Here is a 57,671-nt window from a genome sequence, read left to right as displayed (position 1 = left end):
CCGACTTGAAACTCGCTCTACCTGCGTCGCCTTACTCCAAAGCTCGGGCCGGCATCCTCCTCGGGGCCCTCGGCGTCGTCTACGGCGACATCGGCACGAGCCCGCTCTACGCATTCAAGGAGAGCCTGAAGTCGGCCGGCGGCAGCGCGGCCGCGAGCGAGGCGGCCGTGCTCGGCATCCTGTCGCTCATCGTGTGGGCGCTGATCGTCGTCGTGACGCTCAAGTACCTGCTCTTCGTCATGCGGGCCGACAACCAGGGTGAGGGAGGCATTATGGCGCTCCTCGCGCTGGCGCTCCCCAAGGTGAGCGAGAAGGGCCGGCGCAAGCTGCTCCTAGCGGTCGGAGTGGCGGGCGCGGCGCTGCTTTACGGCGACGGCGTGATCACGCCCGCCATCTCGGTCTTGTCTGCGATCGAGGGCTTGTCGATCGCGACACCTCTCTTCGAACCGTATGTCGTGCCGATTGCGCTCGTCATCCTGGTCGGTCTGTTCGCCGTCCAGAGCTACGGCAGCGGGCGGATCGGCGGCCTCTTCGGCGTCGTGATGGCCGTCTACTTCGTGACCTTGGCGCTGATCGGGCTCTGGCATATTTTCGGCAACCCGGGCGTGCTCAGGGCGCTGAACCCCGTCCATGCCGTCGGCTACCTCGGCGGCAACGGCTGGACCGGGCTCGTCGTGCTCGGCTCCGTGTTTCTGGCCGTGACGGGCGCCGAGGCGCTCTACGCCGACATGGGCCATTTCGGCCGCGACGCCATTCGGCTCGACTGGTTCGCGCTCGTCCTGCCGTCCTTGGCGCTGAACTATTTCGGCCAGGGCGCGCTCGTGCTCGCCAACCCGGCGGCGGCCGCCAATCCCTTCTTCCTGATGTTCCCGACATGGGCCCTCTACCCCGTCGTCGCGCTCGCGACGGCAGCGACGGTCATCGCGAGCCAGGCCCTGATCTCCGGCGCGTTCACGCTGAGCCAGCAAGCGACCCTACTCGGGTTGCTGCCGAGGCTGGAGATACGGCAGACCTCCTCGTCAGCGATCGGGCAGGTCTACGTCCCGCAGATCAACTGGCTGCTCGCGATCGGCGTCGTCGCGCTCGTCCTCGGGTTCCGCACGTCGGAGGCGCTGGCCAGCGCCTACGGCATCGCCGTCGTGTCGACGATGCTCTCGACGACGATCCTGGCCGGCGTCGTCGCCCATCAGCGCTGGGGCTGGAGCCTTCCCCTGACGCTCGCCGTGACCGGCGCTTTCTTCCTGGTCGACGTCACTTTCCTCGTCGCGAACCTGCCGAAGATCCCGCACGGCGGCTGGTTCCCGCTCGTGCTCGGCGCGCTCATCCTCGCGCTCATGATGACATGGCGGCGTGGCCGCAAGACGGTCATCGAGCGCCTGGGGGAGGAGAACACCGCCCTTCCCGAGTTCCTGGAGCGCCTGGACCCGGACGCCTGGCCGCGGGTGCGGGGCATGGCTGTCTACATGACATCGCGGCGCGACACGGTTCCGTCGGCGCTGGCCCTGAACCTGCGCCACAACAAGGTGCTGCACGAATGCGTGGTGCTCCTCAACGTCGACGTCCAGCGCGTGCCGACCGTGCCCGACGCCGAGCGTGTCACGATCACGCCGCTGACCAAGGGCTTCTGGGGCGTAACGCTGCGCTTCGGCTTCTTCGAGAAGCCCGACGTGCTGGCGGCGCTCCAAAACGCGGGGGCGACCGAACTCTCCTTCGAGCTGAAGGACACGTCCTTCTTCCTCGGACGCGAGCTGCCGGTTCCGACGATCAGGCCCGACCTCAACCGCTGGCAGGCGGCTCTTTACGGGTTTCTCACGCGCAACGCGGTCAGCGCGCCCGAATACTACTTGATCCCGACAGAGAACGTCGTCGAGCTCGGAACCAGGGTGGAACTCTAGGATAGAGCGGACGCATGCTTCTCGAACGCACGAACGCGACCGTCACCGGCTCGACCAGACGGATCGATCTCGCGATCGCACGCACCTTCGCCGCGCGAGCACTGGCGGGCCGGAGACCAGGACACCAAGAAGACCCTCCGCCGACGAGAGTGGCTGAACATGCCAGTGCTGAGGAGGGAGGGATCCAGGTGCATGACATCCATCGCCACGCGAACAAATAGCCCGCCCAAAGCGGCCGGGACGCGAGCGCAGCCGCGCGGGGGGGCACTGCATCCCGAGGTGCAGGCCGAGCCTAGCCGAGACGCGCACGAGCCGGCGCCACCGGGAGGGACCCCTGGCGTGATCGCGGCCAGCGTTTATGCGGGCGGCCGCAAAGTCGCCGAGCTTGCCGCGATCGAGGAAGCGTCCGCGTGGCTTGGGAACCCCGGCCACGTGGTCTGGATCGGCCTCTACGAGCCGACGGACGAGCTCCTGACGCGCGTTCAGCGTCAGTTCGGGCTGCACGATCTCGCGATCGAGGACGCCCACAAGGCGCATCAGCGGCCGAAGCTCGAGCAGTACGGCGATGCGCTGTTCATCGTCGCCCGGACCGCCCAGATGGTGGATGCCGGTGGCATCGCCTTCGGCGAGACGCACCTCTTCATCGGGGGCGGCTACGTCGTCTCCGTCCGACACGGGGCTTCCCGATCATACGGGGCCGTGCGGCTGCGCGCGGAATCCTGCCCGACGACGCTGTCGCACGGGGAGGATTACATCCTTTACGCCGTGCTCGACTTCATCGTCGACGATTACCGCCCGGTGGTGGACAGCATCCGGACCGAGGTCGACGCAATCGAGGACCGAATCCTCAAACTGACCCTGGCGCAGGAGCAGGTCGAGCGCCTCTATCTGCTGCGTCGCGACCTGCTGCGCCTGCGCACCGCTGTCGTACCGCTCGTCGATGTTTGCCGGCGCTTGGAGCATGCCGAGGTCCTGTCGATCGACCCGGAGATGCAGCCGCTGTTCCGGGACGTGACGGACCACGTGCACCGCGTCCAGGAAGACATCGACAGCCTGCGCGAGGTGCTCGCCTTTGCGTTCGAGGCGAACCTCATGATGGGTCAGGCGCAGCAGACCGCGACCACGCGGCGGCTTGCTGCCTGGGCGGCGATCCTGGCGGTCCCGACCGCGATCGCGGGCGTCTACGGCATGAACTTCGATTACATGCCGGAGCTGAAATGGCGGTACGGCTACTACGCGGTGCTCGCCGGCATCACGGCCATTTGCGGAGGCCTGTTCTGGCGATTCCGGCGTAACGGGTGGCTCTAGCCCCGCTCCAGAACTCGCGCCCCGACGCCGTTTGTATCCGCCTCGCTCGCGCGGGAAAGTTCGATCATGGATGACAGCCCGCTCTTCGTCGGCGCCAAGCTGCTGGCGGTGCTCGGTCTCGTGGCCGCCAACGGCTTCTTCGTCGCCGCCGAGTTCTCGCTCGTCGGCATGCGCCGTAGCCGGGTCGAGGAACTCGAAGGGCAGGGGCACTCGACCGCCAAGGTCCTGCGCCGGGCCGTCGACAACCTCGACGCCAACCTTGCGGCGACGCAGCTCGGCATCACCATATCGTCGCTCGCGCTCGGCTGGATTGGCGAGCCGGCCCTCGCACATCTCATCGAGCCATGGCTGGCGGGGCTCGGAGGCATGGCTCAGGCCGCCTCGCACGCGGTCGCGGTCGGTGTCGCCTTCGCGCTCATCACCGTCTTCCACATCGTGCTGGGCGAACTGGCGCCGAAAAGCCTCGCGATCCAGCGGCCGGAGCGTGTGGCCATCTGGATCGTGCGTCCGCTCGGCCTCTTCCTGACCTTGTTCAAGCCGGCGATCTTTCTCCTGAACGGGCTCGGGAACGCTGTGCTCAGGATGTGCGGCCTCGAACCCGGCCACGCGGAGGGGCGGCTGCACTCGACGGAGGAGCTGAAGCTGCTCGTGGCCGCGAGCAAGGACGCCGGGCTCGTCCAGCAGGGGCAGCAGGATGTCGTCGAGCGGGCCTTCGGCATGGGCGAGCGCCGTGTCCGAGCCATCATGACGCCGCGCCTCGACGTCTACTGGGTCGATGCCGACACGTCCTTCGAGGCAATGCTGCGCGGGATCCGGCAAAGCCCGCACGAGCAGATCGTAGTGGCGCGAGGCTCGCTCGACGACATCGTCGGCGTGCTGCGAAAGCAGGACCTGCTCGACCTGCACTTGGACGGGAAGCTGCGTCCCGCAGCAGAAAGCGACGGCACGGAGGAGCTTCTTGCGGCGCTTCGCAAGCCGCTGGTCGTCCACGACGGCGCGACCGTCTTGCAGGTGCTGGAAACGTTTCGAGATCAGGCCATCCAGATGGCCGTGATCGTCGACGAGTACGGCGCGCTTCGAGGCGTCGTGACCCAGACCGACCTCCTCGAAGCGCTCGCGGGCCAAAGCAGCGCCGGCGAAGACGAACGCGCGGTCAAGCAGCGGGAGGATGGATCATTCCTCGTGGACGGGACGACGCCGATCCAGGAAGCCTTCCATCAGATCGGCATCGGAGCGAGCCACGACAGCGAAGGAGAATACCGGACGATTGCGGGGTTCGTCCTGTTCCGGCTCGGGCACATCCCAAGTTCCGGTGATCGATTTGAGTGGGCCAGCCCCGAGGCCACGTGGCGCTTCGAGGTTGTCGACATGGACGGGCATCGGGTCGACAAGGTGCTCATCGACCAAGACAGGGAGGGGGATCGCAAACCAGCAAGCTGAAAAATCGCTTGCTGAGATTGTCATGGTGACGAGCAGCGGCGATCCGCTCTCAAGAGCACCTAAGACGCTTACACCATCGAGTCGGGCACCTGGCTGCTTCTTTATACGGCAGCAGATACATCTGAGCTTCGATCAATCGCTAATGTGACGTCCATGTCGTCCTATACAGACCGAGTTACCGCGAGCCGTCAGAGAACATCGCTTGCGGAGTCGCTGCTGCCTGTCTTCCTTCTAGGGGCGGTGGCGGCCGGCGTCGTCGCTTTTCGCGCCTGGGCCTTCATGCCGCCTGGGCATTTTTAGTCGGACGGTCGGAGCCCGGGTCGAGCGCCGCCGCGAATAATGCGCGATCGCAAGGCGCCATGCCGGAAGGTACAGCCTTGCCTGGACGGCTTTCAAATCTCACAGGCAACCTCGAGGTCGGACCCATGTCACCCGTATTCTTGTCAGCCGTTCTAGCTACTCAGACTTTGAAACGGCGAGGCCCAAACCCCGACTCACCCCCGCCGAAACACGAGCGGTCAGATCCCCGATACAAGCTCAGCTACATACTTGTAGCAGTCAGCGTCGTGCTCCTTATCGTCGCTGCAACGACAGCTGTTCTGTTCTGACGGCAGAGACCAACCGGTCGATGTCGACTAGCGGCGTCGCCCCGCGCGAACTGCGGGCCCGGTGTCGTTGGGTCCGAGCACGGGTCACGCGCTCGTGGCGACCTGGCTCGATCTCGGCATTACGGCCGAGCACCTCGCCCAGGCGTTGCCGGCCGGAAGCCTTGCGGTCGAGCAGCTCAGGCCGGGTTCGGACGGGTGAGGGGCGTCCGTCTTTCGCCAGCTTGAAACGGGCCGTCGCCCGCGGGATCGACGGGTCCGGACGGCCGCAGAGACGGCGTTTTCGCTCATCGGTTTCCATCCGGCAGAGCCGGTCGCCCGGGCCGCGGCAACGCCGTGTTAGGCTGGCCGGAGAACAAGGTGACCGGTGTTCGCTGCCGTCTACGTCCTGCTGCCCATCTCGGAGGTGTCTCCGGCGGAGGCCATCCGGGACGCGATGGCGCCGTTCGAGCGCGGCGGCCGCGGTGACGTGCCCGACAATTGGCTCGGCTTCCACGACGAAACCGACCACGTTCGCACTCTGCACGCGACGCCCTTCGTCCTCACCCGGGAGAAGAGCGGAGCCACCCGGATCGAGGGCACGACGGCCTTGAGGATGCGCGGGCAGGACTCCATCACGCGATCCCGAAGGCCATCCTGATGCCGCCAGGGTCGGCGGCGGATCGTCTGCGCTGGCTGAGTTCCTCGCCCGGCGGCCGGTCTGGGCTGGCTGGGCCTGCCGGCAACGGCGGAGTGGAAGTCGGTCGTGATCGCCGCCTACGAGCGCTTTCCCGACCACTGGCCCGCCGGGGTTGCGTACCATCTCTGAATAACCGGCTCACGGGTCGCCGCCATCTTCGGGGTAGGGCGCACGAGGTGATTATGGAACTAAGGCCTCATAGCCCATTGCTCTAGAGGCCGATCTTCCATTCGCATAACAAACATTATGGAACTTGGGTGGGATTGAGGCCTCGCGCGCGCGTGAGGTTCAGACCGGAAGGCCGTAGCGCGTGATCACGGCCTCGTCCCCGGCCAGCTCGATCTCAATCACCTCGTTCACGGGGCCCGGGCCGCCCGCCAATTCGTCGAGCACGGCCGCGAACAGCTCGCGGTGCCGGGCCGGCACGACCCTAACGCCCGGGTTCGGCATGAGCACGCCCAGGGCACTCAGGTGCGAACACCGAGCTCGGTCGCGGTGAAGCTAGCGGCCGCCGCCTCCTGATAGAGGGCGTCGAGCGTGGGTCCCAGCGACAGGAGCGCGGCGATCCGCTGGATTATCTGTCGGAGCCAGCGCCGCTCGAGTTCGGTGAGCGGCTTGCCGTCGCGGCGATCGGCTTGACGATAGCCGAGCCACTTCTTGAGCACCGGGTAGCCGCCGAGCTGATAGGTCCAGACCGCTTCCGGAACGTGGGCGAAGTGCGCCTGACCGTTGAGGTAGAGGTCGCCCGTTCGTTCGCCCCACGAAGTCTCCCAAGCCGCGGCGGGTGCTTCATCGTCGAGGAAGTGGCGGGGAACCCACTTGCCCTTGCCGCCGCCCCAGTAGGTGATCGTCAGCTTCAGGTCATCGGGACTGAGCTGCTCGCCATCAGATCGGCGTAGCTGGCCGAGGCGCTTTGCCCGATCAGGGGTGAGCACCGCTTCCACGACATCGCGCGCGTCGCAATTCGCGTCGAGGAGACGCGCAACCTGCTCGCCGACTTCCATGAGCCGGTCGAGCAGATCGGCGTCCTTTGGGATGGGCAGGTGCGCCCAATCGCTGGCAAGCGCACTCTTGTGCTCAGCCTGATAGCTCGGCGCGTGGAGGATGGCGAAAGCGACGCGGAAGAGCTTACCGACGAAGGTACGGGCGTCGACGTCTCGCTTTTCGCCTTCTAGCTCGAACTGTTCGCGCAATACGCGCCATGCCGGTTCCGCCAAATTGGCGTCTCGATGGGTCACAAGGTCATCGCTGACCGTCTCTCGGGGAAAGACGACCGAGCCGCGCTCGTGCACATGCAATCCGACAAGCGTGGTCGAGAACACAGGCGAGGTTTCGCTTGCCTTGCGGGGCTCCGGGACGGTCACGAGGAACTCGTTGTCGTCCTTACTCTGTGCGAACTCCGGGCTGTGGCGGTCCAATAGGTGAGCGTGCTCAGAGTAGTAGATAAAGCGATTGTCGAACGGGAAGGTGAGATACGGACACAATCGCGTCTCATCGTAGCCGTCCGATCTCACCGACTTCCACACCGCTTCGGGTTCGTAGTTAGCGCGCTTCACTGCGAACGCAGGATAGCTTTGCGTTACAGTGTCGAAGTCGTCGGTCCCGAAGTAATCAATCATACGGGCCGAGAGAGCTGATCGGTCGGTATCGACGACCGTGCCTTCCAATCCGCGGCTTGGGTTAACGGCTTGGAATTTGTCGACGAAGAGCTCGTCCAGCGCCGGCCAAGCTTCGAAGCCACCTTCGATCACGCGCGGCGAGAGGCGCCACCTTCCTTCCGCCGTCGGTTCAAGGTTCTCGTAACTGGGCGCTGCTTCGGGCGTGGGCGGCTGTCCGTCGGGCAGGCTGGCAATGAGCGCTTGTCGTTTCCAAGCTGCTGGCCCCCAGAAATCGCGATAGCGCGCCTCTGTGACAGCGGGGGCGGTCGGTGCGCCCGTTCGCTTGACCCAGGTGACGATCGCGGTGCCGGGTTGAATGCCGCGCGAATCCATTTCGGTTGTGAACGCACTGTCGTCTCGCGTGCCTGAACCCGGCAGGCCTCGCGGGATCATCTTGCCTGTGCGGTACTTGTCGCCGTTTAAGTTGTCGACCCAGACGGCATGGAAGTTGGAGAGGAGTGAGCGGCGCATCAACGGGTGGGAGCGCCCGGTCAGGTACGACGAGTTCGAGATGTAGGACACCACCCCATAGTCGGCGGCGATGCCGATCCGCTCTTCCGCTAGACGGAGAAAGCGAACGTAGAGGTCGTCGAGGAGCTGCTTGCGGACACCGAATTCTTCGTAGAGGCGGCTGCTGCCCCGCTGCTTCATCAGCGGCCGTCCAAATCCGTCGAGCTTGACGGCTCCGTCCTTCGTTTTCTGCTCGACGAGTTCAATGCCCTTGTAGTGGGCGATCAGCTCGGCCTCTTCGGCTTGCGCCGCGCCTGTGAAGCGGTCGTAGGGCGGGTTGCCTATCACGACGATCACGCGGAAGTCGCGCTTCACCCTTTGCGAGGCGTCGAACTCCTCGCGCATTTCCGGGAAGTTGAGCTTGACATCGCCGGCGTCGTGCCAGCCGGACAGCGCGTTGGTGAGAAATACCGCCAAACGCCGGTTCGGATCGGCCTTCGCGCCGAGCTGTTCGAGAAGCAGGTAGAGCTGGAGCTGAGCGATCGCGAACGGGGCCGTGAGGATCTCAAATCCGATCACGCGCTCCTGAAAAGCCGTAGTGAGCTCCAGTCCGACCGTGGTCGCGTCACCTTCGGCTATGAGCTCCTCGGCGATGCATCGCGCAACCTCCAGCAGGTACGCGCCCGTTCCGCAGCAAGGATCGAGCACCACGACCTCGGGGTCGGCCAGGCCGCGCGGCCGGCCGAGTTCCGTCTTCAGTAGGTGATGCACACGGCGCACCTGGTAGCGGACGATTTCGGGGGGCGTATACCAAACCCCGAGATCCTCGCGGAGCTTCGGATCAAAGGCCTCGAGGAACGGTTCGTAGAAGTAGGTGATCGCGGCGATCGAGGTTTCGCCGTCGATCGTCGGAAAAGTCATGCGCCCGCGGAAAAGCGGGCGGTCGACGCGGTTCAGCGTCTGGATCGCGCGCTTCAGGTGCGGCTCCAACCCGAGATGCTTCATTCGCGCGGGATGCCGGATGTCGTGCAGAAGCGCGTCGAGGAACGGGATTGGCAGAAACGTGTGTGCGTCGTCGATCTCGAACACGGCGGCGGCGTCGGCTTTCTTGTCCCAAAGTATCCAGGCCGCGAAGAGGGCGTAGAACACCGATTGCACGAGGGACGATCGAAAGAAGCGAGCGCCCTTCTCGTCATCCACGTCGAAGGCGAGCCCAAGCGCCTGACGATAATCGTCCAGAAGCGGCTTGAGCGGTTTTAGGTCCTCGGGCAGCGCCGCCTTGGCGTCCCTAGCCTGACGCGCGAGAACCTTGGCGAGGTCGGCCGGAGCGCCGATCAGGGCGAGGTCGGTGACTGCTCTCGTGACGATCTCGACCAAGGCCGACAGGGCGACCGGGTCCACCTTCGGCTTCCCTCCGCCCGAGACCGCAGACCAAAGGTCGACCGTTTTTTCTAAGACGCGCATCGCAGGTGGAACGGGAGTGATCCCGTCCCGAACGTAACCGGCGCTGCACGTGAGCAGGCCGAAACCCCTGACGTTGCACAGCAGCACTGCCCCGGTCTGCGCGAGGTAGCGCCCGATCTGATCCTTCTGCTCGGTCGAGACCGACAGGTCGTCGAGACTGGTCGTCGCGCGCTTCACCTCACCATAGACGCCGACGAAAAGTGCGCCGTCGCCCAGGACGAAGTCGGGCATGTCGTGGCTGCTCTTGCCTTTCTCAGAGGTCCCGGTTCGGACATCGAAGGGCAGCTTCTCGGCTTTCAGGATGGCCGAGAGCAGCGTCCGTATGTCGGGGTAGAAGGTGGTCTCGGTCGAGGTTGGCAGCGCCTCAAGGTTGCGGGTATCGCCGATGTAGGTCACCAAGGCTTCCGCAAGACTCGTCGACAACTAGCGCCCTTTCCGTCTGCCCGCCCTCCGTCCACCCTATCGGCCATACCCCACGGGGTCGAGCACTAGTCCAGCGATTGGCTCCGGGCCCGACGCCAAGGTTCGGCGTGCTTCATGCCCAACATCGCATCGAAGGCGGCGAGCTTCGCTGCGTCCGATGTCGCGTAGGGGCGTTTGGACGAACGGCTGTGGCCGCTCGCGCGATGTTCGACGCGCGCACCCCAAATGACGGCTCGCCGAAAGATCACGACGTTGAAGCCGTCGGTCGTGTTCAGATATTCGTTCCCTGCACTCGACGTGCGCCACTTGCGCGACAGCCAGCGGGTCCTGCGTGCCCGGCCACTCTTAAAGCTGCTCTCGCGGCGACGCGCTCCCTCAAGATCTTCTTCCATGTTACCGGCACAGACGCAGCCGACACGGAGCTCACTGTCGTAGCGATCGTTCTCCATCACATGGACGAAGCGAACGAGCCGAGCTTCGCACATCTCGCAGAGGTGATCCTGCTCCTCGAGTTCCTCGATGTCGACGCATCGCCAACCGCGGTGCGGCACGCCGGCTTCGGCCCACTTGCCGGTCGTCGTGGTCTCGGTCGCCGAGCCGGACCGCACAGTCAGAGACTCAGGTCTCGGACGCCGACGAAGGCGCGGTTCGTCTCCGCCGCACGACGGTCCTTCTCGCGAAGAACGGTCGTCAGCGGGACGCGGCGTGCGAGCACCTCGTAGAGGTCGAGGCCGTCCATGCAAATGAGGTTGGTTTGCCGGCCGCGCGCGAACGCCTCCAGTCCCTCGGCCGTGAACCCCGAGTTGCTGACGAAGAGCCCGCGTGACCAGGACGCTTTGCCGCCGACTTTGCCGGAGAACGTCATCAGGTCGGCGAACCCGATCTGGGGTCCGTGCCATTTGGCTTCGACGAGGTAGGTCTGGCCGTCGAGCCGGAAGCTCCCGTCGATCTGCTCGCCGGTGATCCGGAACGCGTTCCTGGGCGCCAGATCGTGGGCCGCGAAGAGTTCGTTCAGGAAGCCCTCGAAGCGAAGCCCGCGCTCCTGCGGCGACAGCTTGCTGATCTCCATCAGGAGCGCGGCCAGGGCCTGTCCACGCTCGGGGCTCAGCCCGGCGGAGGCCGGCGGCGTGTTGTCGGTCTTTCCAGCCGCGAGGCTGTCGAGAAACGTGCGGTCCAGCAGCTCGGGTATTTTGAACGACACGCCTGGCAGGAGGGCGTTGAGGCGGTCGATCTCGTCGCGGCGGAGCGGGTCGCCCTTGCCGCGACGGTAGGTCATCGCCTGCCGGACGACCGCGAGCACGAGTTTCGTGAAGAGATGACGCCGATGCTCGAGCGTCGAACCTAAGAGCTGGACGATCGACGGGCGTTTGCTTCCCGGCACCCACAGGTCGCCGACGCCGACCTGCGTCGCCGCGATCGGGAAGGCCGTGCGGTTGTTCCCGCTACCCGGGAGGAAGTTGTAGAGCAGGTCGGCGAGATCCTCGACCGTCTGCGCTTCACGGAACGACAGCATGGGCGACCTCCACGATCATTGCAGGCCGACCTTCAGGTCGCGAAGGACCGTGGTAAGACCCGCTTGCCTCAGCAGCGGGACGCTGGAGCGGACCGCAAACTTCCCGATCGCGCGATCGTAGATTGCGAGGTTGGTCTCGCCATTCAGACGGGATGGATAGATGATGCCGTCGACGGCCGCCGGGTGCTCGTGGAACGCCAGCGACCATCGCCGCGACAGGGCTTGCCCGGAGCCGCGGGCGACGTCGCTTGGTATGCCCATCCGCAGAGGCCCGTCGCCGCGCAGGTCGAGCAACCGCACCGGCGCCGTGGCCACGACGTCGGCGTAGTTCCGCGTCGCGAGCTCCCGCTCATCGAGCAGCAGGTCGTTTAATCGGCCGTTGCCGTGATCCCGGATCAGCGCTTCGACGAAGCAGACCTTGAGAGAACCCCCGAGATACAGGACGCCGAAACGGTTGCCGGCGACGCGTCGGCGCGGATCGCTGAAACGGCTCGGGATCTTCGCGAAGCCGAGAGGGTCCGGGTGGCGACCGGCGTAGATGCGACCGAACCCGTCGCTGACGGCGGCAAGATCGAGCGAGGCCGTCGCGAACGCGGAAGTCGGCGACGCTCCCGGCACTCAGGCGAAGGTCCCCTGGGCGATGCCGTCGGCGACCTCCAAGGCCTGCTCGGCCTTACCCCGGCGGAGCGCCTCGCGCCCGGTCAAGCCCTCCAGCTCGGGGTGGCGTTGCATGAGGAAGCGATAGACCGTCCAAGGGCCGCCGCTTAAGCGCTCGAATAGCGCCGCCAAGGCAGGAAACGGCTTCCCGTCATCGCCGACCTGCCATGCCGGAAACCGGAAACCGCGCTTCGCCCCGTCCAGCCCCAACACCTGTTGGTTCTGCCGCCTCGTATTGACCGTCATCCGGGTCGTGCCCAACAAGGCGGCGAACTGGTCGGCGCTCAGCATGTCCTCGCCCGCGAGGATCTCGGCCGCCCGGGATCGTCCCCGGGCGCGCGCCTCGCCCAGCGCGCTATCCAAGTCGTCGGGCGCGTCAGTGGTCTCGACCCGCGTTGGCGGTTCGTCGAGCGATGCGTCCTCCAGCGGCGTCACCGTCGTCCCACCGGAGGGGTCGACCTCGACCCGGAAACTGACGGCGCGGCCCGCCGCACGGCTCTTCGCCACCGCCTCGCCGTAACCCTTCAGCAACGGCTTCACCTTGCCCGGCCTGGCCGCGAACACCTCGACCGCGTTGGTCGGCGCGCGGAACGTGAAGCCCGCAACCCCTTTCGGCAGGGCCGCGCCGGCGTCGGTCATGAAAGCCGTGGTGAGCGTCGCTTGGGACGGTCCGACGGCGCGGCCGCTCACCCGCCTGACCGCTTTACCCTTCACATTCGGCATCGCGCACCTCCTCACCGAATGTGGCAATGACCGAAGGGTTCGTCAAGTTCGTAAAGCGGACGCGATTAACCTTCGGCGTTCAGCCGTGCTTCGAGCTCTTCCACGAAGGAGGAGCGGCCGAGTCGCCGAATCCGGCCGTACCGATCGGCCGTCCAGCCCGAATAGAGCATATGGACGGCGTCCCGCGCGCGCGTCAGGCCGACGTAGAACAGCCGACGGCTCTCGCGCAGCTCGGCCTCGCTCTCGTTCGCCCATGGCATCGCGCCCATGTCCATACCCACCATGAAGACCACATCATATTCGCAGCCCTTGGCGGAATGCAGGGTGAGCATGTTGACGTGCCGGGGCGACCCTTCGCGTCCCCCAAGGCTCAGAAGGTCGAGGTCCGCCAGCTTCCCCTCGGGCGCGAACGCGACGCCCATGCGGCGCACCTGCTCACGCTGGTCGGCGAGACTCGGCTCGGCGTCCGTCAGCGGATCGACCAGCTCGGCCCGGATCGCCGCGACGAAGGGGGCCGCCAGCGCCTTGTCGGCGCGGTGGCGGAAGAGGAACTCGGTGACCGCGCGAGCGGCGCGGCGCTCCTCCAGCTCGCTGGCTCGGCCCGACCGGAAGCCCGTCCACCTCTGGATCAGACCGGCGAGCTGCGGCCGACCCCGCCGCCAGCCGCCCGCGCACCAAGCCGCGCAGTCCTCGATCCAGCTCGTCAGGCCGACCCTCTTGTAGGGCGCCGCATTATCGACCCGGATGTAGTCGTATCCGGCCCCCGCGAGCGCGTCCGCGAACAGGTCGCCGATCGGCGCCGCCCGGTACAGGATGGCGATGTCGCCGAGGGTTCGTCCCGGCTTCTCCGCCAGCGCTTCGGGAATCAACGTTTCGAGGACGTGCGCCGCCTGATCTTCGAGACCGCCTGAGCGCTCGACGAACGCGACTACGGCCCGGCGCGCGGGATCGCGCGGACGGTAGCCGCGCGCCTCGCCGAGCGCCAGCTCCGACGCCCGAATGATACGACCGGCCGAGCGATAGTTGAGCTGCAGCCGCACACACTCAACGTCCTCGCGCTCGCCGAGTTCGAGCAGAAGGCCGCCGTCGGCGCCGGTGAACCCGTACACTGACTGATCGGCATCGCCGACCGCAAACAGGCGGACGCCGCCGTCGAAAGCGAGCCGTTGGACGATCCGGTGCAGCGGGAGCCCGAGGTCCTGATACTCGTCGACCGCCAGGATCGGCCACCGCGCGGCGATGACCGGCAGCACCCAATCGTGCTCGCCGACGAGCCGATTGCCCTGGATCACCAAGTCATCGAAATCGACTAGCCCCGCGTCCCGCAACGCGCGCTCGTAGCCGAGCGTGATGCGCGCCAGGCCGGGGTCCGCCATCCAGTCCGGCGCGTCCCGGTCGAGATGAACGCGGCGATACTTCCCCATTTGGTGCAGCCGGTAAGGCTGATTGAGGCCAAGCAGACCCTCTGCGACCCGCGTGAACGTCGTCTCGACCTGGCGCGTGGTCGCGATGGTGATCGGGTGCGGCACGTCCAGGCCCGCCAAGCGGGCATAGGGCATGAGCAGATGCCTGAGGCAGAAGCCGTGCACGGTGCCAACGAAGAGGTTCGGCGCGTCGCGCAATCCGAGCGTCTCGAGGCGGCGGCCGAGCTCGCGGGCGCATTCCTGGCTGTAGGTGATGCAGGCGACCCCGCGTGGCGCGCGCACGTCTTCGGCCAGCATGCGCGCGAGCTTCAGAACTAGCGTCTTCGTCTTCCCGCTGCCCGGACCGGCCAATACGACGCAGTGACCGCGCGAAGCGTACGCGGCCTGCTGACCGGCATTGCCGCGGAGGTCGCCGACACGACGGAGATAGGCGGCGCTGCTGCTACGCGACTGCATCGCGGATGCGCTCCAGCGCGCTGCGGATGTAGGCCGGGCACCTCGCCACGGTGACGCTCGCCGACAGCCGCTGGGCGAAGCGCCCCTTGCCGACCCGCTCGATCGACTTGATCAGCCGGTCGGCGTCGAGCGTCGCGGGGTCGGCGACCCAGCCGTCCAGCGTCGTTCGGCTCGCCGGGCGAAGCGGCAACTCGTCCTTCAAAATGCGGCTCATCGCGCGACCCATCCCAGCCGCGAAAAGTTCAGGCTCGAGCGTCCCGGAGTTGAGGAAGACGCCGTGCCGCTCGCCGCGCCGGAAGATCGCGGCGTCGGCCAGGTCCGCATAAGCCGGACCCGGCTCGACGACCTCCAGGATGTTGACCACGCGCCGACGCGCGAGCGGCGGACTTTCTTCGACGGGATCCAGGTCCGTCAGGATCACATGGGGAATAGACAGGCCGGTCGGGCCCAGCAACTTCACGTAGGGCGTGAAGTTCGTCCCGACGACCGAGCAGACGGAGATGCCGAGCCGGTCGAGATGAATGTCGAGCGCCTCGGCGAAGGCCGGCACAAGGAACCGTTCCGCGTCGCCCTCGACCAGGACGACCCCGCGGGCGAAGAACATCTCGCCCCGTGTCACGTCGATGTAGCGTTGCAGGTCGGCCTCGTCGGTCGCGGTCAGCGGCGTCGTCGCCGTCGATACGCCGACTGTCTGGTTGGCGGCCCCGTCACGACGGAGCAGCACAATTGACCGGATCGGCGCCACGCTCGCGATGTGCGGGGAATGAGTGGTCAGGATCGTCGTCAACCGGGACGGCGGGGCGGCCCGTTCGTCGGCGGCGACCTCCTCGTCCTCGTCATCCGCCTCCGGCGGGGTGAGGAAGTGACGATAGACGAGACGCTGCACCTGCGGATGGAGGTGCGCCTCCGGTTCCTCGACTGCCAGAAACGTGTGGTCGCGCTCACCGTCTTCGACGAGCTGATCGAGTTCGAGGCTTTTCAGGGCCAAGAAAATCAAGTTGGCCGTGCCGAGGCTGGCGTCAGCGACGCCGCGGGCGCCGTCGTCGATCAGCAGGCGCAGCGCCCGGAGCAGCGCGTCAATGCGCGTCGGCGACAGCCCGAGCGCGACCGATGTGGCGTGCGCCGGTCCGACCATCGCCTCCAGGCGATCGCTGATCGTGCGCGCAACGGCATCGACCTCGTCGAGCTCGGTCAGCGCCTCCTGCGCCGTGTTGACGGCCGTCTCGACCCTGTTCCGGTCGGCGTCGTCGAGCGTCCCTGTCAGCTTCTCGATCATCGGACGCAGCGGCGAACGGCGCCACGTCGCGAGATCCTTCTCCGCATCGCGCAACGCACCCAGCACGTCGAGCGGCAGTATGCGTCGAAGACCCGAGCGGATCGCGTTGTCGGGATCGGTTCCCCCGAAGACGAGATACTCGTAATCGGCCATGCTCGCGGGATCCCCGTCGAGACCCGCCTTAGGCTGGAACCGATAGGTCAGTCGCGACACTATCGGTGGCCCTGGATCGACGATGCAGTCGCCAAGATGCGCCAGCAGCCGAGTGTCCGCATCGAAGTCGGTCAGCTCCACAGAGATCTCGATGGTCGCGCCGAGCTTCTCGTCACCCAGGCCGTCCCAGAAGTGCTCCAGCCCGAGCTGACGATCACGCTCGGACAAACCGGGGTCGAGGATGAGCTGCAGCGCGAAGAGGAGGTTGCTCTTGCCGACTTTATTCTCGCCTACGATGACGAGGTTCTCGCCCGTCTCGACTTCGAACGCGCCGAAATTGGCGAAGTTGCTGATTCTGATCCTGGAGATCCGCATAACGGGTCCTCGTAAGCCGTTCGGCGACCGTCGAGTAGACCGAGCCGCTCGTTCGCAGGACCCCTCGAACGGCCGTGGATTTCAGCTGTCGAATCCGGCATTCACGATCTGTTCGCATGGAGTGTTGGGTGAAGACCGTCACCGATAGTCAGCTGAACGGCGAACTTGGCTTTATCGGGACGCTGAACGTCCAACGTCGCGACTGGGCAGGTTCCGGCCTTCAAGGCTTCGCGCCCGGCAAGTCCTCACTCCATCCGTGCCGCCGGACACCTCTTCGTGGCGGCCCGCGCACTGGCCGGCACCCTCCCTCATGGCGCCTACGAGATCGGTTCACGTTCGTTCGGCACGCTATAGATTGCGTGCCGGGAGACGGGAGACGATGAGCGAGGCCTCCAGACATAGGCGAGATGCCCGGCCGTGGGAACGGACAACCCTTGTAGTGGAGGGGCCCCTTTCGCTGCGCATGCACCGGGTGGCGCTTGCCCGGGCGGGCAGGAGCGGGACCGATGTGATGAGCCTGCCGATGATGGCGGCCCGGCTCGCCGGGGGCTTTCTCAGGCCCGTGGATGAGGACGCGCTGCTCCCGTTGATCCGCGAAGCGCTGGAGCAGGAGTCCTTAGAAGAGCTGGGGGCGGTTGCCTCACTGCCCGGGACGCCGCGCGCTGTCCTCGGTGCGCTCGGCACCGTTTGGCGTGAAGGTGCGGCGCTGCTGTACGACGGGCCCCGCGCCGCCGACCTCATGCGGGTGGAGCGCTTCGTGCGGGAGAGCCTTCCACCGGGCATGCTGCCCCCGCCGAACCTTGCCCGCGCCGCGCGCGAGCGCGCGCTCTTCGCGCCCTCGATCCTCGGATCCATCGTGCTGGAGGGCGTGGTGGAGGTGGCGCCAGTGTGGCGGGACCTCCTCAACGACCTCGCGGACATCACCAGCTGGACGGGCACCGCCCATGGTTGCCGTGACTGGTTCCGTGGGTACACGCGGCCGCGGCCACCCACCGAGTGCGTCGTCGCCCTACCGGAACTCTGCGCCGATCCACGGAGCGAGGTGGTGGAAGCGCTGCGCTGGCTGCGGGCGCTGCTATCCTCCGGCAACGTCCAGGCGGCCGAGGTCGGGATCACGGCGCCATCGCCGGCCACGTGGGACGAGCACTTTCTCGTTCTCGCGGGCGAGGCGGACCTTCCCCTTCACTTCTCGCACGGGATACCAGCTCTCGCGACGGGCGAGGGCCAAGCTTGCGCGGCGCTTGCGGACATACTCCTCCGGGGCCTGAGCCAGGACCGCGTGCGGCGGCTGGTGCGCCGCCTGCCGCGTACCCCGCTCCTCGACGCGCTGCCGGCGGACTGGGCGGCCGGCCTGCCGCGCGGCGCCGCGCTTGCGTCGCTTGATCACTGGTGTGCGGCGGTCGCGGCGGCTGCGTCCTCCCGAACGACGGGCGAAAGCGCGGCGAACGCACTTCTTCCCGTCCTTGTACTGCTCGCGCGCGGGGCCGCCTCCGCGGCTGAGGCCGGCGAGCGCCTCCTGTCCAGCGGCAGCCTCGCGCTCTGGAGGCGGGCGCTTAACGCTGCGCCCGCGGCCGCGCTCGAATTGTCTCTCCAGTCCCTGCGGGTGAGCGACGGCAGGGAAGCAGGTGCCTGTGCGGTATGGGGTCCGTCCCGGCACTTTGCCGCAAGCCCCAGGGCACATATGCGGCTCATCGGTCTCGCGGGGCGATCCTGGCCGCGCCGGGATGATGACGATCCGATTATTCCCGCGCATCTCTGGCGGGAAGGTAGGGCTCTGGGTACCGCGGAGCGCGACCGGCTGGACTTCAGCATCATCAGCGATCAGGCCCGCAGCCTCGTTCTTTCGCGCAGCCGGAGGAACGCAGCCGGTCTTCTCCTCTCGCCGAGCCCGCTTTGGACCGCCGGCGAGACCGTGCTTGGCCGCGGACGGATCCCACTCCACGCCTTCAGCGAGACAGACCGTCTCTTCGCCAGGCCGAAAGAGGCCGTCGAACGACCCCGCATTGCGCTGACAGCAACCTGCTGGGCCAACCGGAAGAGTGCGGACCAGCACACCGTCCATGACGGCCAGATCAGGGCAGACCACCCGGTGATCGAGGCGGCTCTGTCGGCGCCGCATTCGATCTCCGCCCTGGAGCGCCTGCTTCTCGACCCGCTCGGGTATGTCTGGGAACGCGCGCTCGGCTGGCGAGCGCTGCCTCTCGAACCGCAGCCCCTCGGCCTGAGCCCGCGAACCTTCGGCGAAATGGTCCACGCGCTGATCAGCGAGACGCTGCGCGCGCTGTCGGCGTCAGGGCCCCGGCTGCCGGGCGAGGCGCCGCGCGAGTCCGCGCTTGCTACCTCCTGCGCGGCGATGGAGGACTCCTGGCCGTTGCGGCGGCCCGTGCCTCCGCCGCTCCTGTGGCGGCACCTGATCGGTGAGGCCGCGTCGCGGGCTCGCCGCGCGCTTGAAGAGGACAATCCGGATGCAAAGAGCGCGCAGACCTGGACTGAAATCGCGTTCGGCGGCGACACCCAAATTCCGGGTCTGCCCTGGATTTCACCCGGGGCAGTGTCCATCGGCGACACCGGGCTCCATTTGCGCGGTCGCATCGATCGCCTCGACCTCGCTGCGCATGGCCGCACGGCTGTTCTCACCGAGTACAAGAGCGGACCGGCCCCGGCCCATGCGGGCCGCGTCGTCTTCGGCCGCGGCGCCGAACTGCAGCGGGTCTTCTATGCGCTCGCTGTATCGTCGCTTCTCCCGGAGGCGCAGCGGATCGTGTCGCGGCTGATGTATCTGGGCGAAGGCGCGCAGGCTTTCGCCATCCCCGAAGAGGCGTTCGGGAAGGCGCTCGCCGACGCGGCGTCCTTTACGGCGGCCGCGGCGGAGACTTTGCGCAGCGGAAAGATCGCCCCCGGTGAGGAGTCGCGCTTCCACGACGATCTCTGGCTGGCTCTTCCGGCCGACCGGCAGGCCTACCGCGCATCGAAGCAGCGCGCCTTCGCGGCGGCGAACGGGACGCTCCGCCGGTACTGGGGTCTGGCATGACGCTTCCCGATCTCGAAAACCGGCGCCGCGCGCTTTGCGATCTTAACTCCACCTTTCTGATGGAGGCGGCTGCCGGAACGGGGAAGACGTCCCTAATGGCCGGAAGGGTCGCCCTGCTGCTGGCGGAGGGACACGCGCCCTCGTCAATCGCCGCTATCACCTTTACCGAACTGGCCGCCGGCGAACTCGACCGCAAGATCCGCACCACCGTCGCAGCTGTTGTAGCCGGGAGGGTTCCGCCGGCCCTCGCGGGCATCCTGCCGCTCGAAGGTCTCTCGCCTGGTCGCAGGGAAGCGCTTGAGGCCGCCTTGCTCCGCCTCGACGAGCTCACGGCCACCACCATTCACGGCTTCTGCCAAGCGATCATTGCCGCGCATGGCGTCGAAGCCGGGCTCGATCCCGGCGCGCGGGTCGTCGACGAAAATGTGGCAACGGCGATGTTCGACCAGGCGCTTTCCGATTTCCTGTCGGCACGTCTGCAGGGTGTTGACGACCCCGCCGACCCGGTCAGCGTCCTCGCGAAGGACGACCCGCTCGGGATAGTCGAGCGCCTGCGCGAGCTCGCCATGCTCAGGCGGGAGCACCCGGACGCCAATACGCCCGCGCCCGCGCCCGCGCCTGGAGCGCGGCCCGACCTCGTCCTCTCTGACGCCGTCGCGACCTTTACACGCTGGCATGCGTCGTCTCCAGGCGATCGAGCCATAGCGGACGCCATTGCCGAACTCGAGGCACTCTCGGCGTCTTTCAGCGGCAGCTCCGAAGAGAACCTCGACTTCGCGACGCTCTGGTCGTTCGCAAAGCCTGATCGCATTTCCCTGATGCGCTCCTCCGGTCTTGAGCTCAAAACTTCGATCGAGGGCGCCGCGTGGGGGCGCTTTCCCGGAGAGCAGCGGCAGCGCCTCGAACGAGAGGCGGCCGCCCATCTTGCCGCCGTCGACGCTGCCTACAGGACACTGATCGGTCACATTGCCCAGCGGCTGGTGTCGCTGCTCTCGGGCGCACTTTCGGAGGTTATCACGCGCTACACCGCGATAAAGCGTGACGCGGCCGTGCTCGACTTCGACGATCTCCTGCGTTTCGCGAGCGCGCTCGTGCGGCGCGAGGAGATCAGGCAGGTCCTGTCGACGCGCTTCCGGCACATTCTCGTCGATGAGTTCCAGGACACCGACGGCCTGCAGGTCGACATCGTCTTCCGGCTCGCCGCCACCGGGCCGGCCGCGCGCTGGCAGGACGGCACCCTTCGTCCCGGCGGCCTCTTCCTCGTCGGTGATCCCAAGCAGGCGATCTATAGCTTCCGCGGCGCTGACATCGAGGCCTACCACGAAGCGCGCGATGTCATCGGCAGGCAGCAGGGCGGGGCGGTGCTGCCGATCACGTCCAACTTCCGGTCGCGCAAAGGCATCGTCGAGCATGTGAACCTCGCCTTTCGCGCGCCGTTCTCGCAGCCCGAGCAGCCTGACTATGTTGCGATCGAGGCCACCGCCGGGGCTGGAGACCCCGCGCTGCCGCATGCCGCAAAGCTCACGGTCGCTCCGGAGGGGCAGGCCAGGGCCGCGGAGCTGCGCGAGGCCGAAGCGGTCGCCGTTGCGCGTGTGTGCAAACGGTTGATTGGCAATGTCATGGTCCGGCGCGACGATGAAACGCTCTCGCCGCTGAAGGCAGGGGACATCGCGCTGCTGGCGCCCGGCCATACCGACTTGTGGCGGTACGAGCGCGCCCTTGTTGCCGAAGGGCTGGCCGTCGCCTCCCAGGCGGGCAAGTCGTTCTTCGCGCGGCAGGAGACCCAGGACCTGCTCGCCCTCTGCCGCACGCTTTCAGATCCCCGGGATACGGTCGCCTTCGGCGCGCTGATGCGCGGGCCGCTGGTCGGCCTCCCCGACGAGGACCTGCTGGATATTGCCGCGGGCCTCGGGTCGGACGGGGAAGGCCCGCGCCGTTTTACCGTTACGACCGACCCCGCAAGCGTGCAGCATGCGGAGGCGCGCGCTGCGCTCGAGGCGCTGCAGGACCTGCGCAGGCTCGTTTGGCGCCTTACACCGTCGCAGCTAATCGCCACGGCCGTCGAACGTCTGCAGGTCCGGGTAATCGTCGCGGTCCGGCACAAAAGCCGGAGCGCGCCGGCGCTTGCCAATATCGATGCGCTCATCGAGCGCGCGCGACCCTATGCCGTGGCGGGGATGCGAGCCTTCGTGCGGGATCTCGACCACGACTGGAGAGCGAAACTGCCGACCGTGGAAGGACGCGTCGATGCCTCCGAGGACGCGATCGATCTCGTCACAATGCATAGCGCCAAGGGGCTCGAATGGCCGGTCGTCATCCCGGTCAATTCATCTACGCAGTTTCCGTCTCCAAAACAGTTCGTGCACCGCCGGTTCGACGACACGCTGCACTGGATGATCGGCGGGATCGCACCGCCCGAGCTGGCGGCAGCACGCGAGATGGACCAGCGGCGCAAGGCACGGGAGCGCGAGCGGCTTTGGTACGTGTCGTGCACGAGGGCGCGCGACCTCCTGATCATCCCCTACCTTCCTGACGCTGACAAGAATTCGTGGTCGAGGGTCCTTGATCTCGGGCAGGCAGCCCTTCCCGAATTCGTCACAGATGTGCTCCCGGAAAAGCCGCCGGTCAGAGTGCCGTCGCCATCAAACCTCCAAACCGTGGACCGCTTCGCGGAAGAAGGAAAACGCGTGCGCGCGGCGGTGCCAACTTTTACCTGGTGGCGACCGAGCGAACACGACCCTGACAGGGCCGCGTTGATCGACGCGTTTGTGACCTCTGTGGAGCAGCCCGATCCGGAGCTCGCCTTTCCTGCCGGCGCGGGCGCGCTGCGCGGCACCGTCATCCACAAGCTCATGGAAGAGTACCTCACCGGTGAGCTGGACGCAGACGAGTGGGCGAGCCGGCTGCGGGCGCGCGAACTGCTCGCGCAGCTGGCCAGCGGAAGCGGAACGTTCGCGCTGCCCGACTCGGTCGAGATGGCATCGACATCGCTGCGCACGATGGCCCTCCCGGAGATTGCGGCGCTGAGGCCCTACCTTGTGGCAGAGTACCCACTGTGGAGCCCCGATGGCGACAGGCTCCTGTCCGGTCGCGGTGACGCGCTGGCGATCATCGCTGGCGTGCCATCCGTAGTCCTCGATTGGAAGTCCGACTTCGCCCCCACATCATCGCTGCGCGCGCAGTATGCTGACCAAGTCCGCGCGTACATGCGCGCAACCGGCGCCGCGCGAGGCGCAGTGGTCTACATGACCACCGGAACGATGGCCTGGGTGGATGCGGCGGCCCGCGGCTAGGCCCTGCGCTTTCGCGCGTATCCACCGTGACCCACGGGGCCGTTTGGCAATCCCGTCGTCAGCGAGGGTTCGAGCGACAACATTCATTCTCGGCCGCTTTTACGCAGGAGGTCGATGTGCTAGCTTTCTTGAGACGCTTGCCGTCGTACATCGCCGATCTTTGGCGCCGTTGGCGAACACCCGCATCAGAACCTACCGGAACTTGGGTGGCATGGCATCGCGGGCGCGAGCGCCCGAGGTCCGACCAGGCCTCTAAGATCGAAGTGAGGCTCAGACGGGGAGCTTACGCGCTGCGCTGCACCCAGAGCGGCCCTCTTACACGTTGCGCGCCGGCTCGGGCAACTTCAGCCCGCTCCGACCCGTTCATTACAAGCATCATCGGGTAATCACGGTCCGTGAGAGCGCACGACTGCAAGGCTTCTCAGATGATTTCCGCTGGCCGGATCGCATTCCCCGCCTCCAGCAGTATCGGCAGGTTGGAAACGCGGTTCCGCCACCGATGGCGGCCGCCTTCGCGCATTGTCTCGCGGAGCAGATGGGTTGGCCGCCTAGATCACTCAAGCATCGCGGTGACCCGTCAATGCGTGAGCCGGCAAATGTACTTACCGACGCCGAACGCAAAGGCCTGCGCGAGGCGCGGATGCGTGGTGCGTCTCTAGGGAAAGTAGCGAGGAGCGGATTGTAAGGTGTGGGTGGATAGGGAAACCGCGCCCGACTTCCTGAACTTCTCCGGTGTTGCCAGAATGGTCGCCGAGGTCGCCAGGCGATATATCGCCTGACAATCAGGGCCGAGTGTTTGTCGGAACTCCGCGCGCCAACTTACGTGACCGGCCAGTAACCTTGATTCGGACTTGCGCCACACGTTGCAGAACCGAGTGGAAAAGCGCGCGACGCCAACCCATCCTTCAGGTCGGCTTGATCACCTACTAGATAACCGCCTCGTCAGCTCGCCATCCGGACCACCTTGGCCTCGACCCCAAGAAATGCTCTCTTTCGACAGCTCAGTACGATTATTTGCATGCGCTCTCCCGCCTCGGCCAGGATCTCCGTCATAGTGTCAAAGCGCTGATCGTCGGCGAAGACGAGCGCGTCATCGAGCAGGAGCGACGCCGGCTTGGGTCGGGCTCCCGACGCGGGTCGCTACCTGGGCGCATGTCACAAAGGACTGCAGGGCTGCGCCACGGCGCGCTAGACGCGGGCGGCGCGGGACGAGTCCGCAGACGGCCTGCACGTTCGTTTCGTTGCTGCTCGACTCGACTTGGAAACCCAATCCCGGCGGCTACCTCGACTCCTGGTACCAGTACTCGCCGACCCCTCTTCCCCGACCCTTTCCGCAGATACGTTCGCCAACCGTGCCGGCGAGCGCGCCGGCAGGTCGCGGACCTTGAAGGCCGGCGCCGGACGGACACATCAGGCAGCCGTTATGCGACGATCTTCGCGCGACGACGTTCAGGCCACCGATCGCAGTCGTTGAAGGCCGTCGTGCCGTATGACGACGCGTTTCGCCGCGACGTTCGGGATGGACCCGAGCCCGTCGGATATTGACATGGGCGCGCCGTCGCCACCGATCCAGTCACGGTCGAACGGGTAGCCCATTGGCTTGCGGTCCGGATAGACCGGGTCGCGCTTGCCGCAGAACGAGCGGGAGCCGCACTCGCCCCCACGCTCCATGTCCAGGGCGTCGTCGCGCGTGACGATGGCTGCGAGCACGAACGGGGAGCCTTCGGTCGATCCCCGCGGCAGGTAGAGGCTGAACGGCCAACCGCATTCACAGTACTCGTCGGGCATGGCTCCCGACTGGATCGGAACGGTCTGCTGCGCGAGGTGCTCCTCGTAGGTGCCGAACGGGTAGGGCCAGGGCGCGCGACCGTTGCTCTTGCGGACGACGCTCGCCTGCTCGCCCAAGCGGGCGACGACCCGACGGCTGAGTGGTGCAAGCGCGACCGGGATGCGGTCCATCTCGATCCACCAACGCCGCTCGGCGGCCTTGGCCTCGAGCGTCAGGAAGAGGCGGACCGTCGCCCGCACCTCTCTCGCCGACCGGTTCTCGACCCGAACGAACGTCGCGAACCTGTCGTGGTTGAGATGCTCGCGCATAAAGGGAACGTTCGCGTCCTGCCCTCGGACGTTGAACCGCCCTTCGAGCATGTAGGTCCGCAGCGTAGCGGTCGTCCCGTCCTCTCCGTCGCGGAACGACCGATCCCAACGCTCCTCGCCGAACCATCTCCCGCCGGCGGCGTCGAGCTCGGCAGGCGTCGCGGACGCCGGGTCGACGCCGGCCTCCCTCAAGGCGTCGTAGGTCATGAGGATAATGTCCGGCGACCCGAAGACGGGGCCGTCGCCCTTCCGGATCTCGATGTCGCCGATGATCTCGGGCGCGCGCGGCCCGGCCTTGACGCGCAATCGGTCGACGACGTCGTCGACCTGCTTGTGCCATTCCCAGAACACGTGGTCCTGCGGCGCCAACGACGTCGTTCCCATGATGCCTGAGATCTCGCGATTGCCGACCACCGTCACGGGCGAGAGATCTGCCAGGACGACGTGACCCTCGTTGTGTACGTCCGCCCGCTTGCTCGCCCAAGGAAGGTCGCGGAAGCTGGCGTTCGCCTCCAGGACGCCCCCGAGCGTGTTTACCGTCAGCGGCGGCGCGCCCTGCGCATCGCGGAACTCGCCCGCCTCGATGTCCTCGATCAAGGCGGCCATCCTGGCCATCAGCGAACGAGCCGTCGCCAGGTTGTCGCCGCTCGGGGCCTCGTCCTTGTCGCGGGCCGAGTAGATCGCGACCGTCGGAGGGCGTGCGTCCGGATCGTAGCCCCAACGCACGGGGGCCGTCATGTCGGAGCGGGCCACGACGTCGGGCAATCCGGCAACGAATCGTTCGGTCCGGTAACGCGCCAACATCTGCTGATGCATGTAGACGAACAGCTCGCCATGCCGATCCAGCGGTGACACGCCATAGGACGGATAGACGACATGCCACCAGCGATGGTGCTCCGCGAAGAACAGGTCTTCCCGGAACCAGTCCAACGGGCGCTCTTCGCTTCCCTCATCGACGATCGCGGAGGGCGCGGCGGGGATCGGCAGCGGCCCGGTCGGGCCCACCCGCTTGCTGGCGTCGAAGCTCCGGGCCGGGTCGGTGGGGTCCACGAAGACGTGCGGCGGGACCTTGAGCGCGCCGATGGCCGGCACACTGGTGGACGCGTGCGTGACGAAGCTCGACCAGACGTCCTGCGCCATGGCCTCGTTCCCCGACGCCGCCTCCGCCAGGACGCGTCGCCAAGCGAGCCTGATCCCCGTCTCGTCCGGCAGGTCGCGGAGGATGCCGTTCAGATCGTCGAGCAGCCGCTTCGCCTCCCGGAGGTGAGAAGGGCGGAACGTGGAGAAGGGGCGTTGCCGCACAGTCTCGGCCGAGCCGTCCGGTCCGCCGACAAGGGCTTGGGCGCGAGCCATCTCTTCCGGCCCGAGACCGGTCGTCAGGAAGTCGAATGATTGCCTCGCGAGATCGTCGAGCGCCATAGTTCACCCGTTCGTCATCGTGTGTCGCCGCTGTATGGTATCCGCATGGACAGGACATCGCGCAACTCGGGACGAACCATGACCCGGCGTGACGAGCTGGCCGCGCGTGCGGGCGCGGTCCTGGCGGCCCTTCAGGGACAGGGGCTCGTCGTGCGCGGACAGCCGCCGCTTCAGTCGCCCGAGCAGGAAGAGCCTGAGCTCGCGTCGTCGCAAACTGCCAAGGCGCTCGCCCGAAAGGGAGTCCTGAGCGTCGGCTACAACGCGCTCGCCAACGAGGTCGTCGTCTACACCAGTGGTCGTCTGACCAAGGCGGAACGCGCCAAGCTGCCCGAGGCCTTCGCCGACGGCGTGAACCTCCGGGTGTCGCCGTCAAGGCTGCCCACCGTCGACGGGCGGCCTCCCGCCCCCCTCGACAATCATCCGGGCTACGTCGAGCGCGACGGCCGCTACTGCTGCGGATCGTCGATCTCCGTCGGCAACAACCGTGAGGCGGGCTCCCTAGGATGCTTGGTGCGCGACAAGGAAGGCACGCTCTTCGGGCTGACCAACAACCACGTGGTCGGGGGCTGCTCCTATGCGCGGGTCGGCCTGCCGGTCGTCGCCCCCGGGGTCATGGACGTGGCCGCCGGCGGGCGGGACCCGTTCACGGTCGGGCGTTTCGCTCGGGTGGCCCCGATGATCTCCGGCGACCCCCAGCAGGTCGATTTCGCCGTCAACTCCGACGCAGCGCTCGTCCGGATACTCGGCAAGGATCTGGTGACTTCGTGGCAAGGAAACGCGTACGACACGCCTTGCAAGATCATGAGCGTGTCCGACATGGAGGCTGCGGACCTGACCTCGGACAAGCTCCTGTTCGAGAAGGTCGGGCGCACCACTGGTCGGACTATCGGCGCGTTCGACTCGGAAACGCGGGGACCCGAGCGCGTCTCCTACAAACTGTCCGCTTGGCACAGCGCCTGGGAAGGGGACGACATCCAGATGTCTATCGCCTTCGAGGGCGTGATGCGTATCAGGGGTTCTCATGGAACCGTCTTCTCGCAGCCTGGCGACTCCGGCTCGCTCGTCGTGGCCCGCATCAAGGAAAGCGGCGAGAGGTTCGCGTTCGGCCTTCTGTTCGCAGGGGTTTCGGGCGGGCACAGCTACGTGCTGCCGATCGGCCCGGTGCTCGATCACTTCGGCGTCGAGCTGGTAGGGGGCCTCGGCTGATGGCGGGTGGACAGAAAGGCTGGCACGCCGCGGCGGACGAGATCGAGCGCCTGCTCGGGGCTTCGAGAGGCACCATCCCGATTTCCCGGCGTATCGACCATCGGACACGCGCCGCGGAGGTGGTCGTGCGCGCCCGCGTGGAGCCCGGCGCCCTGCCGGACCGTCTCCTCGGCTTCAAGGTCGTCGTCGAGCCGCCGACGACGCCCCTGGTCACCAAGGGGCTGCTTTGAGTCGAACGAACGCCAGGCGGCCGTGAGCGCGCTGCCCTCTGCTTCCTGCGCGCTGCGCTTTCGTCAGGAAATCGACCGAACGAATGCAGTCGAGCCAGGGTCGAAGCTGACTGGTCTCCTCCTGCCAGCCACGTTTGGCCCATCGATCCCTACACTCCCCTCGATTCGGACCCGTCACTCGGCTGAGCCTTCCCGCACCTCTGATCAGCCAAGGGCTGATGTCGCGTGGCCCGCGGCCTCTCTCGAAGCACTCGGCAAGGCCGGCTGAGCCCGCTCGCCAGAGGTCATCGTCGTCGACGGCGATCCGACGGCAGCCGGTCGAAGCGCCCTGAAGCAATCTCTCACGGCCTAACCTTCGCGATTGTGCGCCAGGATGCGGATGACGCTGATCCCGCGCTCACGGGCAGGCCGCTCGCCAGGCGGTTCCTCGATGGGAGGCGGATCGAAGCTGACGGCGAACGCGCCGGTGTTCAGGGGATCGTCGAGAACCAGCGCGAACGCGAACACGCCACGGAGCCTCGACCTACCCGATCGCAGGCTGGAAGAATGGTGAAGCGGTTGCAACGCGGTGACGGTCAAGAGTTCGTCCATGGTGCTCGACCAGTCGTCCCCTGCGCCCTTGATCGCCTTGCGACCGAAGCCTGGAATTCCGAGCAGCATGCCAGCCAGGAACGACCCCAGCGAGTCGCCGGCGGTGTTGTGCGTAGCGGGCAGGTTCTGCTTCCAGCTTCGAGGCGTCGAAAGCAAGTCGATGGCGCCGTAGCGCCCGCTCTCGTCGGTCCGTCCGGGCAAGCCGGACGCGGAGAAGTCGCGTGGTGCGCTGCCGTAAGCTCCCGACGCGAACGAGAACGATGGCCAGCCCGTGAGAAGATGATGCTGAACCGAGCTGGTCTTGAGGGTGCCGCCTGCGAGGAGCTTCGCCTGGACGAGATTGGCCCGGCGATCTTTGACGGCCCCGTGCCTGTCCGTTTCGTCCACCACGAGCAGGAGGTCGGCCAGCTCGCACCGACCGGTCGTCCCGTTCGAGTACGACACGTCCACCATCGGCGATCCGTGGCAGAACACCCCGACCATCGACAGGTCGACTCGGGGAAGGAGCTTGCGCCAGGCGGCGGCGACGCTCGGCGTGCCGTCGAGGGTGACGGAGGCGACGGCCCCGACCTCGCCTCTCGGCTTCGACGTGGCCCGACCGCCGCGTGACAGCGCTCTCTGGATGACGCTCTCGGCAGCGGCGCCGAGCGTAGCCTGGCTGACGGAAGCCGCGATCATTCGGGAGCCCGCCCACAGTTGTCCGACCTCGGACCAACTAGGGCGGAACACGACGACGAGCAACGACGAGCGTCGTCGCCTCGCCAAGTTGCAGGCCAAGAGCGGCGCCGCCGACGAGCTTAGCGGGCCTCCGAGGCCGGACGCCTCTGCGCCATCACGAACTCGGATCTTTGCACGCAGCGCCGACGCTCCGCAGCGGCCGCTTCCGGCATACGATCACCTCGGGTGGGAAGAGCGCGTACTCGATTCGCATCTACCTCTGCATCGCGACGGCATGCCTGTCGGCTCTACCGCGGGCTCCGCGATCGGCACTCCCGCGATGGCCGATCCGCGCGGCGATCGTGGCACGCCGCAGTCGTGCTCGGACCAGCCGGCGTCCTCGCCTCGGTCACATGTAAGGTCCTGAGAACGGCGGTGGATGCTCTCGAGCTTATCCGCCGAAGCGGTCTGAGGCTCGCCCTCTCACGTCGCCACAGGGTTCCAGAAAAGCCGGTCCTACGCCAAGGCTGGCCGGCTCAGGCCGGCAACTCGAGCGCGGCGTCCCCGACTGTCGGCGGGCAGAGCCGCAAGATTCGAGCGTAGGCGCAAGTCTCCGCTCTGCTTCGAATGCTCTTGATGGCACCGTGTTCTTCGGCTCAAAGTGACCGACACCTTCCTGGCCGAGGCGGCGCCATCGCTTCCACGAAGTCCAGGCGAGGTCGGGAGACGCGCTCGCGATGACGCAGGCGATGGTGACGAGCGCCGTCCCGTTCGCGGAAAGCGATGCGGACGCCGTCGACGCCGCGCTCGACAGGCTGGGAGCGAACCTCGTCGGCGATGGTCGCGAGACGCTCTTCATGTCGGGCGTCCACTTCCTGTCGATCACCGTCGTGCGCGGAGGACCGCGCCAGCCGACCTATCTCGTGTTCGAGATCACGGCCGACGGAGACGCCGACGATGCCAGGCAGTCCCTGAGCGACAGGCTGACCCCGTGGTGCCACGAGATCCTCGACGCCGCGAAGGTGGAGCGGCCGGAGAACGTCGCAGCCTTCCTGAAGCGATATGACGTCAGGACCGGGCAGGGGCTCTACCGGCAGCCCGGGCTCGACTTCCAGGGAACGCCGGGGATGACCGTTCCGCGCATCCTAGCGGAATTCGAACTGGCGCGCGTCATCCGGGACTACCTCGATCTCAATTCTCGAGCGACCGGACCCCTCTCCCTGCTGGCCGACATCCGTCGGCACGTCCGCGAGGACGACAGGATGCGGCCGCTTCTCGTGGCCGAGCCGGTTCCGCGGCTGCCGGCGCAAGGCGAAGCCAAGTTCGACGCGCCGTTCCTACTGTCCCTGGTCGGACGAGGCGCGCTCGAGTTCCTCTGGCCCCTCCTCCTGCCTCTCGGAGCGCTCGTCGCCATCTCGACCTACTTGGCGTCGGCGAACGCCGGCATCGTGGTCGGCGCGCTGACGTTCGTCGTCGGCCTGAGCGTGGTCGCGGTCGCCACGGTGGCCGTGCTGCTCCTCGCCTACCTCACCTTGCGTCGCCTGGAAGGGGAAAACACGCCCGACGACAGGCCGCCGGACCCGGTCGTCCTGGGGGACGTCCTCGCGCGCGAGAACCGGTCGCAGCAGAACCATCTCGCAGCCGTCTCGACCATGCAGGGCCACTGGCTGCGCGCCGTCACGCTGCGCGTCGCCTTCTTCGTCATTCGCGAGATGGTCCGGCGGCGCTTCAGGCCCGGGTTCCTGGGCGAGATCAGCACCATCCACTTCGCGCGCTGGGTGAAGTTGCCCGGGACCGACAAGCTTCTCTTCTTCTCCAACTACGGCGGGAGCTGGGAAAGCTACCTCGAGGATTTCGTCACGCGGGCGTCCTTCGGGCTGACGGGCGTCTGGAGCAACGCGCTGGGATTTCCCCGAGCGTCAAACCTGTTCGGCGAAGGAGCCTCGGACGGCGACCGTTTCAAGCGTTGGGCCCGGCGCCAGCAGCGCCCGTCGCGGTTCTGGTACAGCGCCTACCCGCACGTCACCACGGCGCGCATCCGGACCAACGCCGCCATCAGGCAGGGGCTCTGCAACGCCACCACCGTCGACGAGGTCGAGGCTTGGCTCGGCTTGTTCGGATCCCGCGTGCGACCCGACGCGCTGCTGGAGACGGACCAGGTCCAGACGCTCCTCTTCGGGGGGTTGAGCAAGCATCCGCACGCCGCCCTGCTCGCCGTGGCCTTGCCGCACGCGCCGGTAGCCTGTCGCGAATGGCTCGCGAGCGTCGAACCGAAGGTCACCTTCGGCGAGGAACCGCCCCCCGACCTCGTCACGAACCTCGCCATCTCGAGCCCGGGTCTCGGCAAGCTCGGCCTGCCCGACGCGGTCCAGGCTCACTTCCCGCCGGCGTTCCGAATGGGAATGGGCCACCCGGTCCGCGCCCGTGTCTTGTCCGATACGGGGGAGGACAAGCCGGCGACGTGGCTCTGGGGCGGACCCGACGACGACCTCGACGCCGTGCTCCTGGTCTACGCCGCCGACCGCGCTACGCTTGATCTCGCCGTGGCCGACCACGTCGCGGGCTTGGCCCGTTATGGGGCTCGCCTCGTCCACCAGGTCATGCCGAAGCCCCTGCCGATGGCAGACGGGGGCGCGCGCAGCGCGGTGTCGGAGCCGTTCGGATTCGTCGATGGCGTCTCGCAGCCCATCGTGAGAGGGACGAGGCGCTGGATGCGCCAATCCGATGCGATCCATGTCGTCGAGGCCGGCGAGTTCGTGCTCGGATACCCGGACGGACGGGGCTACTTCCCGCCATCCCCGAGCGTTCCGGCCTCGCAAGACCCGGACAATCTGCTGCCTCTCGTCGATCCGGTGCACTCTCGCGGCGCATATCAGCCCGAGTTCACGGGCGATGGCGCCCGAGGCGCTCGCGACTTCGGGCGCAACGGCAGCTTCCTCGTCGTTCGCCAGCTCAGGCAGGACGTGGACCGCTTTCACGACTACCTCGGCCGGGCCGCCGAACGCTACAAGGACCATCCCGCGGCGCCGAGGGGTCTGAGCGTCGCGCAGGCTCGGGCGTGGATCGGCGCCAAGATGATCGGGCGGTGGCCGAATGGGACCTCCCTCGTCAGGTACCCGCATGGTCCCGGCCGGCCTCGGCCCGGCCAGGCGAGAGCCCGTCCCGACAACGAATTCCTGTACGGGACGGAGGACCCCCTGGGTGAGAGATGCCCCCTTGGAGCGCACATTCGGCGCGCCAACCCGCGCGACAGCCTCGCGCCTGGATCGGACGACGAGCTGTCCATCGTCAATCGGCACCGCATCCTGAGGATCGGTCGCGCCTACGAGACCGCCGGCGACGACGGCCGGCCGACCGAGCAGGGCCTCCTCTTCATGTGCCTGAACGCGGACATCGAGAGGCAGTTCGAGTTCATTCAGCAGACCTGGTTCATGGGGCGCCAGTTCCACGGCCTGGAGAACGAGGTCGATCCGGTCACGGGCCGCGGGGGCAAGATGGGGCGGTTGACGGTCCCGTCGCCGCAAGGCCCTCTGCACCTGACGGGCATCGAGGACTTCGTGTCCACCAGGGGCGGCGGATACTTCTTCATGCCGGGGCGCCAAGCGCTCGGGTACCTTTCGGGACCGCTTCGCGCCGCCGGCTTGCCCGGCTCGGCGCAGCTCGGCCCGACCGACCGTGGCGCGGCCGCTTGAGACGGGGCGTCGGAAAGACGAGCGCGAACATGCGCCGGGGCTGCTTCGGCCTCGCGGCTTCACCGAGGCGCGGGCATGCCTGAGTTCCTCGACCGCTTCGACCGCGCCGCACCGGCCGACCGGACGGGATCGATCTACCGGGCCATCGGAACGGACCCCGAGGCCCTCTTCGCCGAGTTGCTGCGGCACCGCCCGATCTTGGTTGCCTCGGGCGTCGCGGTCGTCACCAAGCACGCCGACTGCCTCGACGTGCTCCGTCGCCACCACGAGTTCTCCGTCCGGGCGTACGCGGCGAAGATGAAGCGCCTCACCGGGCCGTTCTTCCTCGGCGAGGACGATACGGCCCTCTACCAGCGGGACGCGTCGGCCTTGCGGCTCGCGTTACGGCGCGAGGACTTGCCGGCCGTCCAGGCCTTCGTGCGCGAGCGCGCCTCGGCGGCCCTGCCGGGAAGAACGGACACGGAGCGGGGGAGCATCGAGATCGTGAGCGAACTCACCCGCCGCGTTCCCGCAGAGGTCATGGGGTTCTATCTCGGGGTTCCCGGACCGACGCTGCGAGTGCTCCAGGACTGGGCGCGAGAGCTGTTCCGGGACATCTTCACGAACCTGGGCGACGACCCCGAGATCATCGAGAAGGCGAACTGCCATGCCGCCGCGATGGTGTCCTACGTCGACGAGCTCGTCGCCAACCGGCGACGGGAAGGTCCGGGCTCAGCGACCGTTCTAGACCGCCTGCTGACCCTCCGCTCCGGCGAGGAGGCGTGCCTCGACGACTTGACGATCCGGCACAACCTAATCGGGCTCGTGACCGGCGCCGTCGACACCACGTCCAAGGCCGTCGTCAACATCGTCGCGGAGCTGCTCGGGCGCCCGTCGGCACTGGCCTCCGCGCGCGCGGCTCTCCAACGGGAGGACGCCGAGAGCTTCGAGTCTCACTGTTTCGAGGCGCTGCGGCTGCGACCGCAGGCGCCCATGCTGGTGCGCACCTGCGAGCGCGACAGCCGCGTCGCGGGTGGGACGGGGCGCGAGTCGACGATAGCGGCCGGTTCGACCGTATTCGTCGGCACGTGGGCGGCCATGCGGGATCCCGACGTGATGCACGCTCCGGACGAGTTCAGCGTCGATCGTCCGGCCGACCTGTCGCTGCATTTCGGCTCGGGCCTGCATGCGTGCTTCGGACGTCACCTAATCCGGCTCATGATTCCCGAGCTCGTGCGGGCGGTCGTGTCGCTGCCGGATGTACGCGCGGTCCCTGGCGAAAGCCGGACGGACGGGCCGTTCCCGGACGCCTTCGAGGTCGCCTTCGGCCCCGCCGCAGCGCCGTCCGCGGAGCCGTCCCCTTCCGAGTGACCGGCGTTGCGCACCGTTGAACTCGAGCCCGGCCGACATCTGAGATCGTGGCGCGTCGGTCACACCTGTCCGTTTTGAAGCGAACTTCTGATCCGGCTCGATCGTCGGCCATGACTCGACGTCGCCGCCCAGCTACTCAGGCTTTCACGATCCTTGACCAGGGCGCGCGAGATGAGGACAGCAATCCCGAGCATCGTCGCGCTCCTTCTTGCCGCTCCCATGGGCGGCTGCTCGGTCCGGCCTCTGCCGGAAGATGTCACCGGAGTGTCGACGGTCGCCATCACCAAGCGGATACAATGCGAGGCGCGGGAGGCGCTCGACAGGATCAGCGTCAACATCCTCAGGAACTTCGGCGACGACCGCGCGAAGAAGCTGGCGGACCTGGTGGACATGGGCAGGGTCAACGCTTCCGAGCTCGTCGACAGAAAATACCTCGGCACTTACGACGTCGGCCGCGGAGAAATCCTCTTCAGGACTTACACGTTGTCCGCCGTCACCTTCGACTTCAAGTTCGACATTGCCGAGGAGAACGACAACTCGACGCGAGCCGACTTTCGCCTGCCGCTGGTCGGAGGCCTGTTCACGGTCGGCGCCAATGCCGGCGCGAAGCTCGGGCGCAAGAACAATCGCAAGTTCCAACTCACGAAGAGCTTCTACGAGCTGCACCGGCTCGACAAGGAGGAATGCAAGGTCATCGAGGCCGGGGCGTCGAACGTCGCCTATCCGATCACCGGCCGCATCGGGCTGCAGGAAGTCTTCGAGACCTTCGTGCAGCTGGACAGCGGATCGAACTCGGATCCGAGCCCGGCCAACCGCTACACGGATACGCTGACCTTCACGACCACGCTGTCGGGCGGGACGACCCCGACGCTTACGCTGGATCCACTCAACGTCCGCGCGCTCCGGGTGGCGGGCGCCAACGCGACCTTCAAGGCGTCGCGCACGGACGAGCATCAGGTCGCCGTCGCCATCGCGCGAGGCGAGCTCGTGCGATCCTTCGCGGCCGCGATCCTAGACGCCAAGGCATCGTCCAGGATCATCGCCGACGAGTTGCGCGTCGAGAACATCCTTGAGAACCAGACCAGGGGCTTGTCGGTGCTAAACGACTTCGGACGGTGACGGTCGCGTTCCCGGCTCGGCGGCCTCTCGTCGATCGCGTCCTCCAGCCATGTCGTCGGCAGCGGTCGAGCGATGCGCATCACTCGGTCCGGAACCTCCGTTCCTCGAACCTCGACAAACGCCAGGGAGCAGGACGCTTGGTCGAAGGCTCCGCGGGACACCGTGCTTGCGACGCGAACCTTCGCAGGCGCCTCGCCTCCGCAGGACCTCTCGGTCACCTGATCGGGATGGCCGCCTCGACGTAGAGGTCGCCCTCCCAACGATAGCCGGGCGTCGCGCGGTCGCCATCGCTTCGGACGAAGTGATCGGCCTTCTTCTTCAGGGCGTCGAGAAGGGGACCCCTCGGTATCTTCGGCCAGTTCGAATACTCCGTGACCGGGACCATGGCCCAGAGCTTGTCCACGTTCTTCTTGAGAAGCTTCTCCACGAAGGAAACGGGCGTAGCGTTGTGGCTGCCGTGATGCCCGACCTTGTAGAAACAGCAGCGTGAAATCAGGCGGCACGCGTCCTCGTCGGCCAGGATCTCGCTCCACGTTCCCCATTGCGCGTCGCCGGGGAACAGCAAGTGCGTGTCCTCGACGGAGATCACCAGCACCAGGCTCGTGTTGTTGAGCGCGTGGTCGAGGCGGGTGGCGACACCCGCCGCCTGCCCCTCGTGGATCGCATCGAGGCGCTCTAGCGTCCTCTCGTCCAAGGGCTCCCGAACCGTCTCGTCGTCCACCCAGCCGGCCCCGAAGGGCTCGGGCATCTGGCTCGGCTCGAGGGCTTGCGGGTCCCGGATCGTCGCGAGGCGAAGGAGGGAAAAGTAGCTTTCCTTGTGCGACTCCAGGTCGAGTATGGTCTTCAGGTCACGCGACGGCCCGAGCACCTGAATCGTCACGTCGGAGAGCGTTTCGCACTCCACCACCCTCGTCGAAGCGCCCTGCTTCGGCAGGTAGCGACGTTCCGGCTTGTTGGCGAAGCCGCTCCTAAGCGTCTTGAGCGCCGTCTCGTTGTTGGCCGCGTTCAGCCCGAGGACGTCGAACGGCTCACCTCGGTTCGTCGCCTGCAGGAACCCGCTCAGCGCGGTCGCCATCGCAATCTGAGCGGCGGCCACACGCTTGGCGTCCGGCTCGTCGGACTCGGTCCAAGGCATCCAGACCTCGCCGACCTCGACCCGCCTCCAGCGAGGGTCGGCGAAGCCGACTATGTGATCCTTGTGCCGATGGGTCGCGACCAGGAGGTTCACGCGCGGGACCCCGTCGGCGTCCGTGACGTCGAGGATCAGGCGTCCGACCACGTCCGCGAGCTTGTTCTTGCCAGCCTTGAACGAACCGCAGTCGATCAGGATCTTCTGGTCGTTCCCGTCTCGACCCGGGACGAGGACGAGGAAGCAGTCGCCGAAGCCGACGTCGTACATGCGGACGCGGACCGTTCGCGACGGCGGGGCCGGCACGTCGACCGGCGGAGGCGCCTCGGTTGTCTCGGGCCGCTCAGCCGGCAGCGCAAGAGGGGAGGGTTTGACGGCGCGCGGGCGGCCGCGCTTTTTCGGAGCCGCGGCTAGTGCCTCCATCTCAATGCGCTCCCGCGTGCAGGGCGGCGAAGCTCGCCCTGAGGGTCATCCTCTCCGAAACGTAGCTAGGGTTCACATCCCAGGCCATCCGCGGGTCGCCCATGTCGACGCGGTCCATGAAATCTCGCTGCCGTCTCTGTCGTTGCAGGGCGGCGCGCTCGAAAGACGGGTTCAGCCCTGCGAAGAGCACAGGTTTCGCGATGATGGTCCGGATGGTCCCGTCCGCACGGAAGATGGCCGTCACGCCAGCGCGCAAGGGCAGTCCACCGAACTCCTCCTCCCGCGACCTGTCGCTTTGGACGAACTGCACGACGAACTCGACCAGGAGGCGCTGGTCGGAGCCGATCCGGTGAACGGGGTGGAAGCCCGCGACCGCGATTCGGCGGCTCGGATCGAGCCCCAACGCAGACGCGTGCTTTCGAGCGTATATTCCAAGGCCCTCCCCGAGATCGTCCTTCAAGCCTCTTGCGCCCGGAATGATCGGCGCTTCCTCGTCCTCCCCTGCGTCGCTTTCCAGGACGGAAGCCTGGAAGGCCTCCAACCCCTCGTCATTGCGGGCGCGCTCGACGACGCGCCCGGTCCAGTCGAGCGCTTGGGCGTTGATGGCGAAGAGAAGTTGGACCCGGTCCTTGATGTGGTCCGGCAGGGTCAGCTTGTCGTCCGCCCAAGTCGGCCAGACGAGGGACTCCTCGGCAAGCGACAGCGCACCGTCCGGGAAGATGCCACGGCAACGGAAGCCCTCGATCATGTTGAAGCGCAGCTCGTAAGGATCGTCGGGGTTGACCTCCAGGTCGGCCGTCACGAGCGCGCGCAGGAAATCGCCGAACGTGACGTCGACCGGGGGAAGGTAATCGAACGCGCGAAGGCACATGCGGAGCACGTGCTCCGCGAGTTGCGACACCTCGCGAGCGACCCTGTCGACGAGGTCCGGATGGAGGTGACCTCTGGGCAGCTCGCCGGAGCCGCCGGTCGCGATGCGGATCAGGTCCGCGATGCGCTTCTCGTAGGTCCGGTAGAATCCGTCGAACACGGCCGACACCAGGACGGCCCCTCGGTCGTGGCACTCGATTTTCCGGGCGAGCAGGGCCGGATCGGGAGGCGACCCCAGCGCGGAGCGAAGCGCGCTGGCGTGACCCTGGGAGTGCCCGAACTGCTGGGCCAGCTCGACCAGCATGGCCTGATGCTGGAGCCGCCCCTGGGACGCCTGGATCTGCTCTCGCAAGATGTCCCGGTAGGAAAAGCGCTGGAACAGCGCGACGATGTCGGAGAAGGCTTCGTGGAAGGCGAGCACGTCATGGTTGGTCGGCTCGAGGAAGTACGGCCGCAACCCATGTACGATGGCGTGCGTGACCTCGTGCGCGATGATGTCGTGGGAAAGGCATGTGAACACCATCTGGCCGGGGATGTTTTGACCAGGGTTCTCCTCGTCCGCCTTGAAGTAGCCGAAAAAGATCGCGTTGCACTTGGGATCGAAGAAGGCGTTGGCGCCATAGAAGGCGTGGGGAAAGAGTCGTAGGCGCGGCAAACGCTCCGACCGCTTGAACCTGATCGGCCGCCCGAGCGCGCGACGGGCGTTCTCGATGACCTTCATCGCGACGGCGTACACCATCTGCTGATGGAAGCGGGGATCGGACTCGTTCGGAGCCAACCCGTTCTCCATGAGGAGCGCAGGCTCGTTGAGGTCGACGGGAGCGTAGTAGCGCTTGTGCTCGTTGTCGTAGTCGACGACCTCCAGCAGCGCGCCGGTCGGCCCCGCCTTCAGGTTCGGCTCGTTGTTGATGTCGATGGACGTCCGATAACGCGACCGCCGTCCGGACATCGGGTCCGCGGCGAAGATGTTGAGGCGCCTGCGGTCGGGCTGACGCTTGGCGTAATCGAGGTCGACGCGCTTGCGAGCCTTTCCCGGCGGATCATCCAAGTACGCCTCCCGTCACTGCACGACGACGATGCCAATGCGTCTCACGCCGGAAGTCAAGGGAGCAGCGGCTCATGTCCACGGCGCCGACGAGCGTCCGACGATCCAGCCTTCGAGCTCTCGGCTGAGCGCGGTGAGACAAGCGCCAGCAGTTTCGCGAACTGTCGAAGCCGGCTACGCTTTGGCGAGCGTCCCGGTGCGCGTCACCGCGACTTCGAGGGCTTGTCATGGCAGATGGCGGCACGAGGCTTTCACCCATCGATGGCGGCCGCCTCGAGGACTTGATCGGACTTTGCCTGTCGGGCGGTGGCTATCGAGCCATGCTGTTCCACGCCGGCGCCGTGTTCCGCTTGAACGATCTTGGCCTGTTGCGGAAGCTCGACCGCGTATCGAGCGTGTCGGGTGGCGCCATGACGGCCGCCGCGCTCGCTATGGCCTACCCTCGGTTCGACTACGACGCGGAGGGCAAGGCCACCAACCTCCGGGAGACCTTCCTGGAGCCGATCCGTCGCCAGGCCAACGACGCCATCGATATCGCGTCGGCCTTTGCCGGGCTGAACCCGTTCTCGTCGGCTGCGAAGGCGGCGGCGAGGAGCTACGACGCCAACCTGACGGACGGCGCCAGGCTGTCGTCGCTCCGAAGTCGCCCCATGTTCGTGTTCAACGCCACGAATCTCATGACCGGGGTCACCATGCGCTTCCGGCCCGACTACGTGGCAGACTACCAGATCGGGCAGATCACAGGGTTGGACCTCTCGCTCGCGGAAGTGGTCGCGGCGTCGGCGGCCTTCCCCCCCGTTCTGTCACCGGCGGTGATCGACCTGATGGGCGGCGACACCGTCGGCGGCAGCGAAGGCCCCCTCGCGCGTCCTCCCTATGTCGAGAAGGCCGTCCTCACGGACGGTGGCGTTTACGACAACATGGCGACCGAAGCAGTCTGGAAGCGCTGCAGGACGATCTTCGCGAGCAATGCGGGCAAGCCGTTCGACTTCGAGCCGGACCCCGCGCACAACTGGCTGCAGCAATCGCTTCGTCTCATCGACATCCTGATGGACCAGGCGGAAGACCTCCGGGAAAGGATGCTCGCGCACGCCTACGAGGTCGGCGCGAGACGCGGGGCGATGTGGGGACTGACGTCCGGCCTGAACGATCCGACTGACCGGCCGCCTCTCCTGTCGCCCGACGAGTACGCGGCGGCGCAGGCCGTCCCGACGCGTCTGACGCGCTTGTCCGACGAGGAGGTGACGTTGATGCTGAAGGCCGGGTACGCGCACGCCTCGTCCCGGTTGAGGAAGCACTACGGTCCGGACAAGGGTGGGCCCGCCGACACACCGGACCATCGCTGGCCCCAGCCGTAACAGGATGCTCGAAGTCGAGGAACGAGGCTCGAGGAGCGCGCACCGAGGAGATTGCGTCGGCTCTGCAACGTGTAGCGGCGAAAGCCGGCGCTCGCGACGACGTCGGTCGGGGCGGTCCGGATGAATGGGAAGTCCATGATACGCCCCGGGACACCCCATACGAGACGGATCACGTCGGTGAGGGCTGACGCCCAAGCCGCTCGAGCTCCTGGCGAATCTCGGGAGCGAGACGCACATGCACCGCAGGCAGCGCGGACAGGGCGATGCGTGCGGCTGATGGCAAGTCTCCCGTGGAGGCCGCGACGGCTTCCAGGACGGCGGGTCCGTTCACCCGCGGGTTCCGCAACGCGAAGGCTTGCTGCTCGGCCGCTCGCTTCCAGCTCCGGGCGGTCCAGTCGCAGAGCGGTCGTTCGGTCTCGCGTTTGAATCTCGATTGCGCCGTTGCCTCGATGAGGCGGACCATCGCGACGTAGAGATCGTCGGGTTTGACTGGCGCCCCCGACGACGTGAGCGACCGCCATGGCGCCCCCACGAACATCGCTCGTGAGCGGAACGGCTCCTGCGGACATCCGCGCGACGTGCACCACCTGCTAACGCGTAACCTTTTAGATGATTGTAGCGGCGCACCTGTTCAGGGGTGAGCACGTCGGCATAACCCAGTGTTTGCGCAAATGCGCCGCCCGGAGCGCGCCCTGCGTTGCTCCGATGGAGCGCGTTGCTTCGGAGTTCTCGGGGGATGGAGAGCCTGAAGGGGCGGACCGGACCGCTCTCCCCTCCCCTCCGGGCCTTCCGGCTCGCGCCAGGAGCTGGCTCCAGGTGCCTGCCCGAAAGCGGACGCGAGCAGCCCAACGCGGCTGCAGCCGCTCCCGACCGGCAGTGTTGAAAAGGTCAGCGAGGGCCGCCCCAGCACATCCGACAGGCGCCGGACCGGCATTGAAACAGGCCGAGACGACGCGCCGGCCGGAGCGGCCCGCATGTGCCAAGGCGTTGCGCATTAAGTGCACCCGGCAGCGCTGCCACGTGGCGCTCAGCACCTTGGCGACGGCGGCCTTCAGGCCCTCGTGCGAGTCGGGCACGACGAGCTTCACGCCCCTGAGGCCGCGGCGCGCGAGCTAGCGCAGGAACGCCGTCCAGAAGGTCTCCGCTTCGGAGGGACCTATGTCGAGGCCCAGCACCTCGCGCCGCCCATCGCTGTTGGCGGCCACGGCCACGATGACGGCAACCGACACGACCCTGCCGTTCTGGCGGACCTTCACGTAGGTCGCGTCGATCCAGAGATACGGCCAGTCGCCCTCGATCGGCCGGTCCAGGAAGACCTTCACCCGTTCGTCGATCTCCTGGCAGAGCCGCGAGACTTGGCTCTTCGAGATCCCGGTCATGCCCATCGCCTTGACGAGATCATCGACCGAGCGGGTCGAGATCCCCTGGATGTAGGCTTCCTGGATCACGGCGGTGAGCGCCTTCTCGGCCATGCGGCGCGGGTCCAGGAAACCAGGGAAGTAGGAGCCTTTGCGCGGCTTCGGGATGCGCAGCTCGACCATTCCGGCTCGGGTCTCCCAGTCCCGATCGCGGTAGCCGTTGCGCTGGACCAGGCGCTCGATGCTCTTCTCGCCATACGCCGTGCCGGTCAGGCCTCCCATCGCCAGCTCCATCAGGCGCTGGGCCGCGAAGCCGATCATCTCGCGCAGCAGGTTAGCGTCGGGCTCTCCTCCAGGAGAGCCCGCAAGTTCATCATCTCGTCGGTCATCGGTGATCCTTGGTTCGGGTTGACCTCGCAACCCGACCCTACCGGGGATCGTCGATGACCACCGCGAAGCCGACCGCCCGCTACGGCGCTATGGAGGGCGCGCGGGCGGTCGGCTCCGCTGCCGGCGAGCTACGCCGTCACCAGGGACATGACCGTCGTAGCCGTTCCACCATGGCGTCGAACATGCCTGTGTCGTCACCCGCCATCCTGTCCATGGCGACCATGCGCTCGACGACGACCCCGTCGGCCGGCGCGTGCCGCCGCCCACGAGCCCCATTCCGTCGGAACTCGCGCCAGGTCGCCTCGTAAAGACGGCGCTCGGGCGCCTGCTCCTCAAGGCTGGAGCCCGGGCGGCTCGCACAGCAGCATGCAGCGCCGTAGACGGCCGGATCGAGCCCGATCAGAGGGACCCAGTCGTCCAGCAACCGACCGTACTGACGGGTGGTCAGGTGACCGCCTGGGCGGCTCACGTGCGTAGCGATTAGCCCCTAGCGTGAACGATGTGGTAGGCAGGGCTGCGCAAGATCGAAGGTGCGATTATCGTCGTGATGTGCCGGAACGCGCGGTTTGCAGGACACGGGTCTTCCAGTCGGGCGGTCGAGGGGCTAGCTCCGGCTGAGCGCGGGAGTGCATTGCACGGCCTGCATTCATGTTCTTGAGCGCCGGCAAACCCGGTGTGTTCCTGCCTATGAGGCGCTAAGTCCCCTTATGCTCACCACCAGCAAACGAGACGAGTTCCACTTTCTAGAACTGCGGTTGACGAACGTGCGCTCGTTCGGTGGTGAGCAGGTGTTCGATTTCCGCTCCTCTGAAGGAAAGGCGTCACGCTGGTGCGTGATCCTAGGAGAGAACGGCGTCGGCAAGACCACTGCGATGCAAGCCCTAGCAATGATGCGGCCTGCGCCGGCATTCGAGCGCGGCCAGGACGGACAGGTAATACACCTAGAACCCAAAAACGACGAGCTTCCTGACCCGGACTGGATTGAGCCGGATGTGTTCGACTACCAAAATCAGCAGCTCTTGAACCTCATTCGGCAAGGGGGGGCAGAGGTGGCTGCTAGCATGACTGTCACCCTCGTCGGTCCAGCCGGCGAGCAAGTGACCATCGGCTTCGACAGCGTGTCTCGGGATGAAAAGCTCGCCTCGGCCGAACCGCGGCCGCAGAAGCGCGCGCTCAACGGTAAGGGACCGCTCATAATTGGGTACGGTGCGTCAAGGCACACGGGCACGCGCAATCTCGTTTCCATTGCCGACCAGCGGCCCACAGAGAGCCTGTTCGACGATCTTGTAGAACTCGTTGACGCCGAGGAAGTGCTTGAACAGTTTTATCGTGAAGAGCTCGCTGCTCGGGACGAGAAGCGCGACGAGGAAGCCGAAAAGTACAAGCGTATCCGCACCGAGATCATCGAAGTAGTTCGCGCGATGACGCCGGATCTGCAGGCCATTAACGCAGGCGCGCGTAAGAGTATTTCATTCCAAACGCTGTCGGCGAAGGTTGGGTTGTCCGGACTGAGCCTCGGCTACCGGGTCGTCGTCTCGTGGATCGTGGACCTGGCTTGGCGGTTGTATCATCTGAGGCCCGACGGTCTCAGCCCATTTAAGGAGCACGCAATTGTTATCGTCGACGAGGTCGACCTCCACTTACATCCGAGGTGGCAGCGTGAGATCCGCCACAAGCTGCTCGCACATTTTCCGAACGTGCAGTTTATCGTTACGACGCATAGCCCGATCGTTGCCCAGGAAGCTGTAGCCAGCGGCGACCCAGTTGCTGTCGTACGTTGGAACGGCACAGCGGCTGAAGTTATCAACGATCCGCTACCTCATCAGCCCTGGCGCTACGATGAAATCCTCGGCAGCGCCGCCTTTGGGTTTGCCAGCGGTCAAGATGTGCGATCATCAGAACTCCTCGTCGAGCGTGAGCGACTACTCCGCAAGCACAACCTTGATCTTACCGAACGAGCTCGGCTGACGACGCTGAATGGTATCGCGCACAGCATCGAGACTGGCGACACTCCATACGACGCGGCTTTCGACAAATTGATGGAGCGCGTCGTCGAATTGGAGAAGCAACTTGCGGATCGGCGGTGATCAGGGTCGTGAAGGGCGAAGCGCCCGAAACGCTTAAGCGCCTTGGCCCGAAGTGGGTCAAAGCTCACTCGGAGGCGTTCGACGCCGAGCCGAAGGAATTTCTTTCGGGCAAGCGTACCATGGCCATCGCCTCACACGTCTACGGCGCCGCTGAGGTGAGGAACGCGCTCGCAAAAGCGCAGCACGGTAAATGTTGCTTCTGCGAGGTCGAGATCGAACATCCTTATATGCAGCGCCACGTCGAGCATTGGCGTCCGAAGGGAGCTGTCAAACAGGATGCAGCAGAGCCCGAACTATATCCCGGCTATTATTGGCTTGCGTACGAATGGGACAACTTGTTTTTGGCGTGCGTGGTATGCAACAGTTCGTACAAGAGTACCTGCTTTCCCCTCGCCGATCAATCTAATCGCGCCCGGAGCCATCACGATAGCGTGGATCTGGAGATACCCTTGCTGCTCAAGCCAGACGCGAACGATCCGGACGAACACTTGACCTGGGAGGACGATCAACCCCGGGGCACGTCCGCGTTGGGATGGCGGACAATCGAGGTGGCGGGCCTAATTAGGAAGGACGATGTCAAGCGCACACGCAGGTTCCTTGAGCTCAAGCGCGCCTACGATCGCTTAATCAAAATCACAGATAGCGGCGATCCCACAGTGCAGCAGATTGCCAAGGACTACAGAGATCTGCTGCACAAATCGGTGCTGGCTTCCAGTCCTTTTAGCGCTATGGCGAAGGCGTTCTTGGCGTCGCGGGCTCCCGTCCCATAAGACCAGTGTACGAACGCCGACACGATTGTGCAGCGCGGAAATTGTTCAGATGAACAGGCGCATAAATACTTTGGGCAACAGTGTAAGTATTATAGGTTCTCCCTTGCGTGCCGGCTCTCGGCGTTTTGGTTTGGCCAAGCGCCTTATCAGGAGGCTGGCGTCCGGGTGAGCTGACGTTGATTTGCGAGGATAGTCCCGTGTCCGACCCGCTTCGATGAAAACTGTTTCCGATCGTTCAGGGAGACCGAGAATATCGAAAAGCATAGCTCATTCTTAATGTAGGCGTAGACCGCCCTACATGATCAATATTTGTCGTTTCGCGTCAGGCCCGCAAAGGTAAGAGATTTGTAACTTCCGATCTTTGTAGGGTGACATGTCTTGATATTGAGGCGGCATGGGCTTGAGGACAGCGCCCTCCCACATGATTTCCTCGACACACGGGAAGCATAAAGACCTAAACCTCCCGTTTTTATCGCTAGCCCTAGCGTCATGCATCTGCTATGATCCAGAAGTTTTCCGGGAGCTACGACCATGGAGATGGGTGCCGAGGATCCGGGGTGCGTCGCGCGGGAGCGTGACAATGAAGCACCGGAAGAGCTTCGGCTCGATAGCGTGACCCTCGACCGACTGATGGCGGAAGTCCGTAACGAGGACACGGTCGAGGCGCACGCCTATAACCGAATGCACAATCGCCATAATCGCTGACGGCGGGCGACCGTCAATGGTCACCGTCGACACCGTCCTGCTGAAGCTCGCCAGCCGCTGCAATCTCGATTGCCACTATTGTTATGTTTACAACATGGGCGACGAAGGATGGCTGGCGCAGCCCAAGCGCATGTCGCCCGAAGTGATCGACAGCGCCGTCGCGCAGCTGTCGTTGCTCGCTTCTTCGCAGGACGTTCCGTTCAGCGTCGTGTTCCACGGCGGGGAGCCCCTCCTGATAGGAGCGGAGCGTTTCGACGTCGTTTGCGCGGCGCTGCGGGGGGCCTTGCCGCCGACATGCGGGCTACACCTACAGACCAACGGCCTCCTGCTCTCCGACGCCGTTCTGCGCACGTGCATGGAACATGACGTTGGCGTCTCGATCAGCCTGGATGGTCCGGCCGCCGTACATGACAGGCACCGCCCGGACAGGCGAGGCGCTGGATCGCACTCGCGCGTCATGGAGGCAGTCCGGCGCCTATCCGAACACCCGGCCGGTAGCCGTCTTTTTACGGGCGTGCTGGCGGTTGTAGACCTCGCGTCGGATCCCGGCGAGGTCTATTCGTTCCTGAAGTCGACGGGCGCACCCAGCATGGACTTCCTGTATCGGGATGGCAACCATGACGAGGTCCCGGTGGGGAAGGCCAGCCCGCTTTCGACCGAGTACGGCGATTGGATGTGCCGGCTGTTGGACGTCTACCTTGCGGATCGAAGGCCGGTGCCGATCCGCGTGCTGGACGACATGCTCAAGCTGCTTATGGGCGGCATTTCGCGGAAGGAGGGCGTCGGCCTTGACGCTTACGGCATACTCGTCGTGGACACAGACGGGAGCGTAAGAAAGAACGACACGCTCAAGAGCGCGTTCGGCGCCGCCGATCGGTTCGCGTCCGGCTGGTCGGTCACGACCCATGATCTTAGGCAGGTGGTCGCCTCAAAGGAGTTTGCGGTCTACCACCACGCCCAGCGGCCGTCCTCGCCGGTCTGCCTGTCCTGCCCGGACCTGCGGGTCTGCGGGGGAGGGATGCCGGCTCACCGGTGGCGGTCGGAAACGGGTTTCGTCAACCCGAGCGTGTTCTGCGCGGATCAAAGGCTCCTGATCGACGCCATGCGAGACATCCTGTCCCGCCGCATGCTCGCCGCATGACACTGCCATCCTTCGACAAGGTCCGCAGTTCCACCGACCCATTTCCGCACTTCCGTGTCGGCGGCATCCTGCAAGACGATGAGGCGGACCGCGCATTGCACTGGTTGCGAACGTCGGCTCCATGGGCGCTCCGCGTCGAGAGTTTCTACGAGCAGCACGAGTTCTCCCTCATTACTTCGGAGCTCGGGCCCGAGATAGTTGATTTGGCGTCGCCGGAGTTCATTACGTCGGTCCGCTCTGAACTGCGGCGGCAGTTCGACGTGAAGGACGAGCTGGAGCTCGTTGACGTCGGCGCCCACCGGCTCACCTCGGGACAGACGATCCGCATCCACAACGATTTCCTTGAAGGTCGGGAATCTCACCGAATGTTGATCCAGCTAAACGACGGCTGGACCGCCGAGCAGGGAGGATTGCTGATGCTCTTCGGCGATGACCAGCCCGAGAGCTTGAGGCACGTGGTGATACCGACCCATGGAAGCGGTTTCGCCTTCGAGATCTCGCCGAGATCCCACCATGCCGTGTCCTCGATCAGGGACGGAGAGCGCTACACGTTGGTCTACACATTTCGGCGGCCGGGCGAGGTGCGATGACGGACGGCGCGGAGCTGGTCAAGGAAGCGCTGGCGACGCCCGGTCCTTGTTGGTTCGAGGGCTTAGCCGAGCGCCTTGCTGGCGCCCGCTATCGCAAGATGGAGCTGGCGACCGGCATTAATCGTGCCCGCTACGGCACCGTCCGTTACCTCGCCCGCGATGCCTGGGCGGCGAGGACGGAACTCGCCAGCGTCGATTTCCCGGCCGATTTCGAGGCCTCTATTCCGGCGACGGTGGAATTGCTCGGCGCGCCGATCTCGAAGCGCTATGCCGATCTTGGCTTGGATCTGTACGGGCCGAGCGAGATCCACCCTGAGGAAGCAGTGACCGCGGTCTTGGCCGCCTTCCGCAGGATCGGGGAGGTGCCTGGCGCGGCCGTTGCGATTGGCGCGCTTCTGTCCGCGCTGCACGTGTTGCGGCCGGAAGGGCCCGAGTACGACGTTAGCTACAGCGACCCGGCTGTTCCGTTCACGATTTTCGTAGGCATCCACCCTCGGGCGGGCGCATACGGCGATTTACGGCTGGCGGAAAGTATTCTGCATGAGTGCATGCATCTGCAGCTTACGCTCATGGAGTCTGTGGCGCCCATTGTCGTCGATGGCGGCGAGCGGATGCACTCACCGTGGCAGGGTACCTCCCGTCCGATCCTGGGCATCCTGCACGGCCTTTACGTGTTTCGGGCGATCCAGAACTTTCATCGGGCTCTGCTCAACCGTGGAGCCATGACTTCGGACGAGTGTCGTTATCTTGAGCGTCGGATTGACGTCATTGAAAACGAGGCCCAATCCGTACAAGGCTTGACCGGCAGCCGTGATCTCACTGCTGTGGGGCAAAGGCTGGCGAGCAGGTTGCTCTTGTCGCGATAAGGTCAGCACAGATTAAGAGGAATTAAAGATCTCCAGAATCGGACGAGATCGACAGGTGCTTTTCGCAATCCTCCGAGCAAGACCGCCTGCGGCTCCGACGTTTGCGCTGTAGCTCGAGCGCGAAGATTGCTGGGTTGTTCATCGTCGAATTGAGATGCCCAAAAACGGACTTTCCGCACGTCAGATCTGGGTCAATACCGGTCAGTCGCCTTAGGGTGCTATGTACGTCGTTTGCCAATCCTGAAGAGTTTGCCCGTGCCCACCTCACGGTACAGGTCCACGCGCGCACCATCCCAGTGATAATCAAGGTGGCGACCCTGGACGGGATCGAAGGCGAGGTCGGGATAGAAAAGCGCGGCGCACTCGCCGTCCGGATCCCGTCGGCTCGGGTAAACGAGCCCCTCAGAGACGCCTGAGCGTAGGCTAGCCGCGAGCCGCGGCGACTCGACGTAGTCATCGGGATCGAGTGCTGGCCCGAACGCAGGATCTCCGCCCCGCAAATCGTGAAGGGCGGCTTCGACACTTATGACGAGCTCCCGAAACTGCGACGTCCAGCCCGGCGCCTCATTGGTTCGCGCCATGAAGCGGGCATGGTGGTACATCGTTTCGAGGAGCGCCGTCTCAAACGTCTCGGCGACGTAGAGCACGCCATAGGTTCCGTCCGAAAACCGGCTCGGCCGGTCGGGGCTGACATGCGTGAACGGTGCCATGAGGAACGTTGCACCGGATCCCGAGACACGACGGCCCGGGGGCACGAGATCGAGGTTGCCGAGCGTCTCCATGAGGCGCGGGTTGGTCTTCTGCTCGGCGGAGATGAGAAGCGGCCAGTCCTCCGGGTCCGCGATATCCTCGAACAGGTCGATGGGAGGATAGAGGCTGCGAATGATCCGTCGTGCCCCCGTCCATCGAACGTGCGAGACCGGCACCCGCGAGGGGTCGATCACCAGGCGCCACGCTCAGCATCCAGGTATCGGCGAACGCGCATGAGGTCGGTCAGCTCGCCGCCGAGCATGACGTCGAGGGCCGAGCGACCTCCGAAAGCCTCGTTGGCCGCTTTGATCCATGCATAGCCACGGGGCCCCTCCCGGAAGATGATCTTCAGGGCCTTGTGGATGCCGAGGAGGTTCGACAGGCGCGCCTTGCCGTCCCGGCCGAACCGGCCGGTCTCTCCGGCTTTCCAGCGGGCGAACGTGCGACGCGGGAGGTCCAGGATAACAGCGGCCTGGTCGTCGGTAACGCCCCAAGCCCGAAACAGATTGAGGGCAGCCCGGAACATCGCAGCCGCCTCCTGGTCGGTGATCGGCTCCGGCGAGAACGGCGCGGGTTCGCTGATGACACGGGTGAGTGTGGGCACGACGGCTTCTCCTGCCACTTGACGTAATCTAAGCTGATTAGTGCCAAATGGCAAGATGCCCGGACCGAGACGCCCTGCCCCGGGGCGTTGGCCCCAGCTTACCGCTGCTCCCGTTCGAGTGCGTGCAGCGCCGCGAGGGCGGCGTCGCACGCTCCGCTTCCCGTCTGCCGCACTCGGGCGGCCGCGCGGGTTACGCTCACCTCGTGCGCCCTTTGCGCCCGCTTCAGCTCGGCTGCATCCCGAGCGGTATCCCGAGCCCACCCGATGACCCTGGGCCGAGCTCCACCAGCTCAGCCTCCGGGACGCCGCACGCTGCCGCGGCGCCGATGACCTCGCCCGTTCGGGCTGCGATGGTGACGGCCTGCGACCGCTCGGGTGTGACCGCGGTCGCCGCAGCCGGGAAGAGCGCAACCGAGAGGGTGATGAGGACCCGAAGGATCATAGTCGCGACCCTAGCCGAGCTGTGGCAGTCTCGCGAGATGCCGCTTCGCGCTCTCCTGACAAACCTCCGCGCACGACGGAAGCGAGTTCAGGGGGACGCATCCGATCTCCTCACCTTCCTCGGCGAGTACGCCTACTACGAAGCGCGAGAACGCGCCCCGCACCTGCCGCTCCAAGAGGGACCGTGCCGGTGACCGTCACTGGTCGCGCGTGGCGGTCGAGATCGCCGGACGGGAGGGTCGCGTGATCGGCGAGACGGTCGCGGACAGGTACGAGGCTGAGCGTGCCCGCCCTGCCCCGCTGCCTTCGACGCGGCGCGAAGCAGCCCGGGCTCTGACCGACATCGCGCACAGCATCGCTGACCTGGCGCGAGGTAGGGCGGATGCGACCACGCTGCACAACGTCGGAGTTTGGGTCAGGCAGGCGATCGCGACGGGCGGGAGCACCCCCGAGGTTGTCCTCGCCGGAGACGCGGTGATCGCCGCGTGCGAGGATCTCGCTGCGGCGACCTCGCAGTGCTCCGAGGCGCTCTCAGCGGGCAGCTACCCGCAGAAGGCAGAGCTCGCCGGAACCGCGCTCCAGGGCCTGCGAGCAGCCATCGACGCGCGTACACGCTCGAGGTGACAGCTCGCCTCGACTCGATTCGGTTCTATCCCGCAACAGGCGACCACCGACCGCTGAATCGCTTCTCGGCGTCAGACACCCTTCTCATCATCTCCGAACGCCTCATTCAGGCGCGACAAGACGGCCACAGCCGAGGCCAGCTTTTCGTTTCCGTTCGGATCCCCCACTGTCGCGACCATGTCCGCGAACCCCGAGCCCTGCACGCCTTCCGTGGCGGTCAGAACGTCCCGGATGTTGCAGTTCTCTCCACGTGGCGCGGTCGGGGCGGCGCCGAGCGTCAGCGCCTTCCGGGGTAGCGGGGTCGCCACCGGCGCCTTGGCGACCAGCAGGGGAGCCGAGGCCGCAGGTGACTTCGGCTCCGTCGGGCTGGCCCGGTCCGCCATGCCCTGCTTCAGCCCCGACGAACGTTGGGCGGGCTTCCGGCTGCGCTTGGGGCGTGAGACCTTGGCCTCGGGTGCTGGGGCCGCGACGGCCTGGGTTTCTGAAAGCTCGACCGTGGCCGGGTTGATGGCTCCGCCGAGTTCCTCGTCCTGCCACTGCCGCAGGCTCGGGAGCCGCGGCGGGTCGCCCTCACCCGCCTCGAACAGCTTCCGGTAGGGCTGGTCCCGATAGTGCCGGATCTTCGTCAGCTCGAATGACCGGGAGTTCTTGACCATCAGGATCGAGAGCCGTGCCGACATCTCCCGCAGCTCGAGCGGGCTGCGCAGGGGCCGCGGCGTGTAGTGCGGCGCCCAGCCCCGCGGGGCGAAGATCCCCTGCCCCGGCCGGACGACCGGTGTCTTGTAGACCTGCGTCGTCTCGCCGAGCATCTCCGACACGAATTCCGACGTCTCCAGGTCGTTGATCTGGATGAACAGCTTGATCTGCGAGCCCGAGACGGTCGTGATGCGCGTGTTCTTGCCGTAAAGTTCGTCGAGCTGAGCTATGTCTTGCATGACGATGGCCATGCGGAAGCCGTAGCCGGCGCTGATCGTGATCTTGGAGATGAGCGAGTCCATGCGCCCGACGTGGTAGAACTCGTCGAGCATGAGGAGCACCTGATGCGGTTCGTCCGGGCCCGGCAGCCGCACCATCATGAGGTCGTGGATCTGCTGGAACAGGATGCGGATCAGCGGTCGGAAGATCGCGAGCTCGGCAATCGTGCAGCCGATGAAGATGGTCATTGGCCGGCGGCGCAGTTCGCGAATATCGAAGTCCGAGGTTTCGGTCGCGGCCGAGATCAGGCCGTTGTTCCAGAGCGACATCGCCATGTTGACGTTGAACATGGCCGAGTTCCGGGTTTCCGGCTCGAGCGCGATGTATTGGTTGAAGCTGTCCGCGACCCAGGTCGGGAGATGCTCGCGCTCCGTCCTCACGATGGCGCGCAGGACTGACGAGATGTCCTTGCCGGTCGTCGTCATGCGGGCGACCGCGCGCATGTGCTGCGCGCCGGCGATCAGAGGCGAGGAGAGCACGTAGCCGATCAGGGCCGAGAGGAGTAGGCGCCCTGCCCCGGCCCAGGTGTCGTCGGCCTTTTCCGGGATAACGAAGGAGGCGACCACCAGGCAATCGGTCGCCATGCGCTCGTCGCGGCGGACGAAGTCGAGCGGATTGTAGCGGTGGGTGTCGTTCGATCCGGGCGAGAACATGAAGACCTGGTTGCCCATGGCCCGGCGGTGGTTCGCGAGCGCCTCGAAATTCTCCCGCTTCGGGTCAAAGAACACGGCCGAGCCCTGCCACAGGTAGCCGTTCGGCAGGACGAAGCCGGTGCCCTTGCCCGACCGGGATGGGCCCACCACCAGGATGTGGGCCGGTTCGTCGGAGCGGATCGTGGCGCCGCCGAGCTTGCCCAGCACGATGCCCTGCTTGCCCGTCAGGCCCTGCTTCGCGGCCTCCAGGAGCGTGCCGAAGCGGGCTGAGCCGAAGGGCATCTGCCGGCGGTTCACGACGGCAAACAGCGCGGCCGCGAGGCAGAACGCTACGACCCCGCCGGCCGCGAGCATTGCCCGGACCAGCGCTTCAACCCGGGTAGGGGGATAGGCGAGCCGGGCCTGGAAGTGCTCCCAGGCAATCAGGAACGTGCCGGCCGAGCGATCGGCGTTCTGCATGCGAAGCAGCCCCCACCGGGACGCGCCCTCGCTCGGGAAGCGAGCGGGCGCCCAGCGGAGCCCGACCACGACCTCGTAGGCTAGGCTCCAGAGGAGGCCGAAGGCGACCAGAGCCAAGAGGGCGACGCCGATCCTATAGGCGACGACGCGGGCCACGGCGCCCTCCCCTCCCCGCCGGCGGCTTGCCGTTCTGCTCGGCCCGCCACTCGGCCATCTTCGAGAAGTAGACGGCCGAGGTGCCGCGCCAGCCGCCGAGCTTGCGCTGTTGGATGACGATCGGCAGGACGGAGCGGATGTAGGCGATGATCTCCTCCCGCTTCAGCCCGAGCCCGGCCTGCATCACCATGAGGGCGAGCTGCTCGAAGGCGCCGGCGGGGCTGTCGGCATGCACGGTCGTGATGCTGCCGGGGTGGCCGGTGTTGATGGCGCGCAGGAACGAGTAGGCCTCAGGTCCGCGGATCTCGCCGAGGAAGATGCGGTCGGGCCTCAGACGCATCGAGGCTTGGAGGAGCGTCTCGACCGTGACCCGCGCCTCGCCCTGGTCGCCCTTGGAGGCGATGAGAGCAAGGTGGTTCTCCTGGACCGGGTTCACTTCGCGGGTGTCCTCGATCGTGATGATGCGCTCGCTCGCCGGCACCTCCTTCAGGATCGCGTTCAGGAAGGTGGTCTTGCCGGAGGACGTGCCGCCCGAGAGCAGGATCGAGGTGCTGCTCGTGACGGCGAGCCGGATGAACGACTCCAGGCGCCCGGCCTCGAGATGCTCACAGAGCTCCCGGTCCGTGTCGGTCAGGGCGACGTCGGTCGCGACCGTAACCTGGTCGAAGGAGCCGAGGCGGCGATAGTCGTCGAGCCGCATGTCCTTGATGACCTGCTTGCGGATCGCGAAGGCCCCTCCCCCGGTCGTGGCCGGCGGCATGACGCCCTGGAAGCGCTCGCCCGTCGGGAGGGCGGCCGAGAGAAGCGGGTGCTCCTCGTTGACGCTCTGCCCGGAGAAGCCGGCGACGCGCTCGGCGAGGTGGCGGATCGCGACCTCGGTTAGCTCCGGCACGTGGTGCCGTTCCATCGCCGACTCTCCGAAGCGCTCGACCCAAATCTGCCCTGGCCCGTTCGCACAGATCTCGACCACCTGGTCGTCCAGGAGCCACGGCCGGATCGGTTTCAGCGCCCGATCGAGGAAGACGGTCACTTGGTGACGGCGCGCTCGCGCCGGAGCTCCCGGAGCGCCTCCCGGACCGGGTCGGGGTAGAAGGCCGAGAAGTCGAGGTCGCGCCGGACGAACACGATGATGCGCGAGCCTTGGTCGAGATGGATCGTGGGCGGGATGTTGATCGTGTTCCGGAGCGCGTCCTGGGCGATCGTCGTCAGCGTCTGCGAGACGTTCTGGGCCGCGATCTGCCGGGCCTGCAGGCTGAGCTGGTTCTGGTTCAGGCCGGACTGGGTCGTGGTGGTGAGGCCGGTGATCGGATCGTTGACGGTCGTGACCGTGCCGTTGTTGCCGGACGTGCCGTAGTTCTGGCCGTAGCCGCTCAGGAATTGAGAGACGCCGCCGACGAGGGACAGCAGGATCGCCGAGCCGAAACGCTCGACGTAGTGGTTGTCGACGAAGCCGGCATTGCCGGCCCGGCCGAGCTCGTCGGCGCCGTTCGAACCGAGCTGAACCGACACGCCGTCGGACCGCAGCAGCCGCGTCCAGACGACGAACACGCGCGTCTGCCCTTGCGCGATGCCGGACCTGTACTCGCCGACGAGCCGGGTCCCGGCCGGGATCAGCACGCGCCGGCCGTCGAAGGACCAGACGTTCTCGGTCGTGACCGCCCGGACCATGCCCGGCAGGTCGCTCTGCAGCGCCGTCTCGAGCACGCCGCGGATCATGGTGCCCTGGGCGACGAGCGCGTCGATGCGGTTGTTCTTCGTCGCCTTCGCGACCTCGACGCCGGTGCTCGACACGGAGGCCAGGAAGCGGCGGTTCGGGTCCTCGTCCGGCCCGGCGCTCGATCCCGCGCCGCCGTCGCCGCGGCCGGCCTCCCCCGCCGCGCCGGCGGTGTCGCTGATGACCTGCGGCGCGCGAAGACGCTCCCAGCGGCGGCGCTCCTCCTCCAGGCGCTGTCGTTCGAGCTCGGCGAGGCGCCGGACCTCGTCGTCGTCCCGCGGCAGCACCGCGAGCGGCGGCTCGGGCGGCGGCGGCGCCGGGAGGATGCCTGGAGGCGGAAGCGGCGGAGGCGGCAGGGTCGGTTCGGGCGGCGGAACCGGGGCCGGAGGCAGGACGATCGTGCCCTGGTCACGGGCCGGACGCGGCTCCCGGATCGAGGGCGCCGGGAACTGCGTGGTCGTGAACTCCTCGGCGTCGGGCGTCGTCAGGTTGCGTGGACCACGCTGGGTTGAACCATAGACCAGCCAGGCCGCGACCGCGATCGCCCCGACCGGCAGGCCGACCCTGACAAGGCTGCCGAGCGCGGTCGGGCTGCGGCCCACGGCCGTCGCCGCGGCCGATTCCAGCTCGAAGTTCCGGTACTCCTGGGCGGACGGCATGGCGGGTCAGATCCCTTGCCGCTTCGCCGGCGCGCTCGCGGCCGGCGCGCCGACGCGTTGCGGCGCGTAGGGCTCGAGCCCGGTCGGCTCGGCGATGTTGGTGAGGCGGCGGTTGAAGATGCAGGTCGAGTCCTGCCCGTTACGAAGCGTCCACTGCGCCGCGACCTTGTCGACGACGACGAACGGGCCCTCCGTCCTGAAATTGACGAGGCTCTCGCTCTGGTCGGCATCGACGATGTAGATCGCCGGCGTCTCCCCCTCGAACCGGAACCAGGTCTTGGTTCCGTCGTCGAAGACGGCGACGGGCTTGTTCGCGGACGCGCCCTTGTAGCCGTACTCGCTGTTGGCGTTGGCGATGTTGAGGCTCTTCAGGTTTGGGTAGGCGGCTCTCTCGCGGGCGAGGCTCATCAGCTTCGCGCTCGCCTCATCGTCGGGATAGCGAAAGCGGACGGCGTAGATCTGTCGGTCGGGCGGGTGCGTGTTCGAGCGCAGGAGGAAGCTGTAGACGCGCTTGCTCGTGACAACGTTCAGGTTCGAGTGAGCCTGCTTGTCCACCGGCTTCACGAAGATGATGTCGCCTTTCCGGTTCGGCTCGACCTTCCAGGCGAGGCTGTCTCCGAGCGCGAGCGTCTCGATGCGCTCGTCCGCCTGCAGCTCGATCATGGTCGAGGTGCCGTAGGTCGCGTCGATCGCGGTGACGTTGTCGCGGCTGTAGACGACGTCACGCACGCGAGAGTCGACGCGACCCGGCCGCGGCACCGCCTCGGCGAGGGCCGGTCCGGCTGCGAGCATTAGCGTCGTCATGACGGCCATCCGGAAGATCACGAGCGCGGGCCCCCGACCGTCCCGGGCGACGGCGCCGTCTCCTGGTCGCGCCGATACTCGACCGCCTGGAAGCCGAGCGGATTGTCGAAACGATACTCGTTCCGCATCGGCGCGGCCGTGTAGCGGAAGCGGACGAGCGAGACCCAGTTGCGGGTTGTGAGGCTGGTCGGGCCATTCTCGTCCGTCGAGAAGCGCACGAGCGCCGTCCGATTGTTCGGAAAGGTCACGGACTTGACCGAGACGGAGACGTTCGTGCCGGTGCCGTAGAGCTTGATCGGATTACGCGGGTTCGAGGGGGCGAAGATCTCGGCGAGCTCGCGTGCGGCCTCGCCGCTGGCCAGGAGCTGCGCCAGGTCGAAGTTGTCCTTCAGCGCCTTCGGATCGTAGGTCTCCCGCGCCTTGACGTAGCGGACGACGTTGAAGGTCGTGACCGCCTCGTCCTGCGTCAGCGGCCCCTCGGCCATGGGCCGCTTCACCTCGACGAAGCCGGTCGTCTTGTCGACGACCACCATGTAGGGCTCGTAGGTCTTCAACGGCACGAGGAGCGCGAGCGTGGCCAGGGAGGCGACCGCGACGACCGTCATCACGGCCGCGACGATCCAGGCGAGCGCGCGCGAGTTTCGGTTTCGGCGCGCGAGGTCGTGCTCCCAGGTCGCACCCTCGGCGTAGTAGCGCGAATCGACGCGCGCCGCAGCCGCCTCACTTGTCACCGCGCCAACCTCGCTCACCGTCCTAATCTAAAGACACTATAATGTCTATTGTCTATGCCCCTGTGGGTCAACCGGGAATAGAGCCCGAGGTGTGCTTCGCCTCGCTCTTCACGGCCACGAAGCGCATGGTCGGCCGGGTCGCGGCTTCGCAGATCGCCTCGGCATCAGCGGCGTCGTTCTTCTGCCGCTTCACGAAAGGCTTCACGTAGGCCGGCGCGATCAACCTCACCTCGTGGCCGAGCTTCGCGATCTCGCGGCCCCAGTGGTGGGCACCAGGGCAGGCCTCCATGGCGACAAGACAGGGCGACTGACCGGAGAAGAAGGCCAGCACTTGGTCGCGTCGCAGCTTCTTGCGGAGAATCGGCGCACCGGCGGCATCCGCCCCGTGTGCCTGGAAGATGTTCTTGGCCAGATCCAGGCCGATGGTGCTAACCTCTATCACGGACGCCTCCCTCCGGTGGCTCTCAACGCCACCACCTTGGCACGTCGATGCCGTCGGGGGGCGTCCACCCCATCACTGGAAGACAACCACCTTCGTGGGAGGGCTGCGCGTCGAAAGGCGCACCCTTCGCTCTCGACGGCCCCATCAACAGGGACGCCTTCCAGGCCCACGTCTGGGACCGGATCGGCATCCTCCTCGACGCCTTCACGCCCGCCGAATGCGCCAACGACTTTGAAACCGCTGCAGGGTATGAGCCGGAATAGACTGAGGATACTGAAGTGCTTTTTCGGCCTGAGGGCACTAGAGCGTGCCAAATCATCATCGCTCTAAAAGCATATATTGCAGAAAGTCCGTGACTAAGCCTCAATTGATTGGCAGTAGGCAGACTAGATGAAACCTCACAGCGTATGTCAACGACAACGGATAGCGCGAGCGTCGAAATCCTCGGAACGTGGACCAATCCCTCGTTGCTCGGCGAAGCGGGCCGGACGGGCGAGGAGATTACCGGGGGGCGAGAACGTTACCCGTCCAAGTTAAAGTCTGCTTAGGTCCAACGCCTATACGCCCTTTCTTAACCGGTTAGGGCGCCCCTCCCTGTGAGAACATCGCCTGATGCGACCTCTTCCCGGACCTGATCCGCAGCCCTGGCGTACCCACCGGCGCTTCTATGTTCGAGCCACGGCTATCTTAATCCTCATCGGTGTGATCCTCGTGTGGATTGAGACGGTCTGGGGCTGGCCGGA

Annotated in this window: 43 protein-coding genes and 3 pseudogenes (1 of these 46 running past the window's edge); 22 read left to right on the top strand and 24 right to left on the bottom strand. The window is 66.3% G+C overall.

Features of this window, described 5'->3' with window-relative positions:
* From ACFE87_RS05040 to ACFE87_RS05020, 5 genes are all read left to right on the top strand, one after another.
* On the top strand, positions 1–1,895 hold the 3' portion of the coding sequence (locus ACFE87_RS05040) for a potassium transporter Kup (RefSeq protein ID WP_375458529.1). Its footprint begins 16 nt before the window's first position; 1,895 of the gene's 1,911 nt are visible here — the last part of the coding sequence; its start codon lies off the left edge, out of view; it ends in the stop codon at positions 1,893–1,895.
* Between the two features lie 279 nt (positions 1,896–2,174).
* Positions 2,175–3,203, top strand: coding sequence for a magnesium and cobalt transport protein CorA (locus ACFE87_RS05035; protein WP_375458591.1), 1,029 nt, complete (start codon positions 2,175–2,177; stop codon positions 3,201–3,203).
* 66 nt (positions 3,204–3,269) lie between these two features.
* The gene (locus tag ACFE87_RS05030; protein ID WP_375458528.1) at positions 3,270–4,643 is read left to right on the top strand and encodes a hemolysin family protein; all 1,374 of its coding nucleotides are present in this window, start codon (positions 3,270–3,272) and stop codon (positions 4,641–4,643) included.
* A 675-nt stretch (positions 4,644–5,318) separates the two neighbouring features.
* The gene (locus ACFE87_RS05025) at positions 5,319–5,450 is read left to right on the top strand and encodes a hypothetical protein (RefSeq protein WP_375458527.1); all 132 of its coding nucleotides are present in this window, start codon (positions 5,319–5,321) and stop codon (positions 5,448–5,450) included.
* A gap of 165 nt (positions 5,451–5,615) precedes the next feature.
* Positions 5,616–5,888 (top strand): hypothetical protein, encoded by a 273-nt coding sequence (locus tag ACFE87_RS05020; RefSeq protein WP_375458526.1) that lies wholly within the window; start codon positions 5,616–5,618, stop codon positions 5,886–5,888.
* Positions 5,889–6,215: 327 nt separating this feature from the next.
* Here ACFE87_RS05020 and ACFE87_RS05015 read toward each other — a convergent pair whose 3' ends face one another.
* From ACFE87_RS05015 to ACFE87_RS04980, 8 genes are all read right to left on the bottom strand, one after another.
* Positions 6,216–6,377 (bottom strand): hypothetical protein, encoded by a 162-nt coding sequence (locus ACFE87_RS05015; protein ID WP_375458525.1) that lies wholly within the window; start codon positions 6,375–6,377, stop codon positions 6,216–6,218.
* A 17-nt stretch (positions 6,378–6,394) separates the two neighbouring features.
* Complete coding sequence (locus tag ACFE87_RS05010) at positions 6,395–9,895, bottom strand: type ISP restriction/modification enzyme (RefSeq protein WP_375458524.1); 3,501 nt, start codon at positions 9,893–9,895, stop codon at positions 6,395–6,397.
* A gap of 92 nt (positions 9,896–9,987) precedes the next feature.
* Complete coding sequence (locus ACFE87_RS05005) at positions 9,988–10,473, bottom strand: hypothetical protein (RefSeq protein ID WP_375458523.1); 486 nt, start codon at positions 10,471–10,473, stop codon at positions 9,988–9,990.
* A gap of 59 nt (positions 10,474–10,532) precedes the next feature.
* Entirely contained in the window at positions 10,533–11,435 is a 903-nt protein-coding gene (locus ACFE87_RS05000; RefSeq protein ID WP_375458522.1) for a restriction endonuclease, read from the bottom strand.
* A 15-nt stretch (positions 11,436–11,450) separates the two neighbouring features.
* Entirely contained in the window at positions 11,451–12,053 is a 603-nt protein-coding gene (locus ACFE87_RS04995) for an RES family NAD+ phosphorylase (protein WP_375458521.1), read from the bottom strand.
* Positions 12,054–12,815 (bottom strand): XRE family transcriptional regulator, encoded by a 762-nt coding sequence (locus ACFE87_RS04990; RefSeq protein WP_375458520.1) that lies wholly within the window; start codon positions 12,813–12,815, stop codon positions 12,054–12,056.
* 65 nt (positions 12,816–12,880) lie between these two features.
* The gene (locus tag ACFE87_RS04985) at positions 12,881–14,695 is read right to left on the bottom strand and encodes an ATP-dependent helicase (RefSeq protein WP_375458519.1); all 1,815 of its coding nucleotides are present in this window, start codon (positions 14,693–14,695) and stop codon (positions 12,881–12,883) included.
* The gene (locus ACFE87_RS04980) at positions 14,682–16,499 is read right to left on the bottom strand and encodes an ATP-dependent endonuclease (RefSeq protein ID WP_375458518.1); all 1,818 of its coding nucleotides are present in this window, start codon (positions 16,497–16,499) and stop codon (positions 14,682–14,684) included. Before ACFE87_RS04980 ends, ACFE87_RS04985 begins: the two co-directional genes overlap by 14 nt.
* A gap of 511 nt (positions 16,500–17,010) precedes the next feature.
* Between ACFE87_RS04980 and ACFE87_RS04975 the strand changes: the two genes are divergently transcribed.
* The 3 genes from ACFE87_RS04975 to ACFE87_RS04965 all read left to right on the top strand — a co-directional run bounded on the left by ACFE87_RS04975 (position 17,011) and on the right by ACFE87_RS04965 (position 23,508).
* Positions 17,011–19,530, top strand: a complete 2,520-nt coding sequence (locus ACFE87_RS04975) for a PD-(D/E)XK nuclease family protein (RefSeq protein WP_375458517.1) — start codon at positions 17,011–17,013, stop codon at positions 19,528–19,530.
* A complete protein-coding gene (locus ACFE87_RS04970) occupies positions 19,527–22,823 on the top strand; it encodes a UvrD-helicase domain-containing protein (protein WP_375458516.1) in 3,297 nt (1,098 codons plus the stop codon). Before ACFE87_RS04975 ends, ACFE87_RS04970 begins: the two co-directional genes overlap by 4 nt.
* Before the next feature lie 322 nt (positions 22,824–23,145).
* Positions 23,146–23,508 carry a DNA cytosine methyltransferase gene (locus ACFE87_RS04965; protein WP_375458515.1) on the top strand — a complete coding sequence of 121 codons (363 nt, stop codon included), beginning with the start codon at positions 23,146–23,148 and terminating at the stop codon, positions 23,506–23,508.
* Between the two features lie 764 nt (positions 23,509–24,272).
* On the opposite strand, the gene ACFE87_RS04960 is transcribed toward ACFE87_RS04965, so the two are convergent.
* Positions 24,273–26,339, bottom strand: coding sequence for a hypothetical protein (locus ACFE87_RS04960; protein WP_375458514.1), 2,067 nt, complete (start codon positions 26,337–26,339; stop codon positions 24,273–24,275).
* 78 nt (positions 26,340–26,417) lie between these two features.
* On the opposite strand from ACFE87_RS04960, the gene ACFE87_RS04955 reads away from it, so the two are divergent.
* Both ACFE87_RS04955 and ACFE87_RS04950 read left to right on the top strand, forming a co-directional pair.
* Entirely contained in the window at positions 26,418–27,545 is a 1,128-nt protein-coding gene (locus tag ACFE87_RS04955; RefSeq protein ID WP_375458513.1) for a hypothetical protein, read from the top strand.
* Complete coding sequence (locus tag ACFE87_RS04950; protein ID WP_375458512.1) at positions 27,545–27,775, top strand: hypothetical protein; 231 nt, start codon at positions 27,545–27,547, stop codon at positions 27,773–27,775. Before ACFE87_RS04955 ends, ACFE87_RS04950 begins: the two co-directional genes overlap by 1 nt.
* 348 nt (positions 27,776–28,123) lie before the next feature.
* Here the strand turns inward: ACFE87_RS04950 and ACFE87_RS04945 are convergent, their stop codons facing one another.
* On the bottom strand, positions 28,124–29,044 hold the full coding sequence (locus ACFE87_RS04945) for a hypothetical protein (RefSeq protein ID WP_375458511.1): 921 nt from the start codon (positions 29,042–29,044) through the stop codon (positions 28,124–28,126).
* A gap of 716 nt (positions 29,045–29,760) precedes the next feature.
* Between ACFE87_RS04945 and ACFE87_RS04940 the strand changes: the two genes are divergently transcribed.
* From ACFE87_RS04940 to ACFE87_RS04930, 3 genes are all read left to right on the top strand, one after another.
* Entirely contained in the window at positions 29,761–32,715 is a 2,955-nt protein-coding gene (locus ACFE87_RS04940; RefSeq protein ID WP_375458510.1) for a Dyp-type peroxidase, read from the top strand.
* 75 nt (positions 32,716–32,790) lie between these two features.
* The gene (locus tag ACFE87_RS04935; protein ID WP_375458509.1) at positions 32,791–34,065 is read left to right on the top strand and encodes a cytochrome P450; all 1,275 of its coding nucleotides are present in this window, start codon (positions 32,791–32,793) and stop codon (positions 34,063–34,065) included.
* 171 nt (positions 34,066–34,236) lie between these two features.
* Positions 34,237–35,184 (top strand): hypothetical protein, encoded by a 948-nt coding sequence (locus tag ACFE87_RS04930; RefSeq protein ID WP_375458508.1) that lies wholly within the window; start codon positions 34,237–34,239, stop codon positions 35,182–35,184.
* 214 nt (positions 35,185–35,398) lie between these two features.
* Here the strand turns inward: ACFE87_RS04930 and ACFE87_RS04925 are convergent, their stop codons facing one another.
* Positions 35,399–36,583 carry a hypothetical protein gene (locus ACFE87_RS04925; protein ID WP_375458507.1) on the bottom strand — a complete coding sequence of 395 codons (1,185 nt, stop codon included), beginning with the start codon at positions 36,581–36,583 and terminating at the stop codon, positions 35,399–35,401.
* Positions 36,584–36,737: 154 nt separating this feature from the next.
* Positions 36,738–38,654 (bottom strand): hypothetical protein, encoded by a 1,917-nt coding sequence (locus tag ACFE87_RS04920; RefSeq protein ID WP_375458506.1) that lies wholly within the window; start codon positions 38,652–38,654, stop codon positions 36,738–36,740.
* A gap of 224 nt (positions 38,655–38,878) precedes the next feature.
* Between ACFE87_RS04920 and ACFE87_RS04915 the strand changes: the two genes are divergently transcribed.
* Positions 38,879–40,009, top strand: a complete 1,131-nt coding sequence (locus ACFE87_RS04915; RefSeq protein ID WP_375458505.1) for a patatin-like phospholipase family protein — start codon at positions 38,879–38,881, stop codon at positions 40,007–40,009.
* A gap of 169 nt (positions 40,010–40,178) precedes the next feature.
* Here ACFE87_RS04915 and ACFE87_RS04910 read toward each other — a convergent pair whose 3' ends face one another.
* The 3 genes and pseudogenes from ACFE87_RS04910 to ACFE87_RS04900 all read right to left on the bottom strand — a co-directional run bounded on the left by ACFE87_RS04910 (position 40,179) and on the right by ACFE87_RS04900 (position 42,226).
* Positions 40,179–40,472, bottom strand: coding sequence for a hypothetical protein (locus ACFE87_RS04910; RefSeq protein ID WP_375458504.1), 294 nt, complete (start codon positions 40,470–40,472; stop codon positions 40,179–40,181).
* 478 nt (positions 40,473–40,950) lie between these two features.
* Positions 40,951–41,756: pseudogene (locus ACFE87_RS04905) on the bottom strand (IS256 family transposase); the annotation flags it as partial.
* A gap of 137 nt (positions 41,757–41,893) precedes the next feature.
* The gene (locus ACFE87_RS04900; protein ID WP_375458503.1) at positions 41,894–42,226 is read right to left on the bottom strand and encodes a hypothetical protein; all 333 of its coding nucleotides are present in this window, start codon (positions 42,224–42,226) and stop codon (positions 41,894–41,896) included.
* A gap of 238 nt (positions 42,227–42,464) precedes the next feature.
* Here ACFE87_RS04900 and ACFE87_RS04895 point away from each other — a divergent pair, with 238 nt between their 5' ends.
* From ACFE87_RS04895 to ACFE87_RS04870, 6 genes are all read left to right on the top strand, one after another.
* Positions 42,465–43,844: an AAA family ATPase gene (locus tag ACFE87_RS04895; protein WP_375458502.1), complete on the top strand. Its 1,380-nt coding sequence runs from the start codon at positions 42,465–42,467 to the stop codon at positions 43,842–43,844.
* Positions 43,841–44,614, top strand: a complete 774-nt coding sequence (locus ACFE87_RS04890; RefSeq protein WP_375458501.1) for a hypothetical protein — start codon at positions 43,841–43,843, stop codon at positions 44,612–44,614. Before ACFE87_RS04895 ends, ACFE87_RS04890 begins: the two co-directional genes overlap by 4 nt.
* A 531-nt stretch (positions 44,615–45,145) precedes the next feature.
* On the top strand, positions 45,146–45,319 hold the full coding sequence (gene yhhA / locus ACFE87_RS04885; RefSeq protein ID WP_375458500.1) for a YhhA family cyclophane-containing RiPP: 174 nt from the start codon (positions 45,146–45,148) through the stop codon (positions 45,317–45,319).
* Positions 45,320–45,335: 16 nt separating this feature from the next.
* Complete coding sequence (yhhB, locus tag ACFE87_RS04880; protein WP_375458499.1) at positions 45,336–46,460, top strand: cyclophane-forming radical SAM/SPASM peptide maturase YhhB; 1,125 nt, start codon at positions 45,336–45,338, stop codon at positions 46,458–46,460.
* Entirely contained in the window at positions 46,457–47,050 is a 594-nt protein-coding gene (gene yhhC / locus ACFE87_RS04875; protein WP_375458498.1) for a cyclophane-containing peptide 2OG-Fe(II) oxygenase YhhC, read from the top strand. Before yhhB ends, yhhC begins: the two co-directional genes overlap by 4 nt.
* Positions 47,047–47,916: an HEXXH motif-containing putative peptide modification protein gene (locus tag ACFE87_RS04870; protein ID WP_375458497.1), complete on the top strand. Its 870-nt coding sequence runs from the start codon at positions 47,047–47,049 to the stop codon at positions 47,914–47,916. Before yhhC ends, ACFE87_RS04870 begins: the two co-directional genes overlap by 4 nt.
* Before the next feature lie 218 nt (positions 47,917–48,134).
* Here ACFE87_RS04870 and ACFE87_RS04865 read toward each other — a convergent pair whose 3' ends face one another.
* The 3 genes from ACFE87_RS04865 to ACFE87_RS04855 all read right to left on the bottom strand — a co-directional run bounded on the left by ACFE87_RS04865 (position 48,135) and on the right by ACFE87_RS04855 (position 49,712).
* Positions 48,135–48,698 (bottom strand): RES family NAD+ phosphorylase, encoded by a 564-nt coding sequence (locus tag ACFE87_RS04865; protein ID WP_375458496.1) that lies wholly within the window; start codon positions 48,696–48,698, stop codon positions 48,135–48,137.
* Positions 48,699–48,856: 158 nt separating this feature from the next.
* Positions 48,857–49,270: an antitoxin Xre-like helix-turn-helix domain-containing protein gene (locus ACFE87_RS04860; protein WP_375458495.1), complete on the bottom strand. Its 414-nt coding sequence runs from the start codon at positions 49,268–49,270 to the stop codon at positions 48,857–48,859.
* 223 nt (positions 49,271–49,493) lie between these two features.
* Complete coding sequence (locus tag ACFE87_RS04855; RefSeq protein ID WP_375458494.1) at positions 49,494–49,712, bottom strand: hypothetical protein; 219 nt, start codon at positions 49,710–49,712, stop codon at positions 49,494–49,496.
* A 242-nt stretch (positions 49,713–49,954) separates the two neighbouring features.
* Here ACFE87_RS04855 and ACFE87_RS04850 point away from each other — a divergent pair, with 242 nt between their 5' ends.
* Positions 49,955–50,335 (top strand): hypothetical protein, encoded by a 381-nt coding sequence (locus tag ACFE87_RS04850; RefSeq protein ID WP_375458493.1) that lies wholly within the window; start codon positions 49,955–49,957, stop codon positions 50,333–50,335.
* Between the two features lie 71 nt (positions 50,336–50,406).
* Here the strand turns inward: ACFE87_RS04850 and ACFE87_RS04845 are convergent, their stop codons facing one another.
* The 6 genes and pseudogenes from ACFE87_RS04845 to ACFE87_RS04820 form a co-directional block, all read right to left on the bottom strand.
* Positions 50,407–52,578, bottom strand: coding sequence for a type IV secretory system conjugative DNA transfer family protein (locus ACFE87_RS04845; protein WP_375458492.1), 2,172 nt, complete (start codon positions 52,576–52,578; stop codon positions 50,407–50,409).
* Complete coding sequence (gene virB11, locus ACFE87_RS04840; RefSeq protein ID WP_375458491.1) at positions 52,556–53,608, bottom strand: P-type DNA transfer ATPase VirB11; 1,053 nt, start codon at positions 53,606–53,608, stop codon at positions 52,556–52,558. Before virB11 ends, ACFE87_RS04845 begins: the two co-directional genes overlap by 23 nt.
* Positions 53,605–54,951: a type IV secretion system protein VirB10 gene (virB10, locus tag ACFE87_RS04835; protein WP_375458490.1), complete on the bottom strand. Its 1,347-nt coding sequence runs from the start codon at positions 54,949–54,951 to the stop codon at positions 53,605–53,607. The genes virB11 and virB10 overlap by 4 nt, the downstream gene beginning before the upstream one ends.
* Positions 54,952–54,957: 6 nt before the next feature.
* Positions 54,958–55,755, bottom strand: coding sequence for a P-type conjugative transfer protein VirB9 (virB9, locus tag ACFE87_RS04830; RefSeq protein ID WP_375458489.1), 798 nt, complete (start codon positions 55,753–55,755; stop codon positions 54,958–54,960).
* 17 nt (positions 55,756–55,772) lie between these two features.
* Complete coding sequence (locus ACFE87_RS04825; protein ID WP_375458488.1) at positions 55,773–56,486, bottom strand: virB8 family protein; 714 nt, start codon at positions 56,484–56,486, stop codon at positions 55,773–55,775.
* Positions 56,487–56,586: 100 nt separating this feature from the next.
* Positions 56,587–56,925: pseudogene (locus ACFE87_RS04820) on the bottom strand (transposase); the annotation flags it as partial.
* 70 nt (positions 56,926–56,995) lie between these two features.
* Here ACFE87_RS04820 and ACFE87_RS04815 point away from each other — a divergent pair.
* A pseudogene (locus ACFE87_RS04815) lies at positions 56,996–57,191 on the top strand (hypothetical protein); the annotation flags it as partial.
* Positions 57,192–57,671: the final 480 nt, after the last annotated feature.

This window comes from uncultured Enterovirga sp. (assembly GCF_964242715.1).
Lineage (GTDB): Bacteria > Pseudomonadota > Alphaproteobacteria > Rhizobiales > Beijerinckiaceae > Enterovirga.
The sequence above is the reverse complement of the archived record's forward strand: the minus strand, read 5'-3'. Positions and strand labels throughout refer to the sequence as shown.

Excerpts from the sequence above, each read along its gene's own strand:
- ACFE87_RS05030 (WP_375458528.1), top strand. The coding sequence starts at position 3,270 with ATGGATGACAGCCCGCTCTTCGTCGGCGCCAAGCTGCTGGCGGTGCTC.
- ACFE87_RS05015 (WP_375458525.1), bottom strand. The coding sequence starts at position 6,377 with ATGCCGAACCCGGGCGTTAGGGTCGTGCCGGCCCGGCACCGCGAGCTG.
- ACFE87_RS05000 (WP_375458522.1), bottom strand. The coding sequence starts at position 11,435 with ATGCTGTCGTTCCGTGAAGCGCAGACGGTCGAGGATCTCGCCGACCTG.
- ACFE87_RS04990 (WP_375458520.1), bottom strand. The coding sequence starts at position 12,815 with ATGCCGAATGTGAAGGGTAAAGCGGTCAGGCGGGTGAGCGGCCGCGCC.
- ACFE87_RS04985 (WP_375458519.1), bottom strand. The coding sequence starts at position 14,695 with ATGCAGTCGCGTAGCAGCAGCGCCGCCTATCTCCGTCGTGTCGGCGAC.
- ACFE87_RS04980 (WP_375458518.1), bottom strand. The coding sequence starts at position 16,499 with ATGCGGATCTCCAGGATCAGAATCAGCAACTTCGCCAATTTCGGCGCG.
- ACFE87_RS04975 (WP_375458517.1), top strand. The coding sequence starts at position 17,011 with ATGAGCCTGCCGATGATGGCGGCCCGGCTCGCCGGGGGCTTTCTCAGG.
- ACFE87_RS04970 (WP_375458516.1), top strand. The coding sequence starts at position 19,527 with ATGACGCTTCCCGATCTCGAAAACCGGCGCCGCGCGCTTTGCGATCTT.
- ACFE87_RS04960 (WP_375458514.1), bottom strand. The coding sequence starts at position 26,339 with ATGGCGCTCGACGATCTCGCGAGGCAATCATTCGACTTCCTGACGACC.
- ACFE87_RS04955 (WP_375458513.1), top strand. The coding sequence starts at position 26,418 with ATGACCCGGCGTGACGAGCTGGCCGCGCGTGCGGGCGCGGTCCTGGCG.
- ACFE87_RS04950 (WP_375458512.1), top strand. The coding sequence starts at position 27,545 with ATGGCGGGTGGACAGAAAGGCTGGCACGCCGCGGCGGACGAGATCGAG.
- ACFE87_RS04945 (WP_375458511.1), bottom strand. The coding sequence starts at position 29,044 with ATGATCGCGGCTTCCGTCAGCCAGGCTACGCTCGGCGCCGCTGCCGAG.
- ACFE87_RS04940 (WP_375458510.1), top strand. The coding sequence starts at position 29,761 with ATGACGCAGGCGATGGTGACGAGCGCCGTCCCGTTCGCGGAAAGCGAT.
- ACFE87_RS04935 (WP_375458509.1), top strand. The coding sequence starts at position 32,791 with ATGCCTGAGTTCCTCGACCGCTTCGACCGCGCCGCACCGGCCGACCGG.
- ACFE87_RS04930 (WP_375458508.1), top strand. The coding sequence starts at position 34,237 with ATGAGGACAGCAATCCCGAGCATCGTCGCGCTCCTTCTTGCCGCTCCC.
- ACFE87_RS04925 (WP_375458507.1), bottom strand. The coding sequence starts at position 36,583 with ATGTACGACGTCGGCTTCGGCGACTGCTTCCTCGTCCTCGTCCCGGGT.
- ACFE87_RS04915 (WP_375458505.1), top strand. The coding sequence starts at position 38,879 with ATGGCAGATGGCGGCACGAGGCTTTCACCCATCGATGGCGGCCGCCTC.
- ACFE87_RS04910 (WP_375458504.1), bottom strand. The coding sequence starts at position 40,472 with ATGGTCCGCCTCATCGAGGCAACGGCGCAATCGAGATTCAAACGCGAG.
- ACFE87_RS04895 (WP_375458502.1), top strand. The coding sequence starts at position 42,465 with ATGCTCACCACCAGCAAACGAGACGAGTTCCACTTTCTAGAACTGCGG.
- yhhA (WP_375458500.1), top strand. The coding sequence starts at position 45,146 with ATGGAGATGGGTGCCGAGGATCCGGGGTGCGTCGCGCGGGAGCGTGAC.
- yhhB (WP_375458499.1), top strand. The coding sequence starts at position 45,336 with ATGGTCACCGTCGACACCGTCCTGCTGAAGCTCGCCAGCCGCTGCAAT.
- yhhC (WP_375458498.1), top strand. The coding sequence starts at position 46,457 with ATGACACTGCCATCCTTCGACAAGGTCCGCAGTTCCACCGACCCATTT.
- ACFE87_RS04870 (WP_375458497.1), top strand. The coding sequence starts at position 47,047 with ATGACGGACGGCGCGGAGCTGGTCAAGGAAGCGCTGGCGACGCCCGGT.
- ACFE87_RS04865 (WP_375458496.1), bottom strand. The coding sequence starts at position 48,698 with ATGGAGACGCTCGGCAACCTCGATCTCGTGCCCCCGGGCCGTCGTGTC.
- ACFE87_RS04855 (WP_375458494.1), bottom strand. The coding sequence starts at position 49,712 with ATGATCCTTCGGGTCCTCATCACCCTCTCGGTTGCGCTCTTCCCGGCT.
- virB10 (WP_375458490.1), bottom strand. The coding sequence starts at position 54,951 with ATGCCGTCCGCCCAGGAGTACCGGAACTTCGAGCTGGAATCGGCCGCG.
- virB9 (WP_375458489.1), bottom strand. The coding sequence starts at position 55,755 with ATGACGACGCTAATGCTCGCAGCCGGACCGGCCCTCGCCGAGGCGGTG.